50 protein-coding genes and 2 pseudogenes (2 of these 52 only partly in view) are annotated in these 57259 nt (G+C 65.9%); 25 read left to right on the forward strand and 27 right to left on the reverse strand.

The genetic code is table 11. The features are described from left to right. Positions 1-21, forward strand: partial view of an amidohydrolase family protein gene (locus tag F9K07_RS05170; RefSeq protein ID WP_159590039.1) — the end only. 873 nt of this gene lie to the left of the window's left edge; the window shows 21 of its 894 coding nt (coding positions 874-894); its start codon lies beyond the left edge, outside the window; it ends in the stop codon at positions 19-21. A 4-nt stretch (positions 22-25) separates the two neighbouring features. After that, on the forward strand, positions 26-559 hold the full coding sequence (locus F9K07_RS05175; protein WP_159590041.1) for a carboxymuconolactone decarboxylase family protein: 534 nt from the start codon (positions 26-28) through the stop codon (positions 557-559). A gap of 27 nt (positions 560-586) precedes the next feature. On the opposite strand, the gene F9K07_RS05180 is transcribed toward F9K07_RS05175, so the two are convergent. The 3 genes from F9K07_RS05180 to F9K07_RS05190 are packed head-to-tail and all read right to left on the reverse strand — an operon-like array spanning position 587 to position 3416. Then, on the reverse strand, positions 587-1759 hold the full coding sequence (locus tag F9K07_RS05180) for a mandelate racemase/muconate lactonizing enzyme family protein (protein WP_159590043.1): 1173 nt from the start codon (positions 1757-1759) through the stop codon (positions 587-589). Further along, on the reverse strand, positions 1756-2406 hold the full coding sequence (locus F9K07_RS05185) for a DUF4286 family protein (protein WP_159590045.1): 651 nt from the start codon (positions 2404-2406) through the stop codon (positions 1756-1758). The genes F9K07_RS05180 and F9K07_RS05185 overlap by 4 nt, the downstream gene beginning before the upstream one ends. A 23-nt stretch (positions 2407-2429) precedes the next feature. Next, positions 2430-3416: a tripartite tricarboxylate transporter substrate binding protein gene (locus tag F9K07_RS05190; RefSeq protein WP_159590047.1), complete on the reverse strand. Its 987-nt coding sequence runs from the start codon at positions 3414-3416 to the stop codon at positions 2430-2432. Between the two features lie 104 nt (positions 3417-3520). Here F9K07_RS05190 and F9K07_RS05195 point away from each other — a divergent pair, with 104 nt between their 5' ends. Then, the gene (locus F9K07_RS05195) at positions 3521-4417 is read left to right on the forward strand and encodes a LysR family transcriptional regulator (RefSeq protein ID WP_159590049.1); all 897 of its coding nucleotides are present in this window, start codon (positions 3521-3523) and stop codon (positions 4415-4417) included. Positions 4418-4421: 4 nt separating this feature from the next. Here the strand turns inward: F9K07_RS05195 and F9K07_RS05200 are convergent, their stop codons facing one another. Both F9K07_RS05200 and F9K07_RS05205 read right to left on the reverse strand, forming a co-directional pair. Next, positions 4422-5237, reverse strand: coding sequence for an ABC transporter permease (locus F9K07_RS05200; protein ID WP_159590051.1), 816 nt, complete (start codon positions 5235-5237; stop codon positions 4422-4424). A gap of 2 nt (positions 5238-5239) precedes the next feature. Further along, positions 5240-6175, reverse strand: a complete 936-nt coding sequence (locus F9K07_RS05205; RefSeq protein ID WP_159590053.1) for an ATP-binding cassette domain-containing protein — start codon at positions 6173-6175, stop codon at positions 5240-5242. Positions 6176-6269: 94 nt separating this feature from the next. Here F9K07_RS05205 and asd point away from each other — a divergent pair, with 94 nt between their 5' ends. The 5 genes from asd to F9K07_RS05230 all read left to right on the forward strand — a co-directional run bounded on the left by asd (position 6270) and on the right by F9K07_RS05230 (position 10512). Then, positions 6270-7121, forward strand: a complete 852-nt coding sequence (gene asd, locus F9K07_RS05210) for an archaetidylserine decarboxylase (RefSeq protein ID WP_159590055.1) — start codon at positions 6270-6272, stop codon at positions 7119-7121. Between the two features lie 21 nt (positions 7122-7142). Next, positions 7143-8345, forward strand: coding sequence for a formate-dependent phosphoribosylglycinamide formyltransferase (gene purT / locus F9K07_RS05215; RefSeq protein ID WP_159590057.1), 1203 nt, complete (start codon positions 7143-7145; stop codon positions 8343-8345). A 116-nt stretch (positions 8346-8461) separates the two neighbouring features. Then, on the forward strand, positions 8462-9007 hold the full coding sequence (locus F9K07_RS05220) for a DUF3455 domain-containing protein (protein WP_159590059.1): 546 nt from the start codon (positions 8462-8464) through the stop codon (positions 9005-9007). A 139-nt stretch (positions 9008-9146) separates the two neighbouring features. After that, entirely contained in the window at positions 9147-9707 is a 561-nt protein-coding gene (locus tag F9K07_RS05225; protein ID WP_159596824.1) for a sigma-70 family RNA polymerase sigma factor, read from the forward strand. A 61-nt stretch (positions 9708-9768) separates the two neighbouring features. Beyond that, on the forward strand, positions 9769-10512 hold the full coding sequence (locus F9K07_RS05230) for an anti-sigma factor (protein WP_159590061.1): 744 nt from the start codon (positions 9769-9771) through the stop codon (positions 10510-10512). Between the two features lie 15 nt (positions 10513-10527). Here F9K07_RS05230 and F9K07_RS05235 read toward each other — a convergent pair whose 3' ends face one another. From F9K07_RS05235 to F9K07_RS05250, 4 genes are read right to left on the reverse strand one after another with little or no spacing between them, the layout of a single operon-like run. Beyond that, the gene (locus tag F9K07_RS05235) at positions 10528-11496 is read right to left on the reverse strand and encodes a Bug family tripartite tricarboxylate transporter substrate binding protein (RefSeq protein ID WP_159590063.1); all 969 of its coding nucleotides are present in this window, start codon (positions 11494-11496) and stop codon (positions 10528-10530) included. Positions 11497-11539: 43 nt separating this feature from the next. Next, positions 11540-12148, reverse strand: a complete 609-nt coding sequence (locus F9K07_RS05240) for a 2-hydroxychromene-2-carboxylate isomerase (RefSeq protein ID WP_159590065.1) — start codon at positions 12146-12148, stop codon at positions 11540-11542. After that, entirely contained in the window at positions 12145-14307 is a 2163-nt protein-coding gene (locus tag F9K07_RS05245; protein WP_159590067.1) for an acetate--CoA ligase family protein, read from the reverse strand. The genes F9K07_RS05240 and F9K07_RS05245 overlap by 4 nt, the downstream gene beginning before the upstream one ends. Continuing rightward, the gene (locus F9K07_RS05250) at positions 14304-15206 is read right to left on the reverse strand and encodes an enoyl-CoA hydratase-related protein (RefSeq protein WP_159590069.1); all 903 of its coding nucleotides are present in this window, start codon (positions 15204-15206) and stop codon (positions 14304-14306) included. The genes F9K07_RS05245 and F9K07_RS05250 overlap by 4 nt, the downstream gene beginning before the upstream one ends. Positions 15207-15280: 74 nt before the next feature. On the opposite strand from F9K07_RS05250, the gene F9K07_RS05255 reads away from it, so the two are divergent. Next, on the forward strand, positions 15281-16237 hold the full coding sequence (locus F9K07_RS05255) for a LysR substrate-binding domain-containing protein (protein WP_159590071.1): 957 nt from the start codon (positions 15281-15283) through the stop codon (positions 16235-16237). A gap of 1 nt (position 16238) precedes the next feature. Here F9K07_RS05255 and F9K07_RS05260 read toward each other — a convergent pair whose 3' ends face one another. Continuing rightward, positions 16239-17744 (reverse strand): AMP nucleosidase, encoded by a 1506-nt coding sequence (locus tag F9K07_RS05260; RefSeq protein WP_159590073.1) that lies wholly within the window; start codon positions 17742-17744, stop codon positions 16239-16241. Positions 17745-17801: 57 nt separating this feature from the next. Between F9K07_RS05260 and F9K07_RS05265 the strand changes: the two genes are divergently transcribed. Beyond that, on the forward strand, positions 17802-19088 hold the full coding sequence (locus F9K07_RS05265) for an MgtC/SapB family protein (protein ID WP_236581802.1): 1287 nt from the start codon (positions 17802-17804) through the stop codon (positions 19086-19088). 6 nt (positions 19089-19094) lie between these two features. Here the strand turns inward: F9K07_RS05265 and gorA are convergent, their stop codons facing one another. Beyond that, positions 19095-20501, reverse strand: a complete 1407-nt coding sequence (gene gorA / locus F9K07_RS05270; protein ID WP_159590075.1) for a glutathione-disulfide reductase — start codon at positions 20499-20501, stop codon at positions 19095-19097. Positions 20502-20565: 64 nt separating this feature from the next. Beyond that, a complete protein-coding gene (locus tag F9K07_RS05275; RefSeq protein WP_159590077.1) occupies positions 20566-21417 on the reverse strand; it encodes a 3-hydroxybutyryl-CoA dehydrogenase in 852 nt (283 codons plus the stop codon). A gap of 153 nt (positions 21418-21570) precedes the next feature. Between F9K07_RS05275 and F9K07_RS05280 the strand changes: the two are divergent. Next, a pseudogene (locus F9K07_RS05280) lies at positions 21571-23175 on the forward strand (GMC family oxidoreductase); the annotation flags it as partial. Between the two features lie 43 nt (positions 23176-23218). Beyond that, a complete protein-coding gene (locus F9K07_RS05285; protein WP_159590081.1) occupies positions 23219-23518 on the forward strand; it encodes an antibiotic biosynthesis monooxygenase family protein in 300 nt (99 codons plus the stop codon). Here the strand turns inward: F9K07_RS05285 and rocF are convergent. Further along, positions 23515-24432 carry an arginase gene (gene rocF / locus F9K07_RS05290; protein ID WP_159590083.1) on the reverse strand — a complete coding sequence of 306 codons (918 nt, stop codon included), beginning with the start codon at positions 24430-24432 and terminating at the stop codon, positions 23515-23517. The genes F9K07_RS05285 and rocF overlap by 4 nt on opposite strands. Positions 24433-25234: 802 nt before the next feature. On the opposite strand from rocF, the gene F9K07_RS05295 reads away from it, so the two are divergent. Further along, entirely contained in the window at positions 25235-26260 is a 1026-nt protein-coding gene (locus F9K07_RS05295) for a right-handed parallel beta-helix repeat-containing protein (RefSeq protein ID WP_159590085.1), read from the forward strand. A 149-nt stretch (positions 26261-26409) separates the two neighbouring features. Here F9K07_RS05295 and F9K07_RS05300 read toward each other — a convergent pair whose 3' ends face one another. Next, positions 26410-26907, reverse strand: coding sequence for a hypothetical protein (locus F9K07_RS05300; protein ID WP_159590087.1), 498 nt, complete (start codon positions 26905-26907; stop codon positions 26410-26412). A gap of 68 nt (positions 26908-26975) precedes the next feature. On the opposite strand from F9K07_RS05300, the gene F9K07_RS05305 reads away from it, so the two are divergent. Then, complete coding sequence (locus F9K07_RS05305; RefSeq protein ID WP_159590089.1) at positions 26976-28022, forward strand: right-handed parallel beta-helix repeat-containing protein; 1047 nt, start codon at positions 26976-26978, stop codon at positions 28020-28022. Positions 28023-28217: 195 nt separating this feature from the next. On the opposite strand, the gene F9K07_RS05310 is transcribed toward F9K07_RS05305, so the two are convergent. Next, a complete protein-coding gene (locus F9K07_RS05310; RefSeq protein WP_159590091.1) occupies positions 28218-28589 on the reverse strand; it encodes a hypothetical protein in 372 nt (123 codons plus the stop codon). A gap of 134 nt (positions 28590-28723) precedes the next feature. Here F9K07_RS05310 and F9K07_RS05315 point away from each other — a divergent pair, with 134 nt between their 5' ends. After that, entirely contained in the window at positions 28724-30628 is a 1905-nt protein-coding gene (locus F9K07_RS05315) for a hypothetical protein (RefSeq protein WP_159590093.1), read from the forward strand. An 85-nt stretch (positions 30629-30713) separates the two neighbouring features. On the opposite strand, the gene icmF is transcribed toward F9K07_RS05315, so the two are convergent. The 5 genes from icmF to F9K07_RS05340 form a co-directional block, all read right to left on the reverse strand. Then, positions 30714-34007, reverse strand: a complete 3294-nt coding sequence (icmF, locus tag F9K07_RS05320; RefSeq protein WP_159590095.1) for a fused isobutyryl-CoA mutase/GTPase IcmF — start codon at positions 34005-34007, stop codon at positions 30714-30716. 26 nt (positions 34008-34033) lie between these two features. After that, on the reverse strand, positions 34034-34924 hold the full coding sequence (locus F9K07_RS05325) for a PPK2 family polyphosphate kinase (protein ID WP_159590097.1): 891 nt from the start codon (positions 34922-34924) through the stop codon (positions 34034-34036). 147 nt (positions 34925-35071) lie between these two features. Continuing rightward, positions 35072-37054, reverse strand: a complete 1983-nt coding sequence (locus F9K07_RS05330) for a TRAP transporter large permease subunit (protein ID WP_159590099.1) — start codon at positions 37052-37054, stop codon at positions 35072-35074. Then, positions 37051-37671, reverse strand: a complete 621-nt coding sequence (locus F9K07_RS05335) for a TRAP transporter small permease subunit (protein ID WP_159590101.1) — start codon at positions 37669-37671, stop codon at positions 37051-37053. Before F9K07_RS05335 ends, F9K07_RS05330 begins: the two co-directional genes overlap by 4 nt. Before the next feature lie 86 nt (positions 37672-37757). Next, positions 37758-38867, reverse strand: a complete 1110-nt coding sequence (locus F9K07_RS05340) for a TRAP transporter substrate-binding protein (protein ID WP_159590103.1) — start codon at positions 38865-38867, stop codon at positions 37758-37760. Between the two features lie 422 nt (positions 38868-39289). On the opposite strand from F9K07_RS05340, the pseudogene F9K07_RS31725 reads away from it, so the two are divergent. From F9K07_RS31725 to cqsA, 3 genes and pseudogenes are all read left to right on the forward strand, one after another. Beyond that, positions 39290-39550: pseudogene (locus tag F9K07_RS31725) on the forward strand (MBL fold metallo-hydrolase); the annotation flags it as partial. 213 nt (positions 39551-39763) lie between these two features. Beyond that, on the forward strand, positions 39764-40174 hold the full coding sequence (locus F9K07_RS31730) for a rhodanese-like domain-containing protein (protein ID WP_236581975.1): 411 nt from the start codon (positions 39764-39766) through the stop codon (positions 40172-40174). Positions 40175-40354: 180 nt separating this feature from the next. After that, the gene (gene cqsA / locus F9K07_RS05350) at positions 40355-41617 is read left to right on the forward strand and encodes an alpha-hydroxyketone-type quorum-sensing autoinducer synthase (RefSeq protein ID WP_159590107.1); all 1263 of its coding nucleotides are present in this window, start codon (positions 40355-40357) and stop codon (positions 41615-41617) included. Positions 41618-41627: 10 nt separating this feature from the next. Here the strand turns inward: cqsA and F9K07_RS05355 are convergent, their stop codons facing one another. Both F9K07_RS05355 and F9K07_RS05360 read right to left on the reverse strand, forming a co-directional pair. Then, positions 41628-42614, reverse strand: a complete 987-nt coding sequence (locus tag F9K07_RS05355; RefSeq protein WP_159590109.1) for a response regulator — start codon at positions 42612-42614, stop codon at positions 41628-41630. A gap of 7 nt (positions 42615-42621) precedes the next feature. Beyond that, on the reverse strand, positions 42622-43959 hold the full coding sequence (locus F9K07_RS05360) for a sensor histidine kinase (protein ID WP_159590111.1): 1338 nt from the start codon (positions 43957-43959) through the stop codon (positions 42622-42624). Positions 43960-44049: 90 nt separating this feature from the next. Between F9K07_RS05360 and F9K07_RS05365 the strand changes: the two genes are divergently transcribed. Then, complete coding sequence (locus F9K07_RS05365) at positions 44050-44718, forward strand: helix-turn-helix transcriptional regulator (RefSeq protein ID WP_159590113.1); 669 nt, start codon at positions 44050-44052, stop codon at positions 44716-44718. A gap of 76 nt (positions 44719-44794) precedes the next feature. After that, positions 44795-45565: a type III pantothenate kinase gene (locus F9K07_RS05370; RefSeq protein ID WP_159590115.1), complete on the forward strand. Its 771-nt coding sequence runs from the start codon at positions 44795-44797 to the stop codon at positions 45563-45565. A 45-nt stretch (positions 45566-45610) separates the two neighbouring features. Here F9K07_RS05370 and F9K07_RS05375 read toward each other — a convergent pair whose 3' ends face one another. Beyond that, the gene (locus tag F9K07_RS05375) at positions 45611-47032 is read right to left on the reverse strand and encodes a wax ester/triacylglycerol synthase family O-acyltransferase (RefSeq protein ID WP_236581976.1); all 1422 of its coding nucleotides are present in this window, start codon (positions 47030-47032) and stop codon (positions 45611-45613) included. A 253-nt stretch (positions 47033-47285) separates the two neighbouring features. On the opposite strand from F9K07_RS05375, the gene F9K07_RS05380 reads away from it, so the two are divergent. Then, entirely contained in the window at positions 47286-47540 is a 255-nt protein-coding gene (locus tag F9K07_RS05380) for an acyl-CoA-binding protein (RefSeq protein WP_159590119.1), read from the forward strand. Positions 47541-47577: 37 nt separating this feature from the next. Here F9K07_RS05380 and F9K07_RS05385 read toward each other — a convergent pair whose 3' ends face one another. The 3 genes from F9K07_RS05385 to F9K07_RS05395 are packed head-to-tail and all read right to left on the reverse strand — an operon-like array spanning position 47578 to position 51072. Then, on the reverse strand, positions 47578-47901 hold the full coding sequence (locus tag F9K07_RS05385) for a polyhydroxyalkanoic acid system family protein (protein WP_159590121.1): 324 nt from the start codon (positions 47899-47901) through the stop codon (positions 47578-47580). 25 nt (positions 47902-47926) lie between these two features. Further along, on the reverse strand, positions 47927-49024 hold the full coding sequence (locus F9K07_RS05390) for an aminopeptidase (protein ID WP_159590123.1): 1098 nt from the start codon (positions 49022-49024) through the stop codon (positions 47927-47929). After that, complete coding sequence (locus F9K07_RS05395; protein WP_159590125.1) at positions 49021-51072, reverse strand: molybdopterin-containing oxidoreductase family protein; 2052 nt, start codon at positions 51070-51072, stop codon at positions 49021-49023. The genes F9K07_RS05390 and F9K07_RS05395 overlap by 4 nt, the downstream gene beginning before the upstream one ends. Positions 51073-51241: 169 nt before the next feature. Between F9K07_RS05395 and F9K07_RS05400 the strand changes: the two genes are divergently transcribed. Continuing rightward, positions 51242-52444: a M20 aminoacylase family protein gene (locus F9K07_RS05400; RefSeq protein ID WP_159590127.1), complete on the forward strand. Its 1203-nt coding sequence runs from the start codon at positions 51242-51244 to the stop codon at positions 52442-52444. Next, positions 52441-53529: a M14 family metallopeptidase gene (locus F9K07_RS05405; RefSeq protein ID WP_159590129.1), complete on the forward strand. Its 1089-nt coding sequence runs from the start codon at positions 52441-52443 to the stop codon at positions 53527-53529. Before F9K07_RS05400 ends, F9K07_RS05405 begins: the two co-directional genes overlap by 4 nt. 30 nt (positions 53530-53559) lie before the next feature. Here F9K07_RS05405 and F9K07_RS05410 read toward each other — a convergent pair whose 3' ends face one another. Beyond that, on the reverse strand, positions 53560-55545 hold the full coding sequence (locus F9K07_RS05410) for an SDR family oxidoreductase (protein WP_159590131.1): 1986 nt from the start codon (positions 55543-55545) through the stop codon (positions 53560-53562). 252 nt (positions 55546-55797) lie between these two features. On the opposite strand from F9K07_RS05410, the gene F9K07_RS05415 reads away from it, so the two are divergent. Then, complete coding sequence (locus F9K07_RS05415; RefSeq protein ID WP_159590133.1) at positions 55798-56331, forward strand: phasin family protein; 534 nt, start codon at positions 55798-55800, stop codon at positions 56329-56331. Between the two features lie 118 nt (positions 56332-56449). Continuing rightward, positions 56450-57259: the 5' portion of a patatin-like phospholipase family protein gene (locus F9K07_RS05420; RefSeq protein WP_159590135.1), read on the forward strand. Its footprint extends 429 nt past the window's final position; 810 of the gene's 1239 nt are visible here — the first part of the coding sequence; the start codon lies at positions 56450-56452; its stop codon lies beyond the right edge, outside the window.

Genomic DNA, 57259 nt, shown 5'->3' on the forward strand with positions numbered 1-57259 from the left:
TTCTACCGTTTCGAGATCTGATCCCATGCACACCGACCCTTCCCGCCTGAAGCCGATTGCGCCAGGCACCCGGCCCGAGCTGGCCGCGCAGGAGGCGCGCATTGCCGCCGCGCGCGGCCGCGTCTCCCCGCTCTACCAGGTGCTGCTCAACAGCCCGCCCATCGCCCATGGCTGGGAGCAGATGCTCTCGGCGGTGCGCAACCACAGCAGCCTGAGTGCTGCCGTGCGGGAACTGGTCATCCTGCGCGTGGCCGTGCTCAACCGCGCGCCCTACGAATTCGATGCACACGTGCCGCACGCACAGGCAGCGGGCGTGTCGCAGGCCGCCATCGACGCCACACGCCGTGTCCCGATGGCGGTCGACAGCCCGTGGCGTGATGACGAACGCGTGGCACTGGAACTGGCCGACGCGATGACGCGCGACGTCGAAGTGCCCGATGCGCTGTTCGCCCGGGTGGAGGCGCTTTTCCAGGGGCAACAGCTGCTCGATCTGGTCGCCACCGTGGCGGCCTACAACATGGTCTCGCGCCTGCTTGTGGCGCTCCGCGTGGGGCACTGAAGCGCGCCAGAAAAGGGCCTCGAAGGATCAATCGGTACGCCGTACCGAGGACAGATAGTCCATGTTGATCTGCATGCCCCAACCCGGGCCTGTGGGTAGCCGGTAGACGCCGTTGTCGAAAGGGCGCGCGGCCTGGTTGCCGATCAGTTGGTAGAAGAACGGGTCGCGCCAGGGCAGCATGACCTCGGCGACAAAGCCGTTGGGCACGCCGGCCGACATCATCAGGCCGATCTGCGGTTCGAGGTGTTGCAGCACATGTACCTGGTGCGCATGGGCCAGCGCGGCCACGCGGCGCCATTCGGTCGGGCCTGCGCCCCAGCTGGCGTCGAAGTTGCAGATGTCGATTGCGCCGGCGTTCAGGAGGTCGCGGCAGCCGAAGCGCGAGAGTTCGCTTTGCCCGGCCGCAATGGGAATGCCTGAGACGGCGCGCACCACCGCCATGTCCGCGCGGTCGTTGTCCCAATGGCAGGGTTCCTCCAGCCAGGCCAGGCTCAGGTCTTTCACGCGCGTGGCGAACTCGAGCGCCTGTGGCCGTGTCCAGCCCTGGTTGGCGTCGCAGGCCAACATGAAGTGATCGCCGCCCGCACGGCGCACGGCCTGCGCGCGCAGCGCATCCTCGGCGGGCGACAGCGCGCCCAGCTTGAGTTTCATGCCGTGGATGCCGAAGGCTTTCAGCTCGGCCACCTCGTCGGCCAACGCCCCCAGGTCGTTCTCCTGGCGGTAGTAGCCTCCGAGCGCGATCACCGGCACCTCGGTTTTCGCGCCGCCCCACAGCTGGTGGATCGGCGCACCCGCCAGCTTGCCCACGGCGTCGTGCAGGGCGCTGTCGATGCAAGCCTGCGCGCGCAGCGCGACGCGCCGGTCGCGCAGAAAGGGTTCGGTCGCACGCCGCGTCCGTGCCCACAAGTCCTCGATGGCACACACCGGTTGGCCCAGCAGCAGCGGTTCCAGCTCATCGTGGATGAGCCGGCGCACCGCCGGCTGGAGTTCGTCGTCGTTCCCGTTGAAGCATTCGCCCACGATCCCGGCGTCGGTGTGGACGCGGGTGACGATGGTGCAGCGGTGGGTCAGCTTGAGCGTGGAGCCGGCCGCGACGCGGTCCAGCTTGACTTTCAGAGGGATGGTTTCAATGCGCGTGATGCGCACCGACATCCAGTCGTTGGCGGGAACAGCGGAGGCAGAAGAGGCGGTGGAGGTCATCGGGAACCGTGTCGTGATGGCTCGAAAGTCAGAAAGCGCTCGAACACCGTGCGGCGCACGTTCTGGAACAGCGGGCGTATGCGGCCGGACCATTCGGTCGCGCGCACGGCCAGCCAGGGATCGGAGCGCAAGGTGTCTGGGGTGGTGAGGTCGTAGCAGGCGTAGGACGCGGGATGGCCTTGCAGGTCGGCCAGTCGGCGCGCCCGCACCGTGCCCGGCACGGCGGCCAGGGCCGGCAGGTGCTCGGTGTTGTACCAGTCGATCATCGACTGGGCGTGCTCGGGGGCGATATCGAGTTCCACGGCGTAGTGGTAGGGCGCCCGTTCGGCCGATGAAGCGCCGGCTTCGTCCTGCCGCGGCGCGAGCAGGGCGAACTCCATCGACGTGGTCACCGGCAGCACGGCCTGCTCCACCAGGGCGCGCACGCCATCGCACAGCGACGGGGATGCGGCGGTGCCGGGGTGCAGCCAGAGATAGAGGTACAGCCGCGAGCCATCGAGCGCGCGCACCGCGTCCGCACAGGCGATGGTGTCGGCGTGCTGGTTGGCGAGCGAGTGCGCCAGGTGGCGCACCGTGTCGAGCAGGCCGTTGCGGTGCAAGTCCGCGTCCGCGGTGGTGGCCCAGCGGATCAGCAGCGCGGATTGCATGGAGCGCTGGGGTGCAGTGGGACTCATTCGGCCGTGATCCCCGCGGCCTTGATGATGCGCGTCCACTTCACCGTCTCGGTCTCCATGAAGCCACCGAAGTCGGTGGACTTCTGGTAGCTCACCAGCACGCCCTCGGGCGCAAAACGCGCGGCCGTGGTGGGTGCGGCCATGATCTCGCCGATGGTGCGCGAGAGCGTGTTGACGATGTCCGCGGGCGTGCCAGCCGGCGCGAGCAGGCCCCACCAGTTGTCGGCCTCGTAGCCCGGGTAGCCTGCTTCGGCCATGGTCGGCACGTCGGGCATGGTGCTCTGGCGCTTGCTGCCGCTCACCGCCAGCGCCTTGAGCCGTCCGCTCTTCACGTTCGGCAGCGAGGACAGGACGGAGCCAATGGAGATGTCGGCATGGCCCGCCACCACGTCGGCCATGGCCGGCCCCGCGCCCTTGTAGGGAATGTGCAGCAGCTCGGTCTTGGTCTGGTCCATGAACATCTCGCTGGCCAGGTGGAAATAGCTGCCGGTGCCGGACGAGACGAAGGACAGCTTGCCCGGCTGCTTGCGGGCCTGCTGCACCAGATCGTCCACCGTGCGCAAACCCAGCCTGGGCGTGGCCGTGATGACGACGGGCGCCGCCATCACGCGCGCCACGGGTGTGAAGCTCTTGAGCGCGTCGTACGGCATCTTCTTGTAGATCGACGGGTTGGCCACGTGCGGCGTGGACACCAGCAACAGCGTGTAGCCGTCGGCCGGCGCCTTCGCGACGGAATCGGACCCGACGACGCCGCCCGCACCGCCCTTGTTCTCGACCACGAAGGGCTGGTGCAACTTCTTTTGCAGCTCATCGGCCAGGAACCGTCCCACGGTGTCGTTGCTGCCGCCCGGCGTGAAAGGAATGACGACCTTGACGGGCCGGTTCGGGTAGGCCTGGGCCAAGGCGGCTGCGCAAGTGGCCGAGAGCAGGGCGGTGATGGCCAGTGTCTTGAAGGATGTCGAGAGGGCGTTGAAAGGGACCACGGTTGTCTCCGGTGTTGGGATGTGGGGCCGATTCTTCGCGCTTTTGAAAGTGCGGTGAATAGAATACCGACTACATCTGATATCCATATTCCGGATAGATCGCGTTGGAACTCAAACTGATCGAATCGTTCGTGCGCGTCGCCGAGATGGGCAGCTTCAGCCGCGCCTCTGCGGCGCTGGACATCCCCCAGCCTTCGCTCAGCCGGCACGTGCGGCAGCTCGAGCAGGAGATGCGCAGCCACCTCTTCGTGCGCACCGGCCGCGGCGTCGAGCTCACCGAAGCGGGGCAATGCCTGCTGTCGTATGGCCAGGCCATTCTCGAACTCACGCGCAAGGCCCACGCGGAAATGGATGCCTTGCAGGGCAAGTTCACGGGCCGCGTGACGGTGGGCCTGCCGCCGCGCGTGGCCCAGGTGCTGGCGCCCGTGCTGGTGAAGAGTTTCAGGAGCCGCTGGCCGAAGGCGGCGATCTCCATCTCGGAAGGGCTGTCCGTGTCCTTGCGCGAGGACCTCATCCTGGGCCGCATCGAGATGGCCGTTCTGTTCGATCCCGCGCCCACCCCGAAGCTCGAGTGGCAAAGCCTGTTCCGCGAGGAGCTGGTGCTGTGTGGCCGGCCGACGCGCACGCACCCGCTGCCGGCCAGGATCGAGGCGGCAGCGCTGTCGCACTACCCGGTCATGCTGCCGGCCATGCCCAACGCCATCCGCTCGCTGATCGAGACCCACTGCGGTGCGCGCGGCATCGTGCTCAACGTGGTGGCCGAACTGGACTCCGTGCAGAGCCTTCTGAAATTGGCGGTCGACGGGCAGGGCTACGCCATCGTGCCGCGCGGCTCGGCCAGCCACCTGGCGCCCGGCGTGAAGCTGTCGTCGATCGAGAAGCCCGCCATTCGCAACAACCTCGTGCTGGCTTATTCGCGGCAGCGCCTGCTCTCGCGCCTGGGGCAGGCCACCTTCGATCTGATCGTCGCGCACGACTTGGGCGCGCTGCTCACGAACTGAGGCGCTACTTGGCGAAGCGCCTGCGCGTGAGCGCCAACGCCAGCCAGAAACCGCCCACCGTGTAGGCCAGCAGCACCGCGCTGTGTGCCCAGGCATCGGTGGGCCATTGGTCCATGAACAGCGGGCGCACCAGCTCCACCGCGTGCGTCAGGGGCAGCAGGTTGGAGAAGTGCCGAACGACTTCGGGCAGTTGCTCGCGTGGGAAAAACACGCCCGAGAGAAACATCATGGGCGTGAGGAAGAGCGTGAAGTAGTAGGTGAAGAAGTCGTAGCCCTTGGCCAGGGCGTTGAACACCAGCGCGATGCACGAGAAGGTGATGCCCACGCCCAGAAGCACGGGCCAGGCCAGCAGCAGCTTGGGCGAATGGCTGATGCCCAGCGCCAGCATCACGCCCAATATCGCGGTGACCGAGAACAAGGCCTTGAAACCCGCCCACAGCATTTCGGCCAATACCACGTCGTCCAGGCTCACCGGCGCGTTCATGATGCCGTCCCAGGTCTTCTGCACGTGCATGCGGGAAAAGGCCGAGTACAGCGCCTCGAACGTCGCCGCGTTCATGGCGCTCATGCAAATGCTGCCACTGGCCAGGAACAGGATGTAGGGCACGGCCACGCTGCCTTGCGGCGTGCCGATGTTCACCTGCCCGACGAGAGCGCCCATGCCGTAGCCGAAGGCGACCAGCCACATCAGCGGCTCGGCGATATTGCCGACCAGGCTGGGAATGGCGAGCTTGCGCCAGACCAGCAGGTTGCGCAGGAAGACGGGCCACCAGCGGCGGGAGAGGCGTGGCACGGACCAAGGTGAAAGGGTGGCGTTCATGTCTATCCGTCTTCCCGAATCTGCCGACCGGTGAGTTTGAGAAAGAGGTCTTCCAGGTTCGCCGGCCGGTGCAGCGTGCGCAAATGGTGGTGCTCGCCCAGCGCGGCCAACAACGGCATGGCCTGCGCGGTGTAGAAGAACACGGTCTCGCCACTCACTTCCACACGCGCGGCCAGGGCGCGAAGCGCGGCATGTTCCTCGCCGTGCGCGAGCGAGAGCGCACCGTTGCCATACACCTCCACCACATCGGGTTCCAGATGTTGTGCGATCAGCTCGCGCGGTCGGCCCTCGGCAATCTTGCGGCCGTGGTCCAGCACCAGCAGACGCGAGCACAGGCGCTCGGCCTCGTCCATGAAGTGCGTGGTCAGCAGGATGCTCTTGCCTTGCTGCAGCAGCATCTGCAAGCGCTCCCACATGAGGTGGCGCGCTTGCGGGTCCAGGCCGGTGGTGGGCTCGTCGAGCATCAGCAGGCGCGGGTCGTTGACCAGGGCGCGCGCCAGCGACAGCCGCCGCTTCATGCCGCCGGAGAGCTCGCCTGGTTTGGCCTGCGCCTTGTGGCCCAGCGCCGCGAAGTCCAGCAGCCGGGGAATGCGCTCGCGGATGGTGGCGGTGGGAATGCCGAAGTAGCGCCCGTACACCAGCAGGTTTTCCGCGCAGTCGAAGTCGGGGTCGAGCGTGTCCATCTGGCTCACCACGCCCAGCTGCGCCTTGATGGCCAGCGCGTCGCGCGGCATGTTCTGGCCGAAGGCGGTGATGCTGCCGCCATCGGGCGCGGTCAGGCCCAGGCACATGCGGATGGTGGTGGTCTTGCCCGCCCCGTTGGGCCCGATCACACCCAGGCATTCGCCAGGGCCGATGGCAAAACTCAGGTCGTTCACCACGGTGGCCTCGCCGTAGCGCTTCACCAGGTGCTGGCATTCGAACAGGGCGTCTTTCATGTGCCGGCATTGTGCCCGCTGCGCCTGTGCCCCCCAGGGCCGGCCTCTACAATGCAGGGCCGCCTGCCCCGCCAGCCTTCCTTCGCGCTCCGCCATGTCTCTCGCCGTTTCCTTGCAGTACCTCTACCCGAAGCGCGCCATCACGGACTTCGCACATTGGGTGGCCAATGGCCGTTGGGGTGGCATCACGCAGTGGATCATCCGCCGCTTCATCCGCAAGTACGGCGTGAACATGGCCGAGGCCGCGAACCCCGAGCCCACGGCCTACGCTTCGTTCAACGAGTTCTTCACCCGCGCCCTGCGTGCCGGCGCCCGACCGCTGGCCGATGCCGCCTACGTCTGCCCGGTGGACGGCGCGATCAGCCAGTTCGGCGCCATCGCGCGCGACCAGATCTACCAGGCCAAGGGCCACACCTACAGCACGCGCGCGCTGGTGGGCGGCGACGCCGCGCTGGCCGCGCAGTTCGACGACGGCGCGTTCGCCACGATCTACCTCAGCCCCAAGGACTACCACCGCATCCACATGCCCGTGGCAGGCACCTTGCGCCGCATGATCCATGTGCCGGGTGAGCTGTTCTCGGTGAACCCGGCCACCGCGCAAGGTGTGCCCGGGCTGTTCGCGCGCAACGAGCGCGTGGTCTGCGTGTTCGACGCGCAGGTGGGCGAGGCCACCGTGCCCTTCGTGCTCGTGCTCGTGGGCGCCACCATCGTCGGCAGCATGGCCACGGTCTGGCATGGCATCGTGAACCCGCCGCGCCCGGGCACGGTGCGCGAGTGGTCGTACGAGGACAGCCCTGTGCACCTGCAACGCGGGGATGAGATGGGCCGCTTCCTGCTCGGCTCCACCGTGGTGCTGCTGTGGCCGCGCGACACCATCGCCTTCAACGCCGACTGGGCACCGGGCAATACCGTTCGCCTGGGCGAAGCCATGGGCGATGCGCTCTGAATCCGTTTTTGAAAGCACCCCATGACCACGCTCGGCACCCCTTTGTCTCCCTCGGCCACCAAGGTCATGTTGCTGGGCTCCGGTGAGCTCGGCAAGGAAGTGCTGATCGCGCTGCAACGCCTGGGCGTGGAGACCATCGCGGTCGACCGCTACGACAACGCACCGGGCCAGCAGGTGGCGCACCACGCGCGCACCATCACCATGAGCGACCCGGCGCAACTCAAGGCCTTGATCGAGGCCGAGCGCCCGCACCTGGTGGTGCCCGAGATCGAAGCCATCGCCACACCGATGCTGCAGGAGCTCGAAGCGGCGGGCACCGTGCGCGTGATCCCCACCGCGCGGGCCGCGCGCCTCACCATGGACCGCGAGGGCATCCGCCGCCTCGCCGCCGAAACCCTGGGCCTGGCCACCAGCCCTTACCGGTTCTGCGATTCGCTGCAAGAGCTTCAGTCTGCTATTGACGATGGCATCGGCTACCCCTGCATCGTCAAGCCGGTGATGAGCAGCAGCGGCAAGGGCCAGAGCAAGATCGATGGCCCGGCCGACGTGCAGAAGGCCTGGGACTACGCCATGGCCGGTGGGCGCGTGGGTCCGGGGCGCGTCATCGTCGAAGGTTTCATCGACTTCGACTACGAGATCACCTTGCTCACCGTGCGCGCGCTCGATGCGAGCGGCCAGGTCGAAACGCAGTTCTGCGAACCGATCGGCCATGTGCAGGTCAGCGGCGACTACGTGGAGAGCTGGCAACCTTGCCGCATGACGCCCGAGGCCCTGAAGGCGGCGCAGCACATCGCCAGGACGGTCACCGAAGACCTCGGTGGCCAGGGCCTGTTCGGCGTGGAGCTGTTCGTCAAGGGCGACCAGGTCTGGTTCAGCGAAGTGAGCCCGCGCCCGCACGACACCGGCATGGTCACCATGATCACGCAGTGGCAGAACGAATTCGAGCTGCACGCGCGCGCCATCCTCGGCTTGCCGGTGAGCACCGCGCTCAAGAGCCCGGGCGCCAGTGCGGTCATCTATGGCGGGGTGGAGGCGCAGGGCATTGCGTTTGATGGCGTGGACGAAGCGCTGCGCGTGCCGCAGACCGAGCTGCGCCTGTTTGGCAAACCCGAGAGCTTCAGCAAGCGCCGCATGGGCGTGGCGCTCGCGTTCGACGCCGATGTGGAAAAGGCCCGCACGCAGGCCAAGTTGGCTGCGTCGAAGGTGAAACCGCGCTCGGCCTGAAGCACGCCGAATTTTTTTTGCATCCGGCTGCATCCAAACGCCCGGTTGGTTCGTAGTGGAGGCAGTGGCGCGGTTTTGCGCTGCTGCCCACAACCCCAATCTCGAGGAGTTTTGCCATGCTGTTCAAATCCACCCTGGTCGCTGCTGCGGCGCTGGCCCTGACCGCCTGCGCGTCCAACATGGGCGCCCCCATGATGTATTCGCAGGCCAGCCTGCCCGAGGCGGTGAAGGTGCCGGCCGGCCACAAGGTCGCCTGGGAAACCGTGGGCGTCGGCCAGATCACCTACGAATGCAAGGTCAAGGCCAACATGCCCGGCCAGTTCGAATGGGTCTTCGGTGGGCCTGACGCCCGTCTGCTGGACCGCAGCGGCAAGCAAGTGGGCAAGTACTATGGCCCGCCCGCCACCTGGGAAGCCATGGACGGCTCCAAGTTCACCGCCACGCAAGTCGCCGTGGCCCCCAACGGCGCCCAGAACATTCCACTGCAACTCGTGAAGGCCAACCCGGTCATGGGCTCCGGCGCACTCACCGGCGTGACCTACACCCAGCGCGTGGCCACCAAGGGCGGCATCGCGCCGAGCTCGATGTGTGGCGCGGGCAACGTGGGTGCCAAGCAAGTGGTGCAGTACCAGGCCGACTACATCTTCTACAAGGCATCCTGATGCCACGCGCTTGACGCAGCCAGCGCGGCCGTCGTCAACGCCCACGGATCGGCTAGTATGGCCGGCAGTTCGAGGCACGGTGTGCAAGCGCACAACGTGCCTCGCTTCTTCCGCCCTGCGAGACCGACCGATATTGAGCCTGTCCGAAACGAACGCCTTCGACCACGATGCTGCCCTGGCTGCCTGTGCGCAGGGCGATCGCGCAGCCTTGCGCCGCCTGTACGAGCAAGAAGGCCGCTTTCTCCTGGGTGTGGCCTTGCGCATCGTGCGCGACCGCGCCACCGCCGAAGACGTGCTGCACGACGCTTTCATGAACATCTGGACCCGCTCTTCCACCTTTGACGCCAGCCGTGGTGCGGGCCGTGGGTGGATGGTCGGGGTGGTGCGACACCGTGCGCTGGATGCCGTGCGCGCCAACACCCGCACCGTGTCGGTCGACGAAGACGCCCTGGACGCGTTGCAGGGCGACGACGTGGCTGCAGCCCCCGACATGGCCGATGCCTTTGCCGTGCGTGCCGATCTGGGGCGGCTTGACGAATGCCTCGCTCGCCTGGACACGGCCAAGCGCAACTGTGTGCTGTATGCCTACCTGGACGGCTGCACCCACGCCGAGATCGCCGAGCGTGTGGGCTCGCCGCTGGGTTCGGTGAAGGCCTGGATCCGGCGGGGCTTGGCTTCGTTGAAGGAGTGCCTGGCATGAGCGCCGCACGGCCGCTCCGAAGGCGCTCGGCCCCGCAGTGCGTAGCACGGAGGGTCGTCCAGTGAGCGCGCCCACCTACGATCCTATCGACGATCTGGCGGCCGCCTACGTGCTGGGCACGCTGTCGGCCACACGCCGCCAAGAGGTGCAAGCGCGCATCGCCACCGACGCCGCGCTGCGCGATGCGGTGGACGGCTGGGAAGGGCGCCTGTTGCCTTTGACCGCGCTGGTGGAGGCGGTGCAGCCGTCGTCCGCGCTGTGGACGCGTATTGAAAAATCCATCGCACCGGCAACCGCACCAGCGCCCGTTGCCACCAGATCGCGCGCCCCCGTGGCCCAGGCCAACGCTTGGCAGCGCTGGTGGAGCAGCCTGGGTTTGTGGCGCGCAGTGGCGGCCACGGGCTTTGCCGCTGCCTCGGTGGTCGCGCTGCTGCCGTCCACGGGTCTGTTCGCGCCCGCCGCGCCGCAGTACATGGTGGTGCTCGTCGCGCCCAATGGCACGGCACCCGGTTGGGTGGTGCGCACCGACGGCAAGGACGCGCTGAGGCTCTCGCCCCTGGGCACCGCCACCGCTGTGCCCGAGCAGCGTTCGCTGCAGTTCTGGACCAAGGCGGACGACTGGAACGCGCCGGTGTCGCTCGGTCTGGTGCAGCCCGGTCAGCCGCTGGAGGTCAAGCTTGACCGGCTGCCACCGCTGGTGCCCAACCAGCTGTTCGAGATCACGCTGGAGCCCTACAACGGCTCGCCCACCGGTCGCCCGACCGGGCCCATTCTCTACATCGGGCGCGCGGTCCAGCTGGGTTGAAACTGTTGCGTGTGCTCAGGGCGCGATGCCCGCGTCCTTGATGAACTTGTTCCACTTCGTGCTTTCCGCCGCCTGGTAGCGCGCCAGATCTTGCGCCGTGCCGCCGGCGACGTCGGCGCCCAGTTCGCTGAGGCGCTGACCCAGTTCGGGGGTGCGCAGGGCGGCGTTGATGGACTGGTTGAGCTTGGTCGTGACGTCCGCCGGCATGCCCGCAGGGCCGAACACGCCGTACCAGACGGTGACGTCGAAACCGGGCAGCCCGGACTCGGCGATGGTCGGCACCTCGGGCATCAGCGAGGAGCGCTTGGGCGTGGTGACCGCCAAGGCCTTGAGCTTGCCGCCGCGCACCAGCGGCAACACCGTGGGCATGCTCTCGAAAGCCATTTCGACGCGGCCACCGGTCAGGTCGAGCAGGGCCGGGGCGCTGCCCTTGTAGGCCACGTGGGTGATCTCCACGCCGGCCATGCGCTTGAAGAGCTCCCCCGCGAGGTGCTGCATGGAGCCATTGCCGACCGAGGCGAAGTTGTAGCTGTTGGGGTGGGCCTTGAGGTAGGCGATCAACTCCTTCACCGAGTTGGCCGGCACCGAGGTGGGGACGACCAGCACGTTGGGCACGGTGCCCACGAGCACGATCGGCGTGAACGACTTCACCGGGTCGTAGGGCAGGCCGGGCACCATGCTCAGCGCGGTGGCATGGGTGCCGGGACTGCCCAGCGTGAGGGTGTAGCCGTCGGCCGGTGCCTTGGCCACCTGATCGGTGCCCATGGTGCCGGAGGCGCCGGGCTTGTTCTCCACCACCACCGGCTGGCCGAGAGATTTCGAGATCTCGTTGCCGATGGCGCGCGAGAGCACGTCGTTGCCGCCCGCGGGCGCCCAGGGCGAGATCCATCGGATCGGCTTGTTGGGAAATGCCTGTGCGTTGGCCAGCCCTGCCGTGGCGACGGCGCACAGCGCTAACAGCAGACGGGGTAGGAGCTTGTTCATGGTCGGGTTCCTTTCGCTTGAAAAACTATGAGCCATCCATCTCTCAATGGGACCGCAAGGCGCGTTCCACGAAATCGAGGCGGTCCTGCCCGAAGTGCAGGTCGCCGTCGATGACGAAGCTGGGCACACCGAACACGCCTGCGGCCATGGCTTCGGTGGTGCCGTTGTCAAAGCGCGTGCGCATCGCCGGCGTGTCGGCCTGGGTCAGCAGGGCATCGCCATCAAGCCCTTCGCCGCGCGCCATCTGCGCGAGCGTGGAGGCCTGCGAAATATCGAGGTCGTGCACCCAGACGCCGGCCAGCATGCGCTGCGCCAACGGCCAGACGACCGCGCTGCCGTGGGTGTCTTCGGCCGCCATCAGCAGTTGCGCGGCGAGCGCTTCGTCCACCGGATGGTGGGCGGGCTTCGCATTGACCGGCATGCCCAGCCAATCGGACCAGCGCTGGCGTTCGCGCGCTCGAAACGCCTGGCGCGCGGGCGACATCGCGGCCAGCGGCGTGCCGCCGGTTTCGCGGAACACGCGCAGCAGATCGATCGGGCGGTAGAGCACGGTGGCCTGGGCGTCGCGCACGATCTCGTGAAAGCGCGGACCGCCGAAATACACCCAGGGCGAGAGCACCGAGAAGTAGAAAGTGACGGTCTTGCTGCTCATGCTGCGGCCCCGCGCGGCAGCACCACGGCATCGAGCGCGAGCACGCCTTGGCCGGTGGGAAACACGCGCAGCGGGTTGATCTCGATCGATTCCACCGACTCGGCGTGGCGCACGGCCAGTTGCGACAAGCGCACGATCGCATCGGCCAGCGCCTCCACGTCCGCGGCGGGCGCGCCGCGGTGGCCTTGCAGCAGTGGGTAGGCGCGCAGTTCGCGCAGCATCTCGTGGGCCTGTTCGTGCGACACCGGGGCAATGCGCAGCGCCACGTCGTTGAACAGTTCGACGAACACCCCGCCGAGGCCGGCCACGATCACCGGGCCGAAGATCGGGTCGCGCTGCACGCCCACGATGAATTCCAGACCCGGGCCCACCATGGGTGCCACCAGCGCGCCTTCGATGCGCGCGTCGGGCGCTTCGCGGCGCACACGCGCCATCATCTCGCGCCAGGCGTTCGCCAGTGCGTGGTCGTCGCGCAGGTTCAGGGCCACGCCGCCCACCTCGGTCTTGTGCACGATGTCGGGCGAGAGCACCTTGAGCACGATCGGGTAGCCGGTCTTGCGCGCTGCGGCAATGGCCTCTTCGGCGGTCGTCACCACCTGTTCGGTGGGCGCCGCGATGCCGCACAGGTTCAGCACTTGCTTGGCGGCATGCTCGGTGCGCGCCTCGGCCAGGGACTGGGCGCTCAGTTCGGGCAACAGCGGGATCGCCTGCCGCAAGGGGCGGGCGGCGCGGTAGCGTTGCCGCGCCGAGGCCAGCGACTTGAGCGCTGCCACCGCGCGCATGGCGCGCGTGGTGTCCTCGAACAGCAGGTAGCCGGCGTCCTGCATCTGCTGTGACAGCGCTGCTGGCGCGAGCATGGACAGCACCAGCAAGACCTGCGGAAACTCCTGCCGCAGCCGCGTGAGGATGTCGGCCAGCGGCGCCTGCAGATGCGGCGCGTGTGGCATGGCGGTGAGGAACAGCAACACGCATTCGTAGTGACCTTCCTGCAGCATGGTGCGCAGAAAGGTTTCGAACACCTGCATGTCGGCCCAGATCTGCGCCGTACCGTCCACCGGGTTGCGCACCGATGCGTGCGGCAGCAGCGCCTGCAGCTGCGCCTGTGCGGCGGCTGGCATGGGGGTGAGCTCCAGGCCGTGCTGCTCGGCGGCATCGGCCGTGAGCACACCGATGCCACCCGAGACGGTGAACACGCCCACGCGGCCCTCGCGCGGCATCACGCCGGTGGCGCAGGCGCGGGCGACGTCGAAGAAATCTTCCACCGAATGCGCGCGGTGCACGCCGTATTCGTGGAACAGCGCGTCGAACACGCGGTCGTCACCGGCCAGTGCGCCGGTGTGCGACTGCACGGCCGCACGACCCACGTCGGAGCGACCCGCCTTCACCATGATCACCGGTTTGCCCGCGGCCTGCGCCAGCGCCAGTGCCTTGATCAGGCGCTGTGGTGACTTGCAGCCTTCCATGTAGCCCATGATCACGTCGGTATGGGGGTCCTGCGCGAAGTGGGCGATGCAGTCCGCCAGCTCCACGTCGCACTCGTTGCCGGTGGTGACCCACGCGCCCAGCGGCAGGCCCCGCTCGCGCGCCATCACCAGCGCCTGTCCACCGAAGGCGCCGCTCTGGCTCACCAGCGCCACGCGCCCCAGCGGTGGCAAGCCCAGATCGACCATGAACGCGAAGGTGCCGAGAAAGCCGGTGCGCAGGTTCATGAAGCCCATGCAGTTCGGGCCGAGGATGCGCATGCCGCTGTCGCGCGCGATCGCGCCGAGCTCTTCCTGCGCCGCCCGGCCTTCTTCGCCGACTTCGGCGAAGCCCGAGCTGAACACCGTCACCGCGCGCACACCGCGTTCGGCGCACAGGCGCACCGCAGGCAGCACCGCCTGGCCGGGCAGCGCAACGATGACATGGTCCACCGGCGCGGGAATGTCGGCCAGACTGGCGTACGCGGGCAGGCCTTGCACCTCGGTGGCGCGTGGGTTGACCGGATAGATCGGCTTGCTGAAACCGTGCGTGCGCAGAAACTTCACCGGGCGTCCGCCGATCTTGGTGGCGTCGGCGGAGGCGCCGAGGATGGCCACCGAATGCGGGTTCAGCAGCGCGTCCAGCGAGCGGGGATGCGCCCGGGCTTGAAGAACGGGGTGGTTGCTCAGGTCGGTCATGCTTTCTGGATCCTGTTGGGGTCGCGGGCGGCGAAGAACGCCGCAACGAGACCTTGCGTCTGTTCGGAGGCGGCCAGGCGCAGGTAGGTCTCGCGTTCCTGCTGTGCACCTTGGTCGAAAGGGCGTTCGGCGGCGAGCGCGATGAGCGTGATGGCGTCTTGTGCCGCCTCGCGGTCGGCCCAGCGTTCGGTGGCGAGCGCGCGGTGGTGCGCAATGAGCGCTTCGGACGCAGCGCCGCCCGGCACGGCTTGTTCTGCGGTGCGCCGCCACGGCAGCCGGCCTTGGGCGATGGCCAGGGCGTGCGCCGCGGCCGTGTTGCGCAAGTCACCATCCTCGGGCACCACCGCGTCCAGCAAGCCAGCCGCCAGCGCCGTGGCCGCGTCCATGGGTTGCGCGAGCACCACCGTGCGCAGAGCGGCCTCCACGCCGACCAGGCGCGGCAAACGCTGCGTGCCGCCCGCACCCGGCACGAAACCGAGGTTCAACTCGGGCAGCGCGAGCAGGGCGTCGTGCGCGCCCACCCGGGCGTGGCAGGCCATGGCCAGCAGCACGCCGCCGCCGATGCTCTTGCCCTGCAAGGCGACCACGACCGGCTTGGGAAAACGCTCCACGAGTTCGGCGAGTTCGCCCAATGGTGTGCTGCCCGGCGGGTCCGGTTGGCCGACTTCGCGCAGGTCGCCGCCACCCGAGAACATGCGGCCGGCGCTGGCGATCACCACGGCCTGGGTGTCCGCGTCGTCGCGCACCGCCATCAGCACGTCGAGCAGGGCCCGGCGCACGCGGCGGTTCAACGCATTCACCGGCGGGTTGCGGATCTCCAGCAGCGCAACGCCGTCGCGGTGGCGGGTGTCGACGACGGGCGCATCTTCGAGCAGGGGTGTCTGGCCAAGGGCATTCATGGGCGCAGTGTGGACCAGATGGTGATTCTTAAATACTGAGTTGTTTTGATCATTCGATTCCATAATCGAATCAAATGAAGCAAGCACCTTTCTCCTCGCCCGTCAGCGGCGTGCGCCTGTCGCACCTGCAGTTGTGCCGCGCACTCGCGGCGTCTGGCACCGTGCACGAAGCCGCGCGCCTGCTGCACCGCACGCAGCCCGCGGTGACCAAGATGTTGCAGGAGCTGGAGGCTTCGCTGGGCGTGCGCCTGTTCGAGCGCGGCCGGTTGGGCACGCGGCCCACCGCGAGCGGCCTGGCGTTCCTGCACCGGGCCGAGGTCATGCTCAACGAATGGGGCATCCTGCGCGACGAGTTGCAGGCCATCGAAAAGGGCGAGGCCGGCATGCTGCGCGTGGGTGCGACGCCGATCATGTTGCTGTCCTTGCTGCCGCGTGCCATGGGTCGTTTCATCGAGCGCCGGCCGGGCATGGTGGTGCGATTTCGGGAAGGCTCCATCCACGACCTGCTGTTGGCGCTCGATGCGGGCGAAGTGGACTGCGTGGTTGGTCGTTTCTCCGGTGAGCTGCTGGCCAGCGAACCCATGCGCACCTTGCGCGTGGAGCGGCTCTACGACGAATCGCTGGCCATCGTCGCGGGCGCCAGCCTGCCGCTGGCGCGCCGGCGGCGGCAGATCGGTTGGCAGGAACTGGCCGATGCGCGCTGGGTGCTGCCGCCACCGGAACTGGTGACGCGCCAGTTGCTCAGCACCGAGTTCATCCGCGGGGGAGTGACGCCGCCACGGCCCTTGATGGAATCTTCCTCGTTCACCACCAGCCTGGCGCTGGCGCACGAACTTCAGACCCTGGCCCTGGTGCCGTTGGATGCGGCCAAGCTGGCCGAGCGGCATGGCCTGGTGCGCGTGCTGCGCACGCCGATGTCATCTTTCTCCGCGCCCATTTCCATCGTGCAGCGGTCCAGCTCGCTGCAGGGCGAGGTGTATGCGGATTTTCTGGCGGCGGTGCGGGCGGCGGCGGGTCAGGCGCGCGCGTGAGCTACTGAAACGCCACCTCCGCAAAGCTCCTCAGCTTGCGGCTGTGCAACTGGTCCGTGCCACCCTCGCGCAGGATCTCGATCGCCCGGATGCCGATGCGCAAATGCTGGTCGACCCGCTCGCGGTAGAAGTGGTTGGCCATGCCGGGCAGCTTGATCTCGCCGTGCAGCGGCTTGTCGCTCACGCACAGCAAGGTGCCATACGGCACACGGAAACGAAAGCCGTTGGCCGCGATGGTGGCGCTTTCCATGTCCAGCGCCACGGCGCGCGATTGCGAGAAGCGGCGCTGCGGCATGTTGTCGGGCAGCAGCTCCCAGTTGCGGTTGTCGGTGCTGGCCACGGTACCGGTGCGCATGATGCGTTTGAGTTCGGCCGGTGGCACGCCGGTGACGTCGGCCACGGCGGCTTCGAGCGCGAGCTGGATCTCGGCCAGCGCGGGAATGGGCACCCACAGCGGCAGTTCTTCGTCGAGCACATGGTCTTCGCGCACATAGGCGTGCGCCAGCACGTAGTCACCCAGTTGCTGGCTGGTGCGCAGGCCGGCGCAGTGGCCGAGCATGAGCCAGGCGTGCGGGCGCAGCACGGCGATGTGGTCGGTGATGGTCTTGGCGTTGGCCGGGCCCACGCCGATGTTGACCATGGTGATGCCGCTTCTGTCTTCGCGCAGCAGGTGGTAGCCCGGCATCTGCGGCAGGCGCGGTGGCGCGTGGCCGAGTTCGTCGACCGGCTCGGCCGCCAGGCCGCTGCGGCGCGTGACCACGTTGCCGGGTTCGATGAACGCGACGTACTGGCTGTCGGGGTCGGCCATTTCGGCGCGGCCGAGCTTGATGAATTCGTCGATGTAGAACTGGTAATTGGTGAACATGACGAAGTTCTGGAACCACTCGGGCGCGGTGCCGGTGTAGTGGCGCAGGCGCTGCAGCGAATAGTCCACGCGCGGCGCGGTGAAGAGCGAGAGCGGATGCGCCTCGCCCGCCAAGGGTTCGTAAGTGCCGTTGGCGATGCCGTCGTCCATGGCCGTGAGATCGGGCAGGTCGAATACGTCGCGCATGAGGGCGCGGCGCATCGCGTCCATGCTGCCTTCCACGTGGTCGTGCTCGGCGAACGAGAAGTGGATGGGGATGGGCTGCGTGCTCGTGCCCACCTCCAGTTCGCCGCCGTGGTTGGCATGCAGCAGGCGGAACTGCTCCAGGTAGTAGTCGGCGTAGAGGTCCGGGCGCGTGAGCGAGGTTTCGTACCGGCCCGGGCCGGCCACGAAGCCGTAGCTCAAGGTGTTGGGTGCCTGGCCCGAGCCACTGCCCTGGCGCAGCACGCTGTGGCTGTGCAGGCGCACGTAGGGGTAGCAGGCCCGCACATGGACCTGGGTGTAGTCGCCCCCGGAGACGAAATCCCGCATGGCCTGGCGCAGGAAGTCGATGCTGTTCTGGTAGATGCGCTGCACCTGGGCCAGGGCTTCGGCGGGGTCTCGGAAGGTTTTGGGGGCGGTAAAGTCGGGCGATTTGTGCATGGCGCTATTGTGGCGCGCGGCTGCGCACCGCCGGCACGCCACCTGAAGGAAAAAAGAATGTCGTCGCCGGCCATGGTTCTCCCCGAATTCACCAGCGCCTCGGCCATCCTGGCCGCAGCACTGGGCTGCGGTTTGCTGATCGGCGTGGAGCGCGAACGCAGCAAGGGTGAAGGTCCCGCAGGCGCGTTCGCCGGCTTGCGCACGTTTGCGCTGGTGTGCGTGAGCGGTGCGGTGGCTGCACTGTTGCCGCACACCGCGCTGGTGTGGGTGGGCGCGGCGTTCGTCGCCGCCTTGGGCGTGGTGGCTTACGCGCGCGACCGCTCCGAGATCCCGGGCGCCACCACCGAGGTGGCGCTGCTGCTGACCTACCTGATCGGTGTGGTCTGCGCCCAGAACCTTCCGCTGGCCGCCGCGATGGCGGCAGGGCTCACCGTGGTGCTGGCGTCGCGCGAGCGGCTGCACCGGTTCGTCAACCATTGGCTGCGGCCCGCCGAGGTGCGTGATGGCATCGTGCTCGCGGCACTGGTCCTGGTGGCCCTGCCCTTGATGCCGAACCGCCCCTTGTGGGGACCGGTGCTCAACCCGGCCACCATCACCCAGCTGCTGGCGCTGTTGCTGGCGGTGCAGTCGCTCGCCCACCTGTGCCGGCGTTTGCTGCAGGCGCGTCACGCGGTGGCGTTTTCGGCGTTCGCCTCGGGCTTTGTCTCCAGCACGGCGACCATCGCCACCTTGGGGCTGGGCGCGCGCCAACGGCCCGCCGAGGCCCGTTTGCTGGCGGGCGGGGGCTTGTTGTCCTGCGTGCCCACCTTGTTGCAGATGTTGTTGGTGGCGGCCGCGATGCGGCCCGCCTGGTTGCCCATGCTGTGGCTGCCGGCCTTGGCTGGCGGGGCGTTGGCAGCTTTGTGGGGTACCTGGCTGGTGCGTGGCGCGCCCATGGTGCTCGAGGGTGGGTTGGGCTCGTCGCCGCACACCGAAGGTCTGGGTGCGGCGCAGGGCGATCGCATGTTCAGCCTGTCCGGCGCCATCGCCATTGCCGCCCTTTTGGCCGGTATCCAGGTGCTGGTGCACGCGCTGGACCTTTGGTTGGGTGAGGCGGGCGTTCTGGCCGGCACGCTGGTGGCATCGCTCGTGGATCTGCACTCCGCGCTGGCGGCGGTGTTCGCATCCAGCGAGCCACCGCAGGCCAGCGCGCCCTGGGCCGTGGCGCTGGCATTGGGCGTGCACGCCTTGAGCAAGAGCGCGACCGCCTTCTTGAGTGGCGGAGCGCGTTACGCCGCGTGGCTCGTCCCCGGCCTGCTGGTGCACACGGTGGTCTGCACCCTGTTGTTGGCCACGTTGCGCTGAGTCGCTTCAGTCCTTCACCGGTTCGCGCATGGTCACGAACTCTTCGGCCGCCGTCGGGTGGATGCCGATGGTGCTGTCGAACACCGCCTTGGTGGCCCCGGCCTTCATGGCCACGGCAAAACCCTGCACGATCTCGCCGGCCTCGGCGCCCACCATGTGCAGGCCTACCACGCGGTCGCTCGCGGTGTCTACCACCAGTTTCATGAGCGTGCGCTCGCTGCTGCCCGACAAGGTGTGCTTGAGCGCCTTGAACTCGCTGCGAAAGACCGTGACCGCGCCGAACTTCTTGCGCGCGTCGGCCTCGCTGTAACCCACGGTGCCAATGCTCGGGTGGGTGAACACGGCCGTGGGAATGAACTCGTAGCCCATGCTGCGTGGTGCTTTGCCGGCGGCGGGGCCGAAGAGCTGGTCCACCACCACCATGGCTTCGCCGAGTGCCACCGGCGTGAGCTGCACGCGGTTGGTGACGTCGCCCACGGCATGGATGCTGGGTACATTGGTCTGGTAGTGCTCGTTGACGATGATCTCGCCCTTGGCGCCCTGCGCCACACCCACGGCCTGCAAGCCCAGGTCTTCGACGTTGGGCACGCGGCCGGTGGCGTACAGCACGGCATCGGCTTTCACCAGCGCACCGCCCTCGCACTCGACGTCCAGGCCATCGGCCGACGGGCGGATGTCGACCACGCCCGCGTTCAGGTGCAGGTCCACGCCGGACTTGATCATCTCGCCGGCGACGAAATGGCGGATCTCGTCGTCGAAGCCGCGCAGCACCTGCTCACCGCGGTAGAGCTGCGTGACCTTGGCGCCCAGGCCGTTGAAGATGGAGGCGAATTCGCAGGCGATGTAGCCCCCACCCACGACCACCAGGCGCTTGGGAAAGGGTTCGAGGTCGAAGATCGCGTCAGAGACGATCACGTGCTCGCGACCCTGGAAATGCGGCACGTGGGGTGTGCCGCCGGTGGCGATCAGGATGTGCCGGGCGGTGAATTCCTGGTGCCCGGGCGAACCGTCGGCGTTCAGGGTGGACAGTGCGACGCCGTGCGCGCCGGTGAGCCGCGCGAAGGCGTCGAACACGGTGACGCCCGAGCCGCGCAACAGATTGCCGTATACACCATTGAGGCGGGCGATCTCCTTCTCCCGGTTGGCTTTGAGCGTGGCCCAGTTCAGCGTGGGCGTCACGCCTTCCCAGCCGTAGCCGTGGGACTCTTCGAACGCTTCGGCGTAGTGCGCGGCGTAGCTGTAGAGCTTCTTGGGAATGCAGCCCACGTTCACGCAGGTGCCGCCCAGCCCATCGGTGCCCAGCATCTCGGCCAGCGCCACGCGCGCGCCGCGCTGCGCGGCCATGCGCGCGGCGCGCACACCGCCGCTGCCACCGCCGATGACGAAAAGATCGAAGTCAAACGAAGCCGTCATACAGAACCATCCTTGAAGCGTTGGCCGATGTTATGACGGCACGAATGCCTTTGCAGGCCAGGGCTCAATACGTGTACACGCCGCGGCCGGTCTTGCGCCCCAGGTAGCCCGCTGCCACCATTTCCTTGAGCAGCGGCGCAGGGCGGTACTTGCCGTCGTTGAACTCGGCCATGTAGACGTTCATCACGGCCAGGCACACGTCCAGGCCGATCATGTCGGCCAGGGCCAGCGGGCCGATGGGCTGGTTGGTGCCCAGCTTCATGCCGGCGTCGATGTCCTCCCGCGTGGCCACGCCTTCGGCCAACACAAAGAAGGCCTCATTGATCATCGGCACCAGAATGCGGTTGACCACGAAGCCCGGGCCATTCTTCACCGTGATCGGCGATTTGCCCAGCGCCTCGGCCAGGGTCTTCACCGTGTCGTGCGTGGCATCGCTGGTCTGCAGGCCGCGGATGATTTCCACCAGCGCCATCATGGGCACCGGGTTGAAGAAGTGCATGCCGATGAAACGGTCGGGCCGTTGCGTGGCGGCGGCCAGCTTGGTGATGCCGATCGAGCTGGTGTTGGTGGCCACGATCACTTCGGGTGCCAGCAGGCTGTCCAGTTGCTGCAGGATCTTGATCTTGAGGCCCTCGTTTTCGGTCGCGGCTTCTATGACGAGCTGCGCGCTCTTGAGGTCGTCGTAGTTCGTGGAGCCTTTGATCAGCGACAGCGCCTTGTCCTTGTCCGCCGCGGTCATCTTCTCCTTCTTGATCAAGCGGTCCAGGCTGCCGGCCACGGTGGCCAGGCCCTTGTCGACGGCGGCCTGGGCGATGTCGACCATCACCACGCGGATGCCGCTGACGGCGCACGCCTGCGCGATGCCGTTGCCCATGGTGCCCGAGCCGATGATGCCGACGGTGTTGATGCTGTTCATGAAAGCGCTGCTCCTGTTGAAAAAAATCGGTGTTGACCCGGCGTCGCCGGCCTAGGCTGCACTGCCTAACGGGGTGGTAGGGCCTGTGCTAACTTGCCCGGAGATTGTCGCGCACGCGGTGAACGCGTTGCTCATCCCGGAGACCTCTCTTCCATGTTCGACTACATCATCGTCGGCGGCGGCTCGGCCGGCTGCGTACTCGCATCGCGCCTGAGCGAAGATCCGGCCATCCGGGTCGCTCTCATCGAGGCCGGCCCGCCCGACCGCAGCGTACTGATCCATTGCCCGGCAGGCTTGGCGGCGATGGCCAAGTTCGAGCTCAACGGCTGGGGCTACAACACCGTGCCACAGCCTGGTTTGAACGGCCGGCGGGGTTACCAGCCGCGTGGCAAGGTGCTGGGAGGCTCCAGTTCGATCAACGCCATGGTCTACACGCGCGGCCACGCGAGCGACTACGACGGCTGGGCCGCGCAAGGCAACCCGGGGTGGTCGTATGCCGAGGTGCTGCCGTACTTCAAACGCGCCGAGCACAACGAACGCGGCGCCGACGCGTTCCATGGCCAGGGTGGCCCGCTCAATGTGATGGACCTGCGCAGTCCGAACCCGTTCCTTGCGTCGTTCATCCAAGCCGGCGTGCAGGCCGGTTACCCGCACAACCACGATTTCAATGGCGCCGAACAGGAGGGGGTGGGCGCCTACCAGGTGACGCACCGCAACGGCGAGCGCTGCAGTGCGGCCAAGGCCTACCTCACACCGCATCTGGCACGGGCCAACCTGACGTTTATCACCAACGCCTTGACCACCCGCGTGCTCACCGAAAGTGTGGACGGTGCGCCGCGCGCCGTGGGTGTGGAATACCAGGAAGATGACGGACGCGGGCCCCTGCGGAGCTTGCGTCTCAAAGACGGCGGCGAGGTGGTGCTCAGCGCGGGGGCGTTCGGTTCGCCGCAATTGCTCATGCTCTCGGGCATCGGCCCGGCCGGACACTTGCGAGAGCACGGCATCCCCAGCGTGCACGACCTGCCCGGCGTGGGTCAGAACCTGCACGACCATGTGGACGTGGTGATCGTGGTCAACGCGCCCAAGGCCAGAGACCTGTTTGGCGTGTCGCTCACCGGGGTGGCGCGCATGGTGCGCGGCATCTTCGAATGGCGGCGCCAGCGCCGCGGCATGTTGACCACCAACTTCGCGGAGGCTGGCGGCTTCATCAAGAGCGCGCCCGACGAACCCATCCCTGATCTGCAACTGCATTTTGTGGTGGGCAAGCTGGTGGACCATGGACGCAAGACGGTGCTGGGACACGGCTACTCGTGCCACGTGTGCCTGCTCCGCCCGAAGAGTCGAGGGTCCTTGCGCCTAGCCAATGCCGACCCGCGCAGCGCGCCGCTCATCGACCCTGCGTTTCTGCAGGATGACGATGACACGTCGCGTCTGGTGCGGGGCTTCAAACGCATGCGTGAGTTGCTGCAGCAGACCGCGCTCGCGCGCCATGGCGGCACCGAGTCGGATGCCTCGGCACGGGCGCGCAGCGACGCGCAGATCGAGCAGTTCATCCGCGACCACGCCGACACCATCTACCACCCGGTGGGCACTTGCCGCATGGGGTCGGGCGCGAACGACGTGGTCGACGCGCGGCTGCGCGTGCGGGGTGTGGCGGGGTTGCGCGTGGTGGACGCGTCCGTCATGCCCAGTGTGGTCGGCGGCAACACCAATGCCCCCGTGATCATGATGGCGGAGAAGGCGGTCGATATGATGCGCGAGGACCATCTTGGCCCGCTCACATCACAACAGGACGACCACCATGATTCTCGAACACGCGGACATCCGCATCGACCCCAGTCAGCGTGCCGCATTTGAAGAAGCGATTCTGCGCGGCGTGAACACCGTCATCGCCAAGGCCAAGGGGTTCAAGGGTTTCCAGGTACAGCGCTGCGTCGAGACCCCAGGCCGTTACCTGTTGTTGATCCAGTGGGAAACCCTGGAGAACCACACGGTGGACTTCCGTGGCTCTGATGCGTTCGCGCAGTGGCGCGCCATCGCCGGCCCGTTCTTTGCGCAGCCACCGGTGGTGGAGCACTTCGAAACCGTGGGCCAAGGCTAGGACTGCCGCATCAAGGTGGATTTGCCGAACAGGCTTTCGATCAGATCCACCGCCACCTCGGCCGTGCGGTTGCGCACGTCCAGGGCCGGGTTGAGTTCCATCACGTCGAGTGAGGCCAGCCGCCCGGTGTCCGCAATCATCTCCATGCACAGCTGCGCTTCGCGGTAGGTTGGCCCGCCACGCACGGTGGTGGCGACGCCGGGGGCAACTTCCGGGTCGAGAAAGTCCACGTCAAAACTCACGTGCAGGTGCGTGTTGTCGTCCACACCCATCAAGGCCTGCTCCATGGTGTGGCGCATCCCCATCTCGTCGATGAAGCGCATGTCGAACACCTCCAGGCCGGCCTGGTGCACCAGGCGTTTCTCGCCCGGGTCCACGCTGCGGATGCCGATCTGGCGCACCACGCTGGCGTCGATGGCGGGTGTGGTGCCGCCAATGCCCGTGAGCGCGGGCGGGCCCATGCCGCACAGCAGTGCTACCGGCATGCCATGGATGTTGCCGCTGGGAGTGAGTGCGGCGGTGTTGAAGTCGGCGTGGGCATCCAGCCAGAGCACACGCAGCTTCTTGCCCGCCTCGCGGCAGTGGCGTGCCACCGCGCTGATGGAGCCTAGCCCCAGGCAGTGATCGCCGCCGAGCACGATCGGCAGGCGGCCTTGAGCCAGTTCGGCGCGCACGGCTTCGTGCAAGGTCTGGTTCCAGGTCACCACCTGGTCGAGATGGCGGTAGCCCTCGATGGGCGGTTGCCAGGGGTTGGGCGGACCACTGAGGTTGCCGCGGTCCACCACCCGCAGGCCATGGCCCTCCAGCACCGAGGCCAGACCTGCGACGCGCAGGGCTTCTGGACCCATGGAGGCACCGCGGGCCCCCGCGCCAACGTCGGTTGGTACGCCGATGAGACTGACTTGTGTAGGCATCACCGCATTTTGAGCGAGGCGTTGCGGTCGTGGGGGCTCCCGGGATCGGTTTCAAAACGTACGGCCACGTTACGAGACGCCGCCCGACCTCGAATTCTTTTTCCGTACCTTTGTCATGAAGCGCGGGTTTGAGCGGCGGGGTTTTAGTTACGAACCAACACCTTTCGTGTCGGACAACTGCCCGTTCGGAGACTGATACTCCGTCCGCGCTGGGCGAATCTCCGTCTATCGCGGTGATTTTCGTCACATTTCTGGCCGGTTTGACACTGCGACGCAGTGGGCTTCGGAAACCTCCGTCTGTATGGCTTCTGTCGCCACCATCGTGTGCGCGTCATGGCTTTTTTGTGTTGCTGATATGAACCTGACTTCTACGCCTTCCGCCGATACCACTGCATTGCGCAAGCCGCTGTCCATGTTGGCCCTTTTGTTCGCAGCCGCTACCTTGGCTGCCTGCGGGGGTGGGGGCGGGGGTAGCAGTTCAACAGGTGGCGGCGCCTCCGAACCGATTGCAGGAGCACCGGCACCAGCTCCGGCACCTGCTCCGGCTCCGGCTCCTGCTCCTGCTCCGGCTCCTGCTCCTGCTCCTGCTCCTGCTCCTGCTCCTGCTCCTGCTCCTGCTCCTGCTCCTGCTCCTGCTCCGGCTCCGGCTCCGGCTCCAGCTCCAGCTCCAGCTCCAGCTCCAGCTCCAGCTCCAGCTCCAGCTCCAGCTCCTTCTGCGGGTACCGCCTGCGACGGGGCGGCGGGCCGTGTGCTGCAGGTGGGTCCGGGCAAGACTTACAGCGTGCCCAGTGCGGCCGCCGCAGTGGCGCAGTCGGGCGATGTCATCAAGATCGCCGCCGGTGACTACCGCGGCGATGTGGCTAGCTGGAATGCCAGCAACCTCACCATTTGTGGCGTCGGCGGCCGGGCCCGCTTGTTTGCCGACGGGCGTAACGCGCAAGGCAAGGGCCTGTGGGTGGTCTCTGGTTCGAACATCACCATTGACAGCATTGAATTCCACAAAGCAACGGTTCCCGATCAGAACGGTGCGGGTATTCGCGCTCAGAACGGTGGCTACCTGCGCATCATCAACAGCGGCTTCTACGACAACGAGAACGGCATCCTCACCAATCCTGGTTCGTCCACGGTGTCGGTCGAGCGTTCGGAGTTTGCACGCAATGGCCTGGGTGATGGCTACACGCACAACATCTATGCGGGGGCGATCGACAAACTGACGGTGACCTCGAGCTACTTCCACGAAGCAAAGGTAGGCCACAACTTCAAGAGCCGCGCCAAAGAGACCACGCTGGAGAACAGCTACTTCATGGACGGTCCTTCTGGGACGGCCAGCTATGTGGCCGACTTCCCCAACGGTGGCAAGGTGTACCTGAGGGGCAACATGTTCCACAAGGGACCCAACGCATCCAATCCGATCGCGATCTCGTACGGTGCGGAAGGGCTGACAAACCCGACCAATACGTTCGAGATGGTTCATAACACGGTGGTCATGACCCGTTCGGGTGGTGCCTTCCTGTCTGTGCCGGCCGGCACTTCCTCGGTCAAGCTCACTGCCAATCTGTTTGCAGGGACCGGCAGTCCGACGCTGATGGCAGGTGGATATGCGGTGGGTAACGCCTCACAGTCGAACAACGTGACTTCTGTGGCCAGCAACATACCGGGCGCGAGCAGCATCGCCACGCCGAACTTCTGGCCCAACTCAACGCTGCAGGCCCTGATCGGCCTGTCGGTGGTGCCGGACTCTGGCTACACGCGAGATGCTCCAGCACCTTACACCTTGCGGGCCATCTCGGGCAGCCGCAAGGTCGGCGCCTTGCAAGCCGCACCCTAAGCACTTCCCGGACCGCGAACCCCTGAACGCACGGCCAGCCCCGTGCGCGGGCGGAGCCATTTCTTCAAGTTTCAAAGGTTTTTTCATGCTGCACGTCATTCCTTTCGCTCCCCAAGCCTCCCATGCCGCTGTGCTGGCCGCTTGCGCGGTCATGCTCTCGGTGACTTCTGCGCCATCCATGGCGCAGACCAGCACCCAGTGGAGAAAGGTCGCCAACGAAGGGCAGATCTTCCGTCTTTACGGAACCAAGAACGTTCGTTTTGGCGCCGGCACCCGTTGGGTCTACAAGACCGTGCGATACGGTGGGTTGTGCACCCGAGGTTACTTTGGATCGGATCCCGCACCCGGCATGACCAAGACCTGCCAGGTGGCTGCACAGGCACCAGCTCCAGCTCCAGCTCCAGCTCCAGCTCCGGCTCCGGCTCCGGCTCCAGCTCCGGCTCCGGCTCCAGCTCCGGCTCCGGCTCCAGCTCCGGCTCCGGCTCCGGCTCCGGCTCCGGCTCCGGCACCAGCACCAGCACCAGCTCCGGCACCAGCTCCGGCACCGGCACCGGCACCAGCTCCGGCACCGGCACCGGCACCAGCACCAGCACCAGCACCAGCACCAGCACCGGCACCAGCACCAGCACCAGCACCAGCACCAGCACCAGCAGGCACCGCGTGCGATGCCGCGACAGGCCGCGTTCTGCAAGTCGGTCCCGGCAAGACCTACAGCGTGCCTAGCGCGGCGGCAGCCGTGGCGCAGTCAGGCGATGTGATCAAGATTTCGGCAGGCGACTACCGAGGCGATGTGGCTAGCTGGAATGCCAGCAACCTCACCATCTGCGGCGTGGGTGGTCGCGCCCGCTTGTTTGCTGACGGGCGCAATGCGCAAGGCAAGGGCCTGTGGGTGGTCTCTGGTTCGAATATCACCATTGACAGCCTCGAATTCCACAAAGCAACGGTTCCCGATCAGAACGGTGCAGGCATCCGCGCGCAAAACGGTGGCTACCTGCGCATCATCAACAGCGGCTTCTACGACAACGAAAACGGTATTCTCTCGAACCCTGGTACCTCCAGCATTTCGGTGGAACGTTCGGAGTTCGCCCGAAATGGCCTGGGTGACGGCTACACGCACAACATTTACGTGGGTGCGATCGACAAGCTGACGGTGACCTCGAGCTACTTCCACGAAGCAAAGGTAGGCCATAACTTCAAGAGCCGCGCCAAAGAGACCACGGTGGAGAACAGCTACTTCATGGACGGTCCGACGGGCACGGCCAGCTACCTGGCCGACTTTCCCAATGGCGGCAAGGTGGTATTGCGAGGCAACATGTTCCAGAAGGGACCGAACGCGTCCAATCCCATTGCCATTTCGTATGGCGCGGAAGGACTTTCCAACCCTGTCAAGTCTTTTGAAGCCGCGCACAACACGGTGGTCGTCACCCGTTCGGGTGGCGCCTTCCTCTCGATTCCGAGTGGCGTGAGCAGCGTGAAGCTCACCGCCAACCTGTTCGCGGGCACCAACAACCCGACGCTCATCACCGGTGGCTACGCCGTTGGCAACGCAACGCAGTCGAACAACGTCACCTCGGTCGCCAGCAACATTCCCGGTGCCAGCAACATCAGCAGCCCGAATTTCTGGCCCAACGCGACTTTGCAGGCACTCATTGGGCTTTCGGTTGTGCCGGACGCGAGCTATGTGAAGGACGCGCCTGCGCCGTACATCCTGCGTGGAGTACCGAGCAGCCGAAAAGTCGGCGCTCTGCAGTCAGCCCCATAAAGGAATTGGGCGGCCGAGCCGAATAGGACGCAGACCCCGTGTGATGGCGGAGCCGTCCCTTCTTCATTTTCGATAGGTTTCTCATGTCTCAACACGCACCTACCTCTGCTCACGCCTCGCATGCCGGCGTGCTCGCCGCCTGTGCGGTCATGTTTTCCATGCTGGCGGCCGTGCCTTCCCATGCGCAGACAAGCTCTACCCGATGGAGCAAGGTCGCCAATGAGGGGAAGATCTTCTGGGTCTCCGGAACGAAGAATGTGCGCTTCGGTTCGGGCTCTCGCTGGACCTACAAGACAGTTCGCATGGGTGGACTTTGCACAAAAGGCTACTTCGGGAAGGATCCTGCGCAAGGAGTTGCCAAGAGTTGCGAAGTAATGGTGGCAGCACCGGCTCCAGCACCAGCACCAGCACCAGCACCAGCACCAGCACCAGCACCAGCACCAGCACCAGCACCAGCACCAGCACCAGCACCAGCACCAGCACCAGCACCAGCACCAGCACCAGCACCAGCACCAGCACCAGCACCAGCACCAGCACCAGCACCAGCACCAGCACCAGCACCAGCACCAGCTCCTGCTCCTGCTCCTGCTCCTGCTCCTGCTCCTGCTCCTGCTCCTGCTCCTGCTCCTGCTCCTGCTCCTGCTCCGGCGGCAGGGACTGGCGGGCTTGCTTGTGCAGCGCAAGCCATCACCTGCGTGGAGGTGTCGTCCTCGACCACCCAGACCACGGTACCCATCACCTTCGGTCAACCGTTCAAGGCTGGCAACTGGCCCAGCGCGCAAGGTCTCGTGGCCACCGACAGCACCGGCGCCTCCGTCCCGCTGCAGGTCGACCAGATTGCGTCACACCAGGACGGCTCCGTTCGCTTCGCCGTGCTTAGCGCCAAAGTCAGCAACGTCCAGGCGAACCAGCCCAGGTTGATCAACCTGTTCCTGGGCGCTAAGAGCTCGACCACGCAGACGATTCCTGCCGATCCCGACTGGAATCTGGAGCTGGAGGCCAAGGTTTACAACGGCAACACCCTGGTTTCGACCTTGGTGGCCAAGCCACAAGAGGTTCTCAAGCAGAACATTGCGCAAGGAACCAACCGCCGCCTCAACGGCTCGGTCGCGACCGAATACACCGTCTTGGCGCCGTTCAAGAACAGCGCCACCAATGAGGCGCACCCGCACCTCAACGCCCGCCTGCACACGCGTCTGTACGACAACGGCGCACGGATTCGCACGGACATGGTGATCGAGAACAACTGGACCTTCAAGACAGGGCCAGGGAACATCACCTATGAGCTGACGGTTCGCAAGAACGGCCAAGTCATCCATACCCAGCCCAAGTTCACACACAACCACCATGCGCGCTGGCACAAGGTGCTCTGGACCGGCGCGACGGCGCCGCAATACCGCCTTCGCCACCACATGCCGTATTTCCTCGCCAGCAAGGCGACCTGGAATTTCGACCTCTCGCTGCGCATTCCTGAAAGCGTGCTGGCGCAAGAGGCGCGCGATCTGAGTGCATCGGACACCGTCCCGATGGGGCGTGCGATGTTGAATCCCTACTTCCCGTCTACCGGTGGACGCCCGGAGATCGGCGCACTGCCTCGCTGGACTGTCTTGTACCTGCTCACGCAGGACGATCGCGCCCGCGCCAGCATGATGGCCAATGCTGATGCATCTGCAGGCGTGCCCGTGCACTACCGCGACGAAGGAACAGGGCAGCCGCTGGATGTTCAGCGCAACCCCAACGTCTCCGTGCTGTTCGGCACCTCCAGCCCGGCGCTGCCGGCGGTTTCGGGCAGCACCATCTGGGAGCCGGACACGCCTCACCAAGGTTCGTTTGCCTACATCCCCTACCTCCTCACGGGTGATGAGTTCTATCTGGACGAGATGATGTTCTGGGCGTCCTGGAACATAGCCAACGTTCACCCGACGTCGCGGGAGGCCGGCAAAGGCCTGATCTATGAAAACCAGATCCGGGGTCAAGCCTGGGGCATGAGGTCGATCGCCGAAGCGGCTTTCGCCGTGCCGGAATCGCACCCGCAGAAGGCCTACTTCAAGACCATTCTGGCCAACAACCTCACCTGGTACCAAGCGAACTACACGAACAACGCGAGCATCTCGCCTTTGGGCGCGATCGAAAACCGCTATGAGGCTGGACGTGCAGTTCCATGGAACAACGACTTCATGGGCATTGTGTTCAGCTGGATGGCGGAGAACGGCGAGCCGAAATCGCAAGACATCCTGAACTGGTTCAGTCGCTTCAACGTGGGACGCTACATCGCCGAAAGCGATGGCTTCTGCACGGTCAAAGCGCCGGGGTACTACTGGTACATCCGGGATACCGCTGGCCGCCAGATCACGACATGGCGCGAACTCTTTGCTCGCAACTATCCCGAAGCCGTCAACAAGCCCTGCGCCAATCTGACGATGAACGTGGAGGCGTATCCGGCGACCGCCGAGGGTTACGCAGCCATCTCGCGCGCCGCACTCGCCTCGGCCGTCAACGCAGGTGTCAGCAATGCGTCAACGGCCTACACGCGCTGGAAGGGCTTTACACCTCTGATCGACGCCGCGTTCTTGAACGACCCCACCTGGGCCATTGTGCCTCGCTGAAGTAAAAGGGCCGACCTGCCAGGTCGGCCTTTTCATTCAGAGCGATCGCGCAAGAGCAGCAGGGCGCTACATCCCGTCTCCGGCCTCACATATTGCGCCGGTACTGACCGCCCACCTCGAACAAGGCGCTCGTGATCTGACCCAGCGAACACACGCGCACCGCGTCCATCAGCACCTCGAACACGTTGCCGTTCTCGATCACCGCCTGGCGCAGTCGCTGCAGCATGACTGGTGATTCGGTCGCATGGCGTGCGTGGAAGTCGGCCAGCCGCTGCAGCTGGTTCTGCTTCTCGTCATCGGTCGAGCGCGCGAGTTCCAGCGTTTCGGGGATCGCATCGCCGTGCGGGTTGCGGAATGTGTTCACGCCCACGATCGGGTATTCGCCCGTGTGCTTGAGCATCTCGTAGTGCATGGACTCGTCCTGGATCTTGCCGCGCTGGTAGCCGGTTTCCATCGCGCCCAGCACGCCACCGCGTTCGGCGATCTTTTCGAACTCCTGCAGCACGGCTTCTTCGACCAGCTCGGTGAGCTCGTCGATGATGAACGCGCCCTGGTTCGGGTTCTCGTTCTTGGCCAGTCCCCATTCGCGGTTGATGATGAGCTGGATCGCCATGGCACGGCGCACGCTGTCTTCGGTCGGCGTGGTGATGGCCTCGTCGAAGGCGTTGGTGTGCAGGCTGTTGCAGTTGTCGTAGATCGCGATCAGCGCCTGCAGCGTGGTGCGGATGTCGTTGAACTGGATTTCCTGCGCGTGCAATGAGCGGCCGCTGGTCTGCACGTGGTACTTCAGCTTCTGGCTGCGCTCGTTCGCACCGTAGCGATCGCGCATGGCCACCGACCAGATGCGCCGCGCCACGCGGCCGAGCACCGTGTACTCCGGGTCCATGCCGTTGCTGAAGAAGAAGCTCAGGTTGGGCGCGAAATCGTCGATGTGCATGCCGCGCGCCAGGTACGCCTCCACGAAGGTGAAGCCGTTGGAGAGCGTGAAGGCGAGCTGGCTGATGGGGTTGGCGCCGGCTTCGGCGATGTGGTACCCGGAGATGGAGACCGAGTAGAAGTTGCGCACGTCGTGGTGCACGAAGTACTCGGCGATGTCACCCATCACCTTCAACGAAAACTCGGTGGAGAAGATGCAGGTGTTCTGGCCCTGGTCTTCCTTCAGGATGTCGGCCTGGACCGTGCCGCGCACATTGGCCAGCACCCACTCGCGGATCTTGGCGGCTTCGGTGTCGGTGGGCTCGCGGCCGTTCTCGGCTTTGAATTTCTCCAGGTTCTGGTCGATCGCGGTGTTCATGAACATCGCGAGAATGCTCGGCGCCGGGCCGTTGATGGTCATGGAGACCGAGGTGGCGGGGTGGCACAGGTCGAAGCCACCGTACAGCACCTTCATGTCGTCCAGCGTGGCGATGGAGACGCCGGAGTTGCCGACCTTGCCGTAGATGTCCGGGCGCGGGTCGGGGTCGTTGCCGTAGAGCGTGACCGAGTCGAACGCGGTGGACAGGCGCTTGGCCGCCATGCCTTCGGAGAGCAGCTTGAAGCGGCGGTTGGTGCGGAAGGCATCGCCTTCACCCGCGAACATGCGCGTGGGATCTTCGCCTTCGCGCTTGAAGGCGAAGGTGCCGGCGGTGTAGGGGAAGCTGCCGGGCACGTTGTCGAGCATGAGCCACTTCAGGATTTCGCCGTGGTCTTCGTACTTCGGCAACGCGACCTTGCGGATGACCGTGCCCGAAAGGCTTTGGGTGGTGAGTGCGGTGCGGATTTCCTTGTCGCGGATCTTCACCACGTACTCGTCGCCCGCGTAGGCCTTCTGCATGTCGGGCCATTGGCCGAGCAGCTTGCGGGCCGACGGGTCTTGCTCCAGCGAACGGGCCTGCACGAGATCGTCCACGGCCTCGGCGGCGCGTGCGCGATCGGGTTTGTCCGCGCGCAGCATCTGCGCCGTGGCGCTGAGCTGCTGCAGCGTGCGCGCCAGCCGCGATTGTTCGATGGCCTTCTTCTTGTAGCCGCGCACCGTGTCGCTGATGTCGGCCAGGTAACGCGTGCGCGCCGGCGGCACGATGGGCGTCTGGTTGGTGCTGTGGCGCACGCCCACGGTGGGCAGGCGGCCCTCTTGCAGCGGCAGGCCGAGCTCGCCCAGCTTGGCCTTGAGCGCCTGGTACAGCGCGGTCACACCGTCGTCGTTGAAGCGCGCGGCCATGGTGCCGAAAACCGGCATCTGGTCCGGCGGCGTGCTCCAGGCTTCCTGGTTGCGCTGCACCTGCTTGGACACGTCGCGCAAGGCATCGAGCGCGCCCTTGCGGTCGAACTTGTTGATGGCGACGAAGGCCGCGAAGTCGAGCATGTCGATCTTCTCCAATTGGCTGGCCGCGCCGAATTCGGGTGTCATCACGTACATGGGCACGTCGACGTGCGGCACGATCGCCGCATCGCCCTGGCCGATGCCCGAGGTTTCGACCACGATGAGGTCGAAGCCGGCGCATTTGCAAGCGGCGATCACGTCGGGCAGCGCCGCGCTGATCTCGCTGCCGAAGTCGCGCGTGGCCAGGCTGCGCATGTAGACGCGTTGGCCCTCTCGCCAAGGATTGATCGCGTTCATGCGGATGCGGTCGCCGAGCAGGGCGCCACCGCTCTTGCGGCGCGAGGGGTCGATGGAGATCACCGCGACACGCAGGCGGTCGTCCTGGTCCAGGCGCAGGCGGCGGATGAGTTCGTCGGTGAGCGAGGACTTGCCTGCGCCGCCAGTGCCGGTGATGCCGAGCACGGGTACCTTCTTCGTCTGGGCCTGTTCGCGCAAGGCCTTCACGATCGCTTGGTCGGCGCTGCCGTTTTCCAGCACAGTGATGAGCTGGGCGAGCGCGCGCCAGTTCATCTCGTCCTGGCCAACGATTGCCGCCAATGCCTTGGGCGCATAAGGGCTGAGGTCGCGGTCGCAGCGCATCACCATCTCGCCGATCATGCCGGCCAGGCCCATGCGTTGACCGTCTTCCGGGCTGTAGATGCGCGCCACGCCATAGTCTTGCAGTTCGCGGATCTCGGACGGCACGATCACGCCGCCGCCGCCACCGAACACCTGGATGTGTTCACCGCCGCGGCTCTTGAGCAGATCCACCATGTACTTGAAGTACTCGACGTGCCCACCCTGGTACGAGCTGATGGCGATGCCTTGTGCGTCTTCCTGCAGCGCGGCGGTGACGACCTCGTCGACCGAGCGGTTGTGGCCCAGGTGGATCACTTCGGCACCCATGCCCTGCAGGATGCGCCGCATGATGTTGATGGCCGCGTCGTGCCCGTCAAAGAGGCTGGCGGCGGTGACGAAACGCACCTTGTGCGTGGGGCGGTAGTTGGCCAGGGCCTGGTATTCGGCGGACAGGTTGCTCATGGGTCTCTCTCTACGGGTCTAAACGGTTATTCGATGCGCAGGCCAGCCAGTTCGGGCTTGGCCGGCGGGTAGCGCAGGTCCAGCGTCTTGAGCGCATCGCGCACGATGGTCGCGATCATGAGATTGCGATGGGTCTTGGAGTTGGCGGGCACGATGTTCCAGGGTGCCCAGGGTGTGCTGGTGGCGCTCAACAGCGTCTCATAGGCGCGTTGGTACGCGGTCCACTGCTGGCGCACCTCCACGTCGCCGAGGCTGAACTTCCAATGCTTGGTCGGGTCGTCCGCGCGCTCCTGCAGACGCTGGCGTTGCTCGTCGTTGCCGATGTGCAGCATGAACTTCAGCACGACGGTGCCGGTCTCGGCCAGCAGGCGCTCGAAATCATTGATGTGCGCATAGCGCTGCGCGGTTTGCTCCGGCGAGATCCAGCCATTGACCAGGGGCACGAGCACGTCTTCGTAGTGGCTGCGGTTGAACACCGTGATCTCGCCCACCGCCGGCACCTGCTGGTGGATGCGCCAGAGGTAGTCGTGTGCGCGCTCGGCTTCGGTAGGGGCTTTCCAGGCCACGGTGTGCATGCCCAGCGGGCTGGTGCGGGCGAACACGCCGCGCACGGTGCCGTCCTTGCCGGCGGTGTCGGTGCCTTGCAGCACGACCAATACCTTGTAGCGGCCGTCGGCATACAGCAGGTCCTGCAAGCCGTCGAGCTCCTCGGCCAGAGCCTGCACCGCGGCCTGGTCGCTGGCTTTTTCGCCTTGAGAAAACGGCTTGGCGTCGGGCTTGTATGTCTTGAGCGAGACCGGTTTGACTGCGGGTGCACCCTCCGAGGGAGCAATCTGCCAGCCGCTCCACGGACCCCGCTCGCCCGCGCACACGGCAGCCAGCGGGAAAGGCAAGCGGGTGGCGGTCTTGCGGGGCATGCGGTCTCCGGGGTGCAGGGGGATGTGTTTTCAGGCGCCAGGCCTTGATTGACGTTTACGTAAACGTCAATCAAGGCGCGATGTTAACCCCATTCGACAAAAAATGGGCGCCGAAGCGCCCTGTTGGATGAAATCGAAACGTTCGCGTTACTTGTACAACAGCTGCGGCAGCCAGAGGCCGATCGCCGGGAACATGTACAGCAACACGATGGCCAGGACCTGGATGCCCATGAACGGCAGCATGCCCAGGAAGATCTGGTTCAGCGTGACGTGCGGCGGACTCACCCCCTTCAGGTAGAACGCGGCCATCGCCACCGGCGGGCTGAGGAAGGCGGTCTGCAGGTTCAGCGCCACGAGCAGCCCGAAGAAGAGCGGGTCGACATCGAAGTGCACCAGCAGCGGGATGAAGATGGGCATGAAGATCACGATGATCTCGGTCCATTCCAGTGGCCATCCGAGCAGGAAGATGATGATCTGCGTCATCACCAGGAACTCGATCTTGGTGAGGTTCATGCCCAGCACCCACTGTTCCACCAGCGCCTGTCCGCCCAGCAGCGCGAAGGCGGCTGAAAAGATGGCCGAGCCCACAAAGAGCCAGCACACCATGGCCGAGGTCTTGGCGGTGAGGTAGACCGATTCCTTGAGAACGGTCATGTTGAGCCGCCGGTAGGCGGCGGCGAGCAGCATGCCGCCCAGGGCCCCCATGGCCGCGGCTTCCGTCGGCGTGGCCAGGCCCAGCACGATCGAACCCAGCACGCTCAGGATCAGCAGCACGAGTGGGAAGAACGATGCCAGCAGCATCTTGAAGATCTCGAGCCGGGCGAAGCTCAAGAAGAGGTAGAACAAGGTGACCAGTGCGCCGAAGACCGCGAAGACCACCCACCACCACGTGGGCGCGGGCTGGGTTGCGGCAGCCTCTGGTCTTTCCTTGTCCGCAGTGCCTGAGGCGTCCATGGGCGCGGGTGCTTCGACGGCGGATTTGTCCGTCTCCTCGGCACCGCCGGGAGGCTCTGGCAGCGCGCTCGACGCGCCGGGGATGTCAGGATCGGCCGGCGGCTCCGCGAGGCCTTCGGATTCGGACGGTGGTTCGGCCAAACCGCCCGACTCCTCGGCCGGTGGCTCGGCCAGACCGCCGGCATCACTGGTGCTGGCGCGGCTGGCGCCGATCTCCTCGATCTCGTACACGGCCTCGGCCTGCACCGTGGTGACGGCTTCGTAGCTCGGGATCATCACGGCCGCGAAGATCAGCGCGGGCAAGGCGGCCAGGCCAATCTGTTTGAGCAGGTGCGACATCGGCACATCGGCATTTCGCCGGCCTTTGAGCAGGTTCACCAATGCGTGGGCGGTGGGGTCGGTCGTGAGTCGCCGAGTGAGCGGCGGGAGTTCGACCCTGCGCTCCTCGGCCGTCAGTGGCGGTGCCCACTGTGGCTTGAGCTTGGCGACGAGGATCACGTACAACACGTACAACGAGGCGAGCATCAAACCAGGAAAGAAGGCGCCAGCGTACAGCTGCACCACCGAAACCCCCGCAGTGGCACCGTAGACGATCAGCAAAACCGAAGGCGGAATCAGAATGCCCAGACAGCCACCCGCCGTGATGGCACCGGCGGCCAGCGGCACGCTGTAGCCCGCGCGCAGCATGGCTGGCAAGGCGAGCAGCCCCATGAGGGTGACCACGGCACCCACGATGCCGGTGGCGGTGGCAAAGATGGTGCAGGTCACGAGCGTGGCCACGGCCAGCGCGCCCGGCAGGCGGGCGAGGGCCAGATGCATGCTCTTGAACAGCGACTCGATCAGGTTGGCGCGCTCGACCAGATAACCCATGAACACGAACAGCGGCACGGCGATCAGCACGTCGTTGGCCATGGTCTTGTAGGCCGACTGCACCATCAGATCGAGCGTGTGCGTGACGTTGCCGTCGTACGCCATCCAGGTGAACAGCATGCCCATGCCCATGAGCGTGAAGGCGGTGGGAAAGCCCAGCATGATCGCCACCACCACCAGCGACAGCATCAGCAGACCGAGGTGACCGTTGGTGATGGTCTCGGCGCTGAGCAGCACGCCAGCGGCCAGCACCACGATGAGGGCCATGAAAGTCAGCCCGAACCAGAGTTCCTTGCGGATTTTCATGAGCGCTTCTCCTGCGCCACCACGGCGGCGTCGAGCGCGGCGATATCTGCGTCTTTGACGTGAACCATTTCCTTGAGTTTGTCGACGTCGACTTCCTGCACGTCGTCCTCGCGTGCAGGCCACGCACCGGTCTGGATGCACTGGATGCAGCGCACGATTTCCACCAACCCCTGCAGCAACAACGTGAAGCCCGCCAGCGGGATCACGTACTTGAACGGGTAGAGCGGCAACGGGTCGGCCGAGAACGTCTGTTCCCGGATGGCGAGCGATTCGCCTGCATAGACCCAGCCCGCCCAGGTCAGCGCGATGATTCCGGGCATGAAGAAGATGATGTAGAGCGTCAGATCGATGATGGCCTGGGTGCGGGGTTGGAAGAAGCCGTAGAGCACGTCGCCACGGACGTGCCCGTTCTTCGAAAGGGTGTAGGCGCCCGCCGTCATGAACAGCGCGCCGTACAACATGATCTGGGCGTCCAGTACCCAGGCATGCGGGTTGTTCATGACATAGCGCGAAAACACTTCCCAACTGATCAGCAGTGTCAGCAGCAGGGCACACCAGGCGAAGACCTTGCCGATGAAGGTCGACATCCGGTCCACCGTCCACAGGATGGATTGCATCAAATTTCCTCAGCCGGCACTCGAGAACGGGCGAAAAAAAAGGAGCATGGCGCCGGCGCAATGCCCCTTTCTTCTGTTGGCGTCGATCAGCTCTTCTTGCCGAAGTAGTGGTTGTAGGCCATCTTGAAGTCGACCGAGTAGTCGTTTTCCCATTGGCAGGCACGCCGCGCAAAAGCCTTCTGCGAGTCGAGCACCTTCTTGAACAATGGGTTTTCGGCGGACTTCTTGGCGATGATCTTGTCCCACGAGGTCAGCTGCGCGCGCAGGATCGGATCGGGCGTCTTGTAGAACTTGATGCCAGACTTCTTCAAGGCCTCGTAGTCCTGCGAATTGCGGTCGATGGCCTTCCAGCTCATGTCGGCACTGGCGGCTTCTGCGGCGTTGTCGATGATGGCCCGGAGCTCGGTCGGCAAGGCGTTGAGCTTGCCCCTGTTGAAGAGGATCTCGAACTGCTCGCCCGACTGGTGGAAGCTCTGCAGCATGCAGTTCTTGGCCACGTCGGGGAAACCGAGCACACGGTCGCTGGAGGCGTTGTTGAACTCGGCCGCATCGATCAGGCCGCGGTCCAGTGCCGGCACGATCTCGCCACCGGGCAGCGGGTTCACTGCGGTGCCCATGTCGGTGAACACGTCCACCGCCAGGCCCACCGTGCGGAACTTCAGGCCCTTCATGTCCGCCACCTTGGCGACCGGCTTCTTGAACCAGCCCAGCGGCTGCGTGGGCATCGGACCCGACAGGTACGACACCACGTCCAGATTGAGGCTCTTGTAGATCTCTTCCATCAGGGCCTTGCCACCGCCGTACTTGTGCCAGGCCAGCACCATGTTGGCGTCCATGCCGTAGCCCGGGCCGGAGCCCCACAGCGCCAGGGCGGAGTTCTTGCCGTACCAATAGGCGACCACGCCATGGCCGCCGTCCAGCGTGCCCTTGGCCACCGCATCCAGCAACTGGAACGCCGGCACCACGGAACCCGCCGGCAGCACCTCGATCTTCAGCCGGTTGCCGGCCATGTCATTGACCTTCTTGGCAAAGTCCTGGGCGTACTCGTGGAAGATGTCCTTGGCCGGCCAGGTGCTCTGGAAGCGCAGGGTGGTACTTTGTGCCATCGCCACCATGGGCACAGACATGGCACCTGCCGCAACGGCCGCACCCTTTAGCATGCCTCGGCGCGAAGTGACGGTCTTCTTGTCGGTCATCTTTTGTCTCCAGTCGGGTTGATTGAGCGAACGATGATGCATGGAAGGCGCTGTTGTAGAGCGCAGGGTTTTCACCAACCAGTGAATACGCAAGAAGTAAATACGCCGTACTTTCTGTAGACCGGGACCCGTTCCGGGCGTGAAAATATCTCTAGATCACATTGAAATTTTGATGGACCACGATGAAGCCGATCCAGCTCTTTGATCCCGCCTCCTGCAGCTACACCTACGTGCTGTTCGACCAGGTCAGCCGCGATGCCTTGATCATCGACCCGGTGGACGAGCAGATCGACCGCGACCTCGCCACCCTGCGCGAATACGGCCTCAAGCTGGCCTGGACGGTCGAGACCCATGCCCACGCCGACCACATCACCAGCGCAGGGCGACTGGCCGAACTGGCGGGCGCCAAGACCGCCGCACCGATGGGCTGTGGCATCGGCACAGCGGGCGTCCAACTGCAGGACGGCGACACGTTGAAGTTCGGCGACGAGGTGCTCAAAGCCTTGCACACGCCGGGGCACACCGCTGGAAGCATGAGCTATGTCTGGCGCGATCACGTGTTTACCGGCGACACGCTGCTCATCCATGGCTGTGGTCGCACCGACTTCCAGTCGGGCAGCGCCGAGGCTCTGTACCGCAGCATCACCCAGGTGCTGTTTGCGTTGCCGGACGGCACCACGGTATGGCCTGGCCACGACTACCAGGGACGCGCCAACTCCACCATCGGCCACGAGAAATCGTCCAACGCGCGCGTGGCCGGAAAGACCGAAGTCGAGTTCGTGGCGCTGATGAATGCGCTTCAGTTGCCCCGGCCCAAGCGCATCGACGAAGCCGTCCCGGCGAATCTGACCTCGGGCCTGCGGCACGACCTGGATGGCGCGTTGCGCCTGCAGCCCATGCCCGCTTCTGGTGCGCATCAAGGGACCTATGCCGGCGATGTGTCACCCGAACTGGCCTGGAAGTGGGTGCAGGCCAATGAAGCCGTGATGGTCGACGTGCGCACCGATGCCGAGCGCGAGTGGGTCGGATTTGTGCCCGGCGCGGTACCGGTGGCCTGGAAGCATTGGCCGGGCATGGCCTTGAACGCCACCTTCGACCAGCAAGTCCAGGAGGCCTCGGGCGGCAAGAAGCTGGTGCTGCTGTGCCGCAGTGGTGTGCGTTCGGTGGCCGCGGCCCAGCGGGCGACCGAACTCGGCATTGAGGCCTACAACATCCTCGAAGGTTTTGAAGGCGATCCGGACGCCGAGGCCCACCGCGGGCGCAAGGGCGGCTGGCGTTACCGCGGTTTGCCCTGGCGCCAGAACTGAACAGAACCGCACAGGTTCTGGCGTGGCCATTTTGTAACAGTCCGTTGCCGCCTGTCGGATGGACTAACCAGAACAGCAGTCGAAAGCCTCATATCCCCTGTCAACCCTAACAGGGTATGTGTGATTTTTTCACGAAATTCTTTTTTCATTGGAGTTTTCTATCCCCCTCAGGAGAATTCCATGGAAACGCTGGAACGCGTCAAGGACGTCGTTGTCAAGAATCCGCCGCTCGCGGCCACCCTCGTCCAGCGCATCGAGCGCACGTTCAAGCCGCGCTGGGAGGGCGATTGGGGTGGGAAATTCGTGCTTCATGGATCGCAACCCGGCTCCAACGCGGTGCGGCTCGATGGCAACGACTACCTGAGCGTGACCGGCCATCCCCACATCGTCGCGGCACAGGTCGAGGCCATCACCAAGGGCAGCGAACACGTCGTTCAGTCGGGCGTGTTCCTGTTGCAGCAGCATCCCACGCGCGCACTTGAAACGGCGCTGGCCGGGTGGGTGGGCAAGGAGGACGCGTTTGTTTGTCAGTCGGGGTACTCGGCCAATGTGGGGTTGCTGCAGTCCATCGCCGACGCCAACACCCCGGTGTACCTGGACACCCAGGCCCATGCGTCGCTCTGGGAAGGCGCCCATGCGGCGCGCGCGCCCGCCTACGCATTCCGCCACAACGACCCGGCGCATCTGGACAAGATGATGGGCAAGAACGGTCCAGGTGTCGTCGTGGTCGATTCGGTCTACAGCACCACCGGTTCGGTGTGTCCTCTGGAGGCGATCCTCGAAGTCGTGGAAAAGCACGGCAGCATGATTCTGGTCGACGAGTCCCATTCGCTGGGCACCCACGGTCCCGGTGGTGCGGGCCTGTGTGCCGAGCTCGGGTTGACCGACCGCGTGCACTTCATTTCGGCCAGCCTGGCCAAGTCGCTGGCGGGGCGTGCCGGTTTCTTCACCGCGCCGGCCAGCATGCGCTACTACATCCTGAGCTCGAGCTTTCCCAACATCTTCAGTTCGTGCCTGCTGCCGCACGAAGTGGCCGGGCTGCGGGCCACGGTCGAGGTGTTGCAGAAGGCCGATGCCGAGCGCGCACGCTTGAAGACCATCACGCACCGTGTGCGCAGCCGGCTGGTGGAGCTCGGCTACACGATCAACCAAGGCACGGAGCAGATCATTGCGCTCGAAGCTGGCACCGAGCCCGACACCATGCGCCTGCGCGACGAACTCGAAGCGCGCGGCGTGTTTGGCGCGATCTTCTGCGCACCCGCGACCGCCAAGAACCGCGCGCTGGTGCGCCTGACGCTCAATGCGGCGCTCACCGAGGCCGAACTGGTCCACTTGGAGAATGTGGCGGCAGAGATCGCACCTATCGTCCAACCCTGGGATTGGCCTGTGGCACGCCGCGCGCGCGTACGGGCGGCCGGGGCGCAGGAGGCTGTCGCTGCTTGACGCTGAACGCTTAATCGTCGTGCACCATCCGAGCGCCCTGGGCTTCCAGAAAATGCCGATAGGCATAGATGGGCTGGGGCAGGTCGGATGGCTCCAGGGGGAAGACGGCGCCACACAGCACACCGTCGTCGCCCACGGCAAAGGCGGGTGCCGTGCGCACCGCCCCCCGCAAGCCCATCTGCTGGTGCAGTTCGACGGCCGCCAGCCGCTGTCCGGCACGCACGGCACGCACCGTATCGAAGCCCAGTCCGGCCGAGCCGGCCAGTTCGGCCAGATCCGGCAGGCTGGCGGTGGACTCCAGCTGTAGCCACTGGCAGTGGCCCATGGCGTCGAGCCCGATCAGGCCGAACGGTTCTCCCAGCACCACGTACTCCACCCAGTGCTGTTCGGTGTAGTTGCGCAGGCTTTTGACCACCGACGGAATTTGCAACATCGATTGCTGGGCCGGGCGCAGCGCGGCACGCCACAGCGTGTTCAGACGCGGGTGCGGTGTTTGTGCCAGCTTGCGCAGCACGCCCAGCAGGTGGCGGGTGATATCGGTAGTCTGTTTGGGCACGAACTGGTCGATCAGGCCATTGTTGAAGGCCTGTATGGCGATCTGTTCGTCAGCTTGCCCCGTGAGCAACACGCGCGAGCCAGGCCAGTCGAGCAAAGTGTTGAGCACCTTGAGGCCATCGGTGCCCGGCATCGCATAGTCCACCACGCATATCTGGGCCAGCTCGTAGCGCGCAGCGTTGATGGCCCAGTAACGCAGCACCTGGGGCAGCAAGGCTTGGCCTTGGCGCCAGCGCTCCAGCATCTGCAGCTGTGCCATGGCATCCGACTCCCACCGCGCCGGCTCGTTCTGCATGCGGGCTGCGAACCCCGAGGGTCTTGAATAGAGCTCCACTTGCAGGTGTGCGGGAATGACCATGCCGAGCATTTCAAGGTAGTCGGTGTCATCGTCCAGAAACAGGATGGCGCCAGGGCGGTGGAAGAGGGGAATAGTCAGTGCCATGGTGTCGTCAGCCTGGAGTGGCCGGTGCGGTAGCCGGTTCGGCTGTTGCTTGAGGTTCGAGAGGCAGGTCGATCATGAAGACCGCACCCAGGCCGGGTTGCGAATGGACGCTGAGGCGGCCTTGCGCCGATTCCACCACGTTCTTGCAGAACGTCAGGCCCAGGCCATTGCCGGCGCCGGCCTGGGTCGAGAAAAAGGGTTCGAAGATGCGTTGCTGTTGATCGTGCGTGATGCCGATGCCGTCGTCCGACACCGCGATGCGGCCCTTGCCGTGGTGAATGCCGACGTCCAGCCGCAGATCGCCCGGGCTGGGCGCGGTGCTGGCGGCGGCCAGTGCATGCAGGGCGTTCTTGATGAGGTTGGTGAGCACTTGCGCGAACAGCGGGCGCGAGGCCGTGAAGCAGAAGTCGCTCTGGATGTGCACCTGCACACAGTCGCGCTCCCTGGACGAGCGGTACGGGTATTGGCTGACCACATCCTGCACCAATGCGGCCGCCATGATATGGCTTTGCTCGCGCGGCAGCCGCATCAGTTGGGCGTTGGAGATCTGGGTGTCGATTTGCCGGTTCATGCTGCGCACCAGGTTCTGCAGCCGTGTGGCCAGTTCGTCGAGTTTCTTGCGCTTGGACTCGGGCACGTCATGCTGCACCAGGTTGCGCAGCACATCGCCCATCAGATTGACCGTGGCCAGCGGTGTGCGCAGCTCGTGCGCCATCACGCCCATGGTGCTCAGGGTGTTGAGCAGGCGGGCGCGGCGCAGGTTGGCCCCGGAGAAGCCCAGCATGATGCCCATGATCACGGCAAAACCCAGCACCACGACATTGGCCATGGGTTCCTGAAAGGCATGCACATCGGTGCCCAGAAGCTCCGCGCTGGCCCAGCCGGCAAAACCACCGGTGATCAACCCGAAGGTTGCCAGGCGCCAATCGGTGGCGTGGTAATAGATCAGGATCATGGCGGCCACACTGCCCAGCCAGGCGGCATTGCCGCCATTCATCCAGTACATCCACGAGAAGAACCACGGCAATTGGATCCAGGTCGCCAGGCTGAACAGCCGGCCGCTTTGGGTGGCAGACGGGTCGCGCGAAACGCGGGGGAGCACGTAAATCAACGCCAGGAATGCCATGACGAGGCGCGCCCAGAGGTTTTCGTAGGGTTGCGGGACCAGATGGCCCCAAATAACGTAGATCACCAAATGACCGATGAAAGTGAACCCCCCGATCCACAACAGGCGGTAGCGCGATGGGTGCAAAATAGGCTCCATGGGCGCATGGACGACTTCGTCCAGCCACCAACGCCAAAGGCGGGCCTTGGCGCTGCGCATCCACAACCGGTCCAAAGACAATATGCACTCCTTTGTTCGCCACACAGCATCAGCGCGAGCTCCCTACCCTGATCATTCAGGCATTGTGAATGCAACCATACGTTGCGCGCCATGACCTTGCCTGTCAACTTTGACAGTGTGGGGCTGGACGGGATTCTGGCCGATTGGGTATGCGCGCTTCGCGATCAGGGTGTCGAGGCTGTGTTGGTGCTTGGGCCCAAGCCCACGGGTGGGCGCGACCAGCGCGAGGTACTGGCGGTGCATCCGCCGCGCTTGTTGGGGCCTGCCGAAGCGCTGGCCGAAAGCCGCGACTTCGGTGCGGGGTGGCGCGACAGCGATGCGCCACTCGTGGCCTGGCAGGATATCTCCAAGTCGTCGTTCGAGCAGTCGAGCCGCTGGCGCCGCCTGTGGCTGGCGCATGGATTCCAGACGCTGGTGCGCGTGGCGTTCAGCCTGCCGGCGGGCCGCGCTTTCGAATGTTTCATGTTCAGCCCGCGCGCCTTCGCGGACCGGTCCGAGGCGGCGGTGCTGGCGTGGTCGGCGTTCAATGTATGGCCCATGTTGCGGCGCACGATCTCGGAGCAGCGTGTGAGCCTGAGCCCGCGCGAGCTGGAAAGCCTCAACCTGGCGTTCGAAGGCCTGACCGCGCGCGAAACCGCTTTGCGCATGGACTGCTCGGAGCGCACGGTGAACTACCACCTGGCCAACGCCATGGCCAAGTTGCAGACCGACAACAAGCTGGCTGCCGTGCAGCGCGCTTGCTGGATTGGCCTGATCTGAGAAGGTGTGACCGGCGCGCCGTTCGCGATGCTGCGCTGCATCAAAAATCCCTTTATCGCTTGCCCATAATCCGCGCATGACTCTGCTGGCCCTGGACGTAGGGAACACCCGCCTGAAATGGGCTCTCTACGACGCACCACGCGTCGGGGCGACGCTGTTGGCCAGTGGCGCCCAGTTTCTGGAAAACATCGAGACCCTGGAAGAGGGCGATTGGGCGCGCCTGGCGTCGCCGCGTTGGGTGCTGGGCTGCATCGTCGCGGGTGATGCGGTCAAGCGGCGTGTCGAGGAACAGCTTGAAATGTGGGATGTCACGCCGCGATGGGTGGTCTCCAGCAGTGCCGAGGCCGGGCTGACCAATGGCTACGACCACCCGGCCCGGCTGGGGTCGGACCGTTGGGTGGCCATGATCGGCGCGCGCCAGCGGCTGCTCGCGAAAGGGCCGCCCCGGCCTTGTGTGGTTGTGATGGTGGGCACGGCGGTCACCGTGGAGGCGATCGATGCCGATGGGCGCTTTCTGGGCGGCATCATCCTGCCCGGCCACGGGATCATGCTGCGAGCGCTCGAATCGGGCACGGCGGGTTTGCATGTGCCCACGGGCGACGTGCGCGACTTTCCCACCAACACCAGCGACGCGTTGACCAGTGGCGGCACGTTTGCCATCGCCGGCGCGGTGCAGCGCATGGTGGAGAACCTGCGCCGCCATTGCGGCGAGGACCCGGTCTGCATCATGACGGGCGGGGCGGGCTGGAAGATGGCGCCCAGCATGTCCACGGACGTGGAGCTGGTGGAGAGCCTGATCTTCGACGGCCTGCTCGAAGTGGCCGACCGGCGATTGGCGATAGCCTGACGCGCGATCAGCTTCCTCGAGGTGGTGCGGAGGAGCGTGGGGGCACTACCCTTGCGCTTCTCCCCACGGCAGCATCAACGTCACCATCAGAAGATTCGCGAACTCGGGCTCGAAGCGATCGATGATCTCCTGAGGGTCGGGGCAGAGCGTGGTGTCGGCGATCACACCGAACTGCACACCGCCGCCATAGCTCAAGATGGAGACGCCCAGGCCCACGGTGCCGGTCTGTGGCACCCAGAACATGGTCTGCTCCAGCGTCGAGCCACACACCTTGAGCTTGGTGCCCGGCCCGGGCACGTTGGTCATTACCGCAGTGGTCTTGCGGCTGAACAGGTTCAACAAGGCCTCTTGCGCGGGCTTGATCAACAGGCCGGCGACCGACAGAAGGCCGAAGGCCAGCAGCGGTTGCAGACTGCCCTTGAGTTCGTTCATGCGCGCGCGCACCGCGAACACGCGCTCAATCGGGTTGTCCAGCCCGATCGGTAGCACCAGCGGGGCCAGGCCAAAACGGTTGCCCAGCTTCCAGGCCTCCTCCATGGGGCGCAGGTTGATCGGCACCATGGCGCGGATTTCCTGGCCCCGTGTGTCATCGCCCAGGCCGCGCAGGTAGGCGCCGATCGCGCCGGCCACGCAGGCCAGCAGCACGTCGTTGACGGAGCAGTTCAGCGCCTTGCCGATGGCCTTGACCTCGTCGAGCGGGATCGGTTCGCACCAGGCCACGCGCTTGGCGCGCCCGGGCAGCCCCTTCAGGCGCGTGGGCGAGTCGTCGGGCATGAGCGCGAGCGAGGCCAGGTCGCTGGCGAGCTGGCCGCCCATGCGCGCGATGTCCGTGGCCTGGCCCAACGTCGCACCCAGGCTCTTCTGCGGCGAGGCCAGCATCGACAGCGACCTGGCCGCGCCGCCGCCCGCCGCTTCGAGGGCGCGCGCGGTGATGTCGCCGAACGGGCGTATCAAGGTGTCGGCCAGCCAGTCCTCCGCACCTTCGGGCGTGCGGCGGCGCTTGCGCTGCGGCGGCGCGCCGCCGCCATCGACCAGGCTCATCATCACGCTGATGAGCGCGACGCCATCGGCAATGCAGTGGTGGATGCGCGCGATCAGCGCCGAGCCACCGCCGTAGCTTTCGATCAGCTCCAGTTGCCACAGCGGGTGGTCGTGGTCGAGTGGCTGCATGGCCAGGTCGCCCACGCGGGCCTGCAGCGCCTCCTGCTCGCTCTGGCCCTTGCGGCGCGCCAGCTTGTGTGTGACCACATGGCGGTCGAGCTGGAAGTCCGGGTCGTTCGACCAATGCGCACCGGCCGCGTCTTCGCGTGCGGTCTGCACGAAGCGGCGGTAGGGCAGCAGCCTTTCGCGCACGCGCTCGGCCAGCGCCGCCCGGGGGATGCCCGGGCGCAGGATCCACACGCCCACGATCATCATCAGGTTCGAGGGCGAGTCCATGCGCAGCCAAGCGGTGTCGACCTTGCTCATGCGCTCGCCCTCGATGCCCAGCGTGCTGTTCACCGCTTGCGAGACCGAGGCGCGGGCGCCGTTGAGCAACGCGCCCGGCGATCGCGTCCGGGCGGGCGGCACGGCGGCGGGTGCGGTGCGGGCTGCGACGCGTTGAACCATGGATGCTCCTCGGGCCTTTGGGGTTGTGGCCCTATTGTGCAGAGTGGGCCAACCGTAAGATAGCGGGACTGCCCTAAGCCGGGCTTTTTCATTTCAACAGGAGCAAGCATCCATGGCCGACCTCAAGTCCCAATTCGACGCCGCAGTGGCAAATTCCAAGAGCCTGAGCGAGCGCCCCGACAACGCGACGCTGTTGAAGATCTATGGGTTGTACAAACAAGCGACCACCGGTGACAACACCGAGAAGAAGCCCGGTTTCGGCGACATGGTGGGGCGCGCCAAGTGGGACGCCTGGAATGGTTTGAAGGGCACCTCGGGCGACGACGCGATGCAGCAATACATCGACCTCATCGAATCGCTGCAATGAAGCCGGCCTGCTGAAGGGCGCGCAACGGGAAGCCGGCTCAGCCGGCTTTCTTCTTTTGTGCGGCCGGTTTCTTGCCCGCCAGCAAGGTGTCGAGGTTTTTCACGATTTCGTCTTCGATGCGGTCCTTGAACGCGCCCAGCAGGAAGCCCAGCCGCGCGTCCAGCTCGAAGCGCTCGCCCGAGACCTTGAGCGTGCCATTCACGCCGGAGCGGGTGAACTGCACCTCGTCGCAGTCGTCGCCCTCTTCGTAGGTGCAGCTCATGTCGAACTCGTTCTCGGCCTGCTCGGCCCAGCGCCAGGCGAGCTTGCGCGCGGAGGCCAGGCCCAGTTTGTGATCGCGTTCGATGTGGATGTCTGCCATGGCTTCGCTTCCTCGTCGTGGTATGTCAGGGATTCGTGCGTGTCTTGCCAGCCACCAGGGGGGTGAGTTGTTGCAACTGGGTGACCCGCTCTTGCCGCGGCAACGCGGCCAGCTGGCGCACCGCATCATAGAACCGTGCGAAGTCGCGTCCTTCGCGTTCGAACAGGGCCTCGAAGGCGGGCACCAGGCCGTCGTAGGCCACCTGGGCGGCGAAGCTGGCGTTGTTGGCCTGGGCGACGTACGGGTCGTAGGCGGCGTAGCCACCCCAGTGGCTTCGGAGGTTGGCATAGGTTTGCCGGAAGACCTGCATGGCTGCGGCCTTGCGCCGTGTCTTCTCGGTGTCGTCGAGCGCCGTGTCCTGGTAGATGGCTTGCAGCTGGCGGCGCGTCTTGAAGGTGAGGGTGCGCAAGGCGCGGCGGCGTTCGTCGAAGGTGGCGTATTCGGCGCGCGCCTGTTCTCCGGCTTCCCGGGCCAGCCAGCGCGCACCGCCCAGGCGTTCCACTGCGGTGGCGAAGGACTCGTTGAACTCGGTGTCGCCGCGCGCATAGGCCACCTGGTGCGCCAACTCGTGGAACACGATGCGCGCGAGTTCACCTTCGGGGTAGGCGATGAAGGTATTGAGCAGAGGGTCGCCGCCGGCCCAGTTCATCCAGCCCAGCGTGGAGTAGGCGGGCACCGGGTAGACCGCCACTTCCAGTTCGCTGGGCAGGCTGCTCGCGAAGGCCCGGGCGTCGGCCTCGTCGAAATAGCCGCGGTAGCCCACGCAGCCGGCCACGGGAAAGCACCAGGTCTGCAAAGTGAGCGAGAGTGCGGGCGCGGCCACCACGTTGTAGACGGCGGCGCGGCGCTGCAGGTCGGCATAGCGGTGGTAGCTGGCGTTGTCGGGCAGCGCCAGTTCGGCGGCGGCGAACGCGCGGATGCGTTGCGCCAGTGCGAGCCGTTCCTTCAGGCGCAGCGGTGTGGCCGCGTCGCTCAGCAGATCGTCGACGGGCCGCGCGGCCCGCATGAGCTTCAGGTGCCCGGTGACCGATTGCCAGTAGTAGCCGACACCCGTGGTGCTGGAACAGCCCGCCACCAGCAACAGGGTGGCAGCCAAGCCCAGTCGGCGCAGCGCGCATTTCATGCCGGCGCCACCTCGACGAGACAGTCGTAGAACACGGGGCCACCACCCATGTCGGTCAGGTGCTGGCTGGTCACTTCGTTGACGTTGGTGCCGTCGGGTCCGAGCTTGCGCCACCAGATGCCCAGGCCGTTGACCACACCCAGGCGCGCGCGTTTCGAGACGCTGGCCTTGCAGCGGTATTCGCCCCGGTCGTTGAACACGCGCACCATCTGGCCGCTCTGAATGCCGCGTGGCGCGGCGTCCTCGGCGTGGATCTCGAGCACGGGTTCGCCTTCGATGTCGCGCAGGCTGCTCACGTTGACGAAGCTGGAGTTGAGGAAGTTGCGCGCGGGCGGCGAGATCATGGCCAGGGGGAAACGGGGCGAGCTGCCGACGGTTTCGAAATTCGGCAGGTGGTCGGGCAGACCGTCCTGGCCGCGCGCGGCCAGCCGTTCGCTGAAGAACTCGCAGCGGCCCGAGGCGGTGGGAAAACCACCCTGGGCAAACGGCGCCTCGGGCAGGTTCAGTGTGGTGAAGCCTTGCTCCAGCAGTTGTTGAAAGTCCACCACCTGGGGGTCGAAGGCGGTTCGGCACAGCGCGAGGTCGTCGTCGGCGAAGCAGGCTTCGTCAAAGCCCATGCGAGCGGCCAGCGCGCGGAAGATGTCGGTGTTGCTGCGCGCCAGGCCCACCGGTGCGATGGCGGGGCGGTTGAGCAGCACGTCGGTGTGGCCGTAGCTGGTGTGGATGTCCCAGTGCTCGAGTTGTGTCGTGGCCGGCAGGATGACGTCGGCGTGGTCGGCGGTATCGGTCTGGAAGTGCTCCAGCACCACGGTGAAGAGATCTTCGCGCGCGAAGCCCTGCACCACCTTGGCCGACTCCGGCGCGACCGCCACCGGGTTGCTGTTGTAGACGATCACCGCCTCGACCTTCGGACCGAACCCGGGTGAGCTCTCGCGCAACAGGTCGTTGCCGATGGTGCTCATGTTGAGCGTGCGGGTGCGCCGCCCGGCGAGCAGGTCGGGGCGCTGCAGCGCGGCGCGCTGCACCGGAAAGAAGCCCGAGGCCGACAGCAGCATGCCACCGGCGGGCTCGCGCCACGCGCCCACCAGTGCGGGCAGGCAGGCGATGGCGCGCACCGCATTGCCGCCGCCGCGCACGCGCTGCATGCCGTAGTTCAGGCGGATGGCGGCCGGCTTCGTGGTGCCGTAGGCGCGCGCGAGGTCGGCGATCTGCTGCACGGGCACGCCGCAGATCTCGGCCGCGCGTTCGGGCGGCCATTGCAGGGCGCGCTCGCGCAGGCCTTCCCAGCCCTGGGTGTGGCGTTCGATGTAGTCGTGGTCCAGCCAGTCGTGCGTGATGAGCTGGTGCATCAGCGCGAAGGCGAGCGCGGCATCGGTGCCGGGACGCAGCGCGATGTGCTCATGGCATTTGTCGGCTGTTTCGGTGCGGCGCGGGTCGATGCACACCAGGCGCGCGCCATCGCGTTTGGCCTGCTGCGCCAGGCGCCAGAAATGCAGGTTGCTGGCGATCGAGTTGCTGCCCCAGATCAGAATCAGCTTGGCTTGCGCAAAGTGCTCCACCTTCATGCCGACCTTGCTGCCCAATGTCTGCACCAGCGCTTCGCCGCCGGCCGATGCGCAGATGGTGCGGTCGAGCAGGGACGCGCCCAGGCGATGAAAAAATCGCCCGGCCATGGCTTCGCCCTGCACCAGGCCCATGGTGCCGGCGTAGCTGTAGGGCAGGACGGCCTGCGGGTCGCGCGCGGCAATCGCCCGCAGGCGCTGCGCGATCTCGTCCAACGCCTCGTCCCAGCCCACGGGTTCGAACTGGCCGCTGCCCTTGGGGCCGCTGCGCCGCAGCGGCGTGAGCAGGCGTTGCGGGTGGTAGGTGCGCTCGGTGTAGCGCGAGACCTTGGTGCAGAGGGCGCCATCGGTGTGGCGGTGATCGGGGTTGCCCATGACACGCACGGCCACGCCTTGCGGGTCGACTTGCGTGATCAGGGCACAGGTGTCCGGGCAGTCGTGCGGGCAGGCGCCGCGCACATCGCGGGTGGTTGCGGTGGAGGTCATGGGCAGCGGTGGTGGTTCAGCGCCATGATATGCGTCGCCCCGGTCTTGCGCATGGGGCGCAATACCCCTGCGAGGCGTTTGGGTGTCGCTCCGGGGTCGCCGCCCTCCGCGGCCTTGGGTACCATGGCCTCTTTGTATCGGGTGCCCGCAAGGGCATCGAGAGGTCCCCATGAAGCTCATCGATTCCATCCTCACCCAGGCTGCGGGTATCGCCGCGGTGCGGCGCGACATCCACGCCCATCCCGAACTCTGTTTTGAAGAGGTGCGCACCGCCGACATGGTGGCTCAGAAGCTCACCGAATGGGGCATTCCGGTGCACCGTGGCTTGGGCACGACCGGTGTCGTCGGCATCGTGCACGGCCGCGATGGCGGCAAGAGCGGACGTGCGATTGGCCTGCGCGCCGACATGGACGCCCTGCCCATGCAGGAGCACAACAGCTTTGCCCATGCCAGCCAGCACGCGGGCAAGATGCACGCCTGCGGCCATGACGGGCACACCGCCATGCTGCTGGCCGCTGCGCAGCACTTTGCGAAGCACCGCCACTTCGACGGCACGGTGTACCTGATCTTCCAGCCCGCCGAAGAGGGGGGTGGTGGCGCGCGCGAGATGATCAAGGACGGCCTGTTCAAGCAGTTCCCGGTCGAGGCCGTGTTCGGCATGCACAACTGGCCAGGCATGGCGGTGGGCAGCTTCGCGGCCAGCCCGGGGCCGGTGATGGCGTCGAGCAACGAGTTCCACATCGTCATCCGGGGCAAGGGCGCGCACGCCGCGCTGCCGCACAACGGCATCGATCCGGTGCCCGTGGCCTGTCAGATGGTGCAGGCCTTCCAGACCATCGTCACGCGCAACAAGAAGCCGCTGGACGCGGCGGTGATCTCGGTCACCATGATCCACACCGGCGAGGCGACCAACGTGGTGCCCGACAGCTGCGAGATCCAGGGCACGGTGCGCACCTTCACCTACGATGTGCTCGACCTGATCGAGCGCCGCATGCAGGAAATCGCCGTGCACACCTGTGCGGCGTTTGGTGCCACGGTGGAGTTCGAGTTCAAGCGCAACTACCCGCCCACCGTCAACCACCCGACCGAGACCGCCTTCGTGCGCGAGGTGCTGGCCGAGATCGTGGGCCAGGAGCAGGTCATCGAACAGGAACCCACGATGGGTGCGGAAGATTTTGCCTACATGCTGCAGGTGCGCCCGGGTTGTTATGCCTTCATCGGCAATGGCGATGGCGCGCACCGCGAGATGGGCCATGGCGGCGGGCCGTGCATGTTGCACAACCCGAGTTACGACTTCAACGACGACCTGCTGCCACTGGGCGCCACGTTCTGGGTGCGGCTGGCGGAGAAGTGGTTGGGCGGCCCGCGGTGATCGCACCGCAGGCGGGCTTTTCGTCTTCGTACGCGCAGGCCCGCGTGCGTTTCCTTGAAGGTGCAGCGGCGGCCGGCATGGCGATCCGCAGCCACAACCACCCCTTGACCGGCCGCGAGGGCGAGACCCTCGCGGTGGACGTGGCGCTCGACGGCCCTGCCGATGCCGAGCGCCTGCTGATCGTGAGCAGCGCCTGCCACGGTGTCGAGGGCCATTGCGGTTCGGGCGTGCAGGTGTTTGCCACGCACGATGCCGAGTGGCGCGAACATGCGCGCGCGGCAGGCGTGGCCGTGCTCTACATACACGCACTCAACCCGTACGGCTTTTCCTGGGGACGCCGTACGACACACGAGAACGTCGATCTCAACCGCAACTTCCTGGATTTCACCCAACCCTTGCCGCAGAACCCGGCGTACGCCGAACTGCACGACCTGTTGCTGCCACCCGAGTGGCCTCCTGGGCCGCAGAGCGTGGCCGGCATCCAGACCTACCTGGCACAACACGGTATCGCACGGTTTCAGGCCGCGGTCACGCAGGGCCAGTACGCGTTTGCGAGCGGCATGTTCTTTGGCGGCAATGCACCCACCTGGAGCCAGCAGACCTTGCGCGAGGTGTTGCGCCGCCATGCGCGCCGGGCGCGGCACCTGGCCTGGATCGACCTGCATTCCGGCCTGGGCGAATGCGGTGTGGGTGAACGCATCTTTGCCGGTCGGAACGAATCGGCCGCCTTGCAGCGCGCCCGCGCCTGGTGGGGGCAGATCACCTCGGTGTACGACGGCTCGTCGACCTCGGCGCAGCTCAACGGCGCGATGTGGAACGTCGTCTACGAGGAATGCCCACAGGCGCAGTACACCGGCATCGCACTCGAGTTCGGCACGGTACCCATCACCGAACTCATCGACGCGCTGCGCGCCGACACCTGGCTGGTCCAGCATCCGCAGGCCCCATCGGCCTTGCAGGAAACGATCCGGCAGCAGGTGCGGGCGGCCGCATACGTCGATGACGGTGCGTGGAAGGCGCAGATCGTCGTCCAGTCCCGTCAGGCCATGTTCCAGGCGGTGGAAGGGCTGGCCGCTTCGCGCTGACCCATTCGCGCGGACCTTCAGGGTTGGCGTTCAGAAATGGATGCCCCGCATCATCTGCTGCATCGCCACTGCTTCCGGTGAGAGCTGCGACTTGGCGCCTTTCTCCCCCTTGGCCGCCGAAGAGTCGGGGAACATGCGAAAGCTCGTGTTCATCACGATCTGCGCCACGCGCGGCACCAGCGCGTGCATCACCTGCCCGGTGATGCCCAGGCGCGTGGCGATGCGCACCGGCTTGAAGATGCAGGCCTGCGCGATCATGTCGGCCGCCTCTTCGGGCGCCAGCGTGGGCACGTTCTTGTAAATCTGGGTCGGCGCGATCATGGGCGTGCGCACCAGCGGCATGTTGATGGTGGTGAAGGTGATTCCCTGGTCGGCGAACTCGCTGGAGGCGCAACGCGTCCACGCGTCCAGCGCCGACTTGCTGGCCACGTAGGCCGAGAAGCGCGGGGCGTTGGTGAGCACGCCGATGGAGCTGATGTTCACCACATGGCCTTTGCGCTTGGCCACCATGCCGGGCAGAAAACCCATGGTCACGCGCAGGCAGCCGAAATAGTTGAGCTGCATGGTGCGCTCGAAGTCGTGGAAGCGGTCGTAGCTGCCCTCGATGGCGCGCCGGATCGAGCGGCCGGCGTTGTTGATGAGGAAGTCCACGCCACCGTGGTTCTGGATCAGCAGTTGTACGAAGCGGTCGGCATCGGCCATGTCGGCGATGTCGGCCGGGTAGGCGATGAACTGGTAGCCCTTGTCCTTCGCCTCCTTGCAGGCCTCGTCCAGCTTGTCCTGGTCGCGTCCGCAGATGATGGTGACCGCCCCGGCCTCGGCGAATTTGTGCGCCGCTGCCAGGCCGATGCCCGAACTGCCACCGGTGACCAGCACCACCTTGCCACCTACCGTGCCCTTGAGGCTGCGGTCGATGTGCAGGTCGGGGTCGAGGTGGCGTTCCCAGTAGTCCCACAGGCGCCAGGCATAGTCCTTGAAGTTGGGGCAGGCGATGTCGCTGCCCTTGAGGGCGGCCAGCGTGTCCCGGCAATCGAAGCGCGTGGGGTAGTTGACGAAGGTCATCATGTCCTCGGGCAGGCCGAGGTCTTGCATCACCGCCTTGTAGACGCGGCGCACCGGCGCGAGCGCCATCAGTCCCTTCTTCACGCTCTTGGGGATGAAGCCCATGAGCGCCGCGTTCACGAACAGGTTCATCTTCGGCGCGTGCGCGGCCTTGCTCAGGATGTCGAGCACGTCGCCCACACGGTAACCCATCGGGTCCACGAGGTGGAAGCACGACCCGCCGCCACGTTTCTGATGGCTGATGTGGTCGAGCGCGTCGACCACGAAGTCCACCGGCACGATGTTGATGCGCCCGCCTTCCAGACCCACGCTCGGCATCCACGGTGGCAGGATCTGGCGCATGCGCTGGATCAGCTTGAAGAAGTAGTAGGGGCCGTCGATCTTGTCCATCTCACCGGTGCGCGAGTCGCCGACCACGGCGGCCGGGCGGTACACCGTCCAGGGCACCTTGCATTCCTGGCGCACGATCTTTTCGCTCTCGTGCTTGGTCATGAAGTAGGGGTGGTCGATGTTCTCGGCCTCGTCGAACATGTCCTCGCGGAACACGCCTTCGTACAGGCCCGCGGCCGCGATCGACGACACGTGGTGGAAATGCCCGGCCCCGATGGCCTTGGCGAACTCCACCGTGTTGCGCGTGCCGTCCACGTTCACCGCGATCTGGCTGTCTGCATCCGCTTCGAGGTCGTACACCGCAGCGAGGTGGTAGAAGTGGTCGATCGTGCCCTTGAGCGCCTTCACCTCGTCGACCGATACACCGAGCTTCTTCGACGTCAGGTCGCCAAACACCGGTACCGCGCGCGATGCGCCCACGCCCCAGTACGCGCGCAAGTCCGCCACCTTGCCCTCGCTCTCCTGGCGAATGAGGAAGTGCACCACCGATCCTTTGCGTTGCAGCAGCTTGGCCACCAGACGTTTGCCAATGAAGCCGGTGGCACCGGTGACGAAGTACTGCATGAACGAACTCCTGAGAATGGAAGAGGAAAGGTGAATCGGAAGGCCCAAGGCGTTCGGCATTCTTGACCAGGAAGTAGCCCCTCGCATTCCGCAAAAACCCGCGTGAGCCACCGCCGACACCGGGGGAGGTTTAGTCGTGCGCCCCTACACAGTCCAGGCGCACCGCCCGTAAAGTGCCCAGACGCTGTGGCGCCCCCCTCTGCCACCGACCCCTTCTCTCCTCTCCATTCCACCCTTTCCAGGAGCATGTCCATGGTCAAGAAAATCCAGAAAAACAGCAACGAAAAAGGCGCCGCCGCTGGCTTCAACTCTCCGCTGTCGGGCGCGATCAAGGAGTCTGCGCAGCAGATCTGGCTGGCCGGCCTGGGCGCATTTGCAAAGGCGCAGGAGGAAGGTGGCAAGGCGTTCGATTCGCTGGTCAAGGAAGGGCTCACGATCCAGCGCAAGACGCAAGCCGTGGCCGAAGAGCGCATCACCGAGGCCACCAGCCGCGTGAGCAGCATGGCCACCGACATCTCCTCCAAGGCGCAAGGCCAGTGGGACAAGCTGGAGAACATCTTCGAAGAGCGTGTGGCCAAGGCCTTGAACAAGTTGGGCGTACCGTCCGCGCGCGATGTGAACGCACTCATCGAACGCATCGACGCGCTCCAACAGCAGGTGCAAAACCTCGGCGGCAAGGCACCTGCCAAAGCACCCACCAAAACCGCAGCCAAGAGAGCAGCCAAGACCGCGCCCAGGAAGGCCGCGCCCGCGAAGAAAGCCGCGCCGCGCAAGACCAGCCGGTGACGCCGGTGCCCAACGGCGCAACACCACACACAGGGGCGCATGACGCCCCTTTTTTGCGCCCGCCGCGCATGCTGCAACGCAGCAAGACTGCAGCATTCACCGATCTACACTCAAACGCATGACGCCGCCTCGCACCGCCCGCCACCGCAACGCCGCACAGAAGGCACGCCGTCCCCGCATCGCGTTGGCGCTGGCCGGTGGTGGTCCCCTGGGGGCCATCTACGAGATCGGTGCGCTCTGCGCGCTGGACGAAGGACTGCACGGACTGGACCTCAATGCCTGCGAGCACTATGTCGGTGTGTCCGCTGGCGGCTTCATTGCAGCCGGGCTGGCCAACGGCATCCGCCCGCGCCAACTGTGCGAAGCCTTCATCGAAGACCACCTGGGCGACGACAACTTCGACCCCTCGTGGCTGCTCAAGCCGGCTTGGGGCGAATTCGGCGATCGGCTGCAACGCCTGCCGCGCCTGATCGGCGGAGCGCTGTGGGCATGGGGCGCCAGAGGCAAGAGCTTCACCTCGGCATTCGAGCGCGTGGGTGCGGCGCTGCCCACGGGTGTGCTCGACAACGAAGGCATCCACCAGCAGATCGCGCGCCTGTTCAGCCAACCCGGGCGCAGCAATCACTTCCGCGAGTTGCGCGCGCGCCTGACACTGGTGGCGACGCAGCTCGACACAGGTGAAGCCGCTCCTTTTGGCCGGCCCGGTTGGGACCACGTGCCGATTTCGCGCGCCATTCAGGCCAGCGCGGCCTTGCCCGGCCTGTTTCCGCCAGTAGAAATCGGCGGGCAGCACTATGTGGACGGAGCGCTGAAGAAAACCTTGCACGCCACCGTGGCGCTGGACGAAGGCACCGACCTGCTGCTGTGCTTGAACCCGCTGGTGCCCTTTCACACCAACCCGAGCCTGCACGATGGCCGCCGCATTCCT

Source organism: Hydrogenophaga sp. BPS33 (assembly GCF_009859475.1).
Lineage (GTDB): Bacteria > Pseudomonadota > Gammaproteobacteria > Burkholderiales > Burkholderiaceae_C > Hydrogenophaga.

Coding starts and splice junctions, on each gene's coding strand:
- F9K07_RS05255 (WP_159590071.1), top strand. CDS start 15,281: ATGAAGCAAGCACCTTTCTCCTCGCCCGTCAGCGGCGTGCGCCTGTCG.
- F9K07_RS05205 (WP_159590053.1), bottom strand. CDS start 6,175: ATGAAAGACGCCCTGTTCGAATGCCAGCACCTGGTGAAGCGCTACGGC.
- purT (WP_159590057.1), top strand. CDS start 7,143: ATGACCACGCTCGGCACCCCTTTGTCTCCCTCGGCCACCAAGGTCATG.
- F9K07_RS05385 (WP_159590121.1), bottom strand. CDS start 47,901: ATGGCAGACATCCACATCGAACGCGATCACAAACTGGGCCTGGCCTCC.
- F9K07_RS05250 (WP_159590069.1), bottom strand. CDS start 15,206: ATGAATGCCCTTGGCCAGACACCCCTGCTCGAAGATGCGCCCGTCGTC.
- F9K07_RS05375 (WP_236581976.1), bottom strand. CDS start 47,032: ATGAGCAAGGTCGACACCGCTTGGCTGCGCATGGACTCGCCCTCGAAC.
- F9K07_RS05335 (WP_159590101.1), bottom strand. CDS start 37,671: ATGCAATCCATCCTGTGGACGGTGGACCGGATGTCGACCTTCATCGGC.
- F9K07_RS05285 (WP_159590081.1), top strand. CDS start 23,219: ATGATTCTCGAACACGCGGACATCCGCATCGACCCCAGTCAGCGTGCC.
- F9K07_RS05245 (WP_159590067.1), bottom strand. CDS start 14,307: ATGACCGACCTGAGCAACCACCCCGTTCTTCAAGCCCGGGCGCATCCC.
- gorA (WP_159590075.1), bottom strand. CDS start 20,501: ATGACGGCTTCGTTTGACTTCGATCTTTTCGTCATCGGCGGTGGCAGC.
- F9K07_RS05180 (WP_159590043.1), bottom strand. CDS start 1,759: ATGACCTCCACCGCCTCTTCTGCCTCCGCTGTTCCCGCCAACGACTGG.
- F9K07_RS05265 (WP_236581802.1), top strand. CDS start 17,802: ATGTCGTCGCCGGCCATGGTTCTCCCCGAATTCACCAGCGCCTCGGCC.
- F9K07_RS05395 (WP_159590125.1), bottom strand. CDS start 51,072: ATGACCTCCACCGCAACCACCCGCGATGTGCGCGGCGCCTGCCCGCAC.
- F9K07_RS05220 (WP_159590059.1), top strand. CDS start 8,462: ATGCTGTTCAAATCCACCCTGGTCGCTGCTGCGGCGCTGGCCCTGACC.
- F9K07_RS05235 (WP_159590063.1), bottom strand. CDS start 11,496: ATGAACAAGCTCCTACCCCGTCTGCTGTTAGCGCTGTGCGCCGTCGCC.
- F9K07_RS05325 (WP_159590097.1), bottom strand. CDS start 34,924: ATGCCCCGCAAGACCGCCACCCGCTTGCCTTTCCCGCTGGCTGCCGTG.
- F9K07_RS05275 (WP_159590077.1), bottom strand. CDS start 21,417: ATGAACAGCATCAACACCGTCGGCATCATCGGCTCGGGCACCATGGGC.
- F9K07_RS05410 (WP_159590131.1), bottom strand. CDS start 55,545: ATGCAGTACTTCGTCACCGGTGCCACCGGCTTCATTGGCAAACGTCTG.
- F9K07_RS05175 (WP_159590041.1), top strand. CDS start 26: ATGCACACCGACCCTTCCCGCCTGAAGCCGATTGCGCCAGGCACCCGG.
- F9K07_RS05240 (WP_159590065.1), bottom strand. CDS start 12,148: ATGAGCAGCAAGACCGTCACTTTCTACTTCTCGGTGCTCTCGCCCTGG.
- asd (WP_159590055.1), top strand. CDS start 6,270: ATGTCTCTCGCCGTTTCCTTGCAGTACCTCTACCCGAAGCGCGCCATC.
- F9K07_RS05340 (WP_159590103.1), bottom strand. CDS start 38,867: ATGACCGACAAGAAGACCGTCACTTCGCGCCGAGGCATGCTAAAGGGT.
- F9K07_RS05260 (WP_159590073.1), bottom strand. CDS start 17,744: ATGCACAAATCGCCCGACTTTACCGCCCCCAAAACCTTCCGAGACCCC.
- F9K07_RS31730 (WP_236581975.1), top strand. CDS start 39,764: ATGCCCGCTTCTGGTGCGCATCAAGGGACCTATGCCGGCGATGTGTCA.
- cqsA (WP_159590107.1), top strand. CDS start 40,355: ATGGAAACGCTGGAACGCGTCAAGGACGTCGTTGTCAAGAATCCGCCG.
- F9K07_RS05390 (WP_159590123.1), bottom strand. CDS start 49,024: ATGAAATGCGCGCTGCGCCGACTGGGCTTGGCTGCCACCCTGTTGCTG.
- rocF (WP_159590083.1), bottom strand. CDS start 24,432: ATGCCTACACAAGTCAGTCTCATCGGCGTACCAACCGACGTTGGCGCG.
- F9K07_RS05365 (WP_159590113.1), top strand. CDS start 44,050: ATGACCTTGCCTGTCAACTTTGACAGTGTGGGGCTGGACGGGATTCTG.
- F9K07_RS05415 (WP_159590133.1), top strand. CDS start 55,798: ATGGTCAAGAAAATCCAGAAAAACAGCAACGAAAAAGGCGCCGCCGCT.
- F9K07_RS05355 (WP_159590109.1), bottom strand. CDS start 42,614: ATGGCACTGACTATTCCCCTCTTCCACCGCCCTGGCGCCATCCTGTTT.
- F9K07_RS05330 (WP_159590099.1), bottom strand. CDS start 37,054: ATGAAAATCCGCAAGGAACTCTGGTTCGGGCTGACTTTCATGGCCCTC.
- F9K07_RS05370 (WP_159590115.1), top strand. CDS start 44,795: ATGACTCTGCTGGCCCTGGACGTAGGGAACACCCGCCTGAAATGGGCT.
- F9K07_RS05400 (WP_159590127.1), top strand. CDS start 51,242: ATGAAGCTCATCGATTCCATCCTCACCCAGGCTGCGGGTATCGCCGCG.
- F9K07_RS05380 (WP_159590119.1), top strand. CDS start 47,286: ATGGCCGACCTCAAGTCCCAATTCGACGCCGCAGTGGCAAATTCCAAG.
- F9K07_RS05185 (WP_159590045.1), bottom strand. CDS start 2,406: ATGCAATCCGCGCTGCTGATCCGCTGGGCCACCACCGCGGACGCGGAC.
- icmF (WP_159590095.1), bottom strand. CDS start 34,007: ATGAGCAACCTGTCCGCCGAATACCAGGCCCTGGCCAACTACCGCCCC.
- F9K07_RS05200 (WP_159590051.1), bottom strand. CDS start 5,237: ATGAACGCCACCCTTTCACCTTGGTCCGTGCCACGCCTCTCCCGCCGC.